The sequence below is a fragment of the Acinetobacter sp. CAU_H_29a_1 genome (assembly GCF_058599505.1).
In genome coordinates this window covers 2764503-2822173 of sequence record NZ_CM178655.1, presented here as the reverse complement: position 1 = coordinate 2822173, position 57671 = coordinate 2764503, and the positions used below count along the sequence as shown (strand labels likewise).

The window sequence follows — 57671 nt, the reverse complement described above, 5'->3', positions numbered from 1 at the left end:
AGATACTAGCCTGAGTGCTTTAACAGCATATGAACGCTCACTTGAGCTTTTGGTGAAAGCCTCACCACGACTGCTGTCACAGCGCAGTACATCAGACACCGATAGCTCAGATTTAAAGCTTGGAGCTGAAGTAGAGTTAAATGGTCATCAAAGTATTGCTAAAGTAAAAGTTCAGAAAAAGTCCGACAAAGTCACAGAGCCTGTCGCAACCGAAGAGCGTGTTCAACAAGGGCTGGAACAGCTCGCAGATCAAATGGTTGAACCTCATGATGCTGTCGCACCGCAGCAACCCGCCCTACAAGTGGAAGAAGATCTTGCAGATTTATATCCAATGGATGAGGTTGAAGAGACCACACAGAACAATAATGAGTCTTTTACGGAAAATGAACCCAATAAGGCTTCAGAACTCGCCGCGAAACCTGCGGTAGAGCCGACTGAAAAAAAGGTTACAAAAAGACGAAATGCGCCAAGTAAAAAATAAACCCTTTAAAATAGATAGAAATTTGTAAAAGCCCTGATTTGGTCAACATTACATGTAGTTTGAAATGTTGACCATTTTTACGTCTTAGCTTACAATTGCATGCCCTCAAAAAGTCGTCTTTTTTTGGGTTTTTTATTAACGGGAGAATTGCCAAATGGCAACAACAAATCAGTTGATCCGTAAGGGTCGTACGACTTTAGTTGAAAAATCTAAAGTTCCTGCGTTGAAGGCTTGTCCACAACGTCGTGGTGTTTGTACACGTGTTTACACAACTACACCTAAAAAACCTAACTCAGCAATGCGTAAAGTTTGCCGTGTGCGTTTAACTTCTGGCTTTGAAGTTTCTAGCTACATCGGTGGTGAAGGCCACAACCTACAAGAGCACAGTGTTGTTCTTATCCGTGGTGGTCGTGTTAAAGACTTACCAGGTGTACGTTACCATACCGTTCGTGGTTCTTTAGACTGTGCTGGTGTGAAAGATCGTAACCAGTCTCGTTCTAAATACGGTACTAAACGTCCTAAGAAATAATCTTTCGAGATTAACCTCTTAGTTCGCTAGAACTGCAATCCTTTATCGTCTCGCTTGTCTGATTTCTGCATTAATTTTGTGAAATTCAAGCGACGTGTAGTAAGGCCAGCGAAAGCACATGACACTTTGTGCTACGGCTGGATTAACCTGAAGTGTCATATATATAGGTAGTTTAAAATGCCAAGACGTCGCGTAGTTGCTGCTCGTGAAATCCTTCCGGATCCTAAGTTCAGCAGCCAAACAATCGCTAAATTCATGAACCACGTAATGCAAGATGGTAAAAAATCTATTGCTGAAAGTATCGTTTACGGTGCTTTAGACCGCGTTCAAGAAAAAAACAAAGTAGACCCAGTTGAATTTTTCGAGACTACTCTTGAAAAAGTTCGTCCTATGGTTGAAGTAAAAGCACGCCGTGTTGGTGGTGCTACTTATCAAGTACCTATGGAAGTACGCCCATCCCGTCGTACTGCTCTAGCTATGCGTTGGTTAGTAGATGCTGCTGCTAAGCGTTCTGAAAAAACTATGGCTTTACGTCTTGCTGGTGAGTTGCTTGATGCAGCTGAAGGTAAAGGCGCAGCGGTTAAAAAACGTGATGACGTGCATCGTATGGCTGAAGCCAACAAAGCATTCTCTCACTACCGCTTCTAAGCGACTAAAACAGCCCCTATTCAGGAGGGTGATAGCTTGGCTTACGCCAAACTGTCATCGAATCGCTTTAAGCTGTTCGTCAGCTTAAAGCGCCTGTTTTAAACAACAAAATTTAGGAATGCAAGAAATCATGGCTCGTCAAACCCCAATTTCTCGTTATCGTAACATTGGTATTTCTGCGCATATTGATGCGGGTAAAACCACAACTACAGAACGTATTTTGTTCTACACAGGTGTATCTCACAAAATTGGTGAAGTACACGACGGTGCAGCAACAATGGACTGGATGGAGCAAGAGCAAGAACGTGGTATTACCATTACTTCTGCTGCTACGACTACATTCTGGTCAGGTATGTCTAAACAGTTCCCTGAACACCGTATCAACGTAATTGATACACCGGGACACGTTGACTTCACAATTGAAGTTGAACGTTCTATGCGTGTTCTTGATGGTGCGTGTATGGTTTACTGTGCTGTAGGTGGTGTACAACCTCAGTCTGAAACTGTATGGCGTCAAGCGAACAAATACCAAGTGCCTCGTTTAGCATTCGTGAACAAGATGGACCGTACTGGTGCAAACTTCTTCCGTGTTGTTGAACAAATGAAGACACGTTTAGGTGCAGCTCCTGTACCTGTAGTAATCCCTGTTGGCGCTGAAGAAAACTTCCAAGGCGTAATCGACTTGATCGAAATGAAAGCGATCATTTGGGATGAAGCTTCACAAGGTATGCAGTTCGAATACGGTGAAATCCCGGCTGAACTTCTAGCTACTGCTGAAGAATGGCGTACAAACATGGTTGAAGCTGCTGCTGAAGCTTCTGAAGAGCTAATGGACAAATACCTAGAAGAAGGCGAACTATCTAAAGAAGATATCATTGCTGGTCTACGTGTTCAAACTTTGGCTTGTCAAATTCAACCAATGCTTTGTGGTACAGCGTTCAAAAACAAAGGTGTTCAACGTATGTTGGACGCAGTAATTGAATTCTTACCGTCGCCTACAGAAGTTAAAGCGATTGAAGGTGTTCTTGACGACAAAGCTGAAACTAAAGCGATTCGTGAAGCATCTGACGAAGCTCCGTTCTCTGCGCTTGCGTTCAAAATCATGAACGACAAATTCGTAGGTAACTTAACTTTCGTACGTGTTTACTCTGGTGTTCTTAAACAAGGTGATTCTGTTTATAACCCAGTTAAATCTAAACGTGAACGTATCGGCCGTATCGTGCAAATGCACGCGAACGATCGTCAAGACGTTGAAGAAATTCGTGCGGGTGATATCGCTGCGTGTGTAGGTCTTAAAGACGTAACTACGGGTGATACACTTTGTGATGAGAAAAATGTCATCACACTTGAGCGTATGGAATTCCCAGAGCCAGTAATTGCATTGGCTGTTGAACCAAAAACTAAAGCTGACCAAGAAAAAATGTCAATTGCTTTAGGTCGTTTGGCTAAGGAAGATCCATCATTCCGCGTTCGTACTGACGAAGAGTCAGGTCAAACAATTATTGCTGGTATGGGTGAACTTCACCTTGACATCATTGTTGACCGTATGAAGCGTGAATTCGGTGTTGAAGCAAACATTGGTAAACCAATGGTTTCTTACCGTGAAACGATCAAGAAGACAGTTGAACAAGAAGGTAAATTCGTACGTCAAACTGGTGGTAAAGGTAAATTTGGTCACGTATACGTACGTTTAGAGCCAATGGATCCTGAATCAGAAAAAGATTACGAATTCGTTGAAGAAGTTGTTGGTGGTGTAGTTCCTAAAGAATTCTTCGGTGCTGTGGATAAAGGTATCCAAGAGCGTATGAAGAATGGTGTCCTTGCTGGTTACCCAGTTGTTGGCATCAAAGCTACATTGTTTGACGGTTCTTACCACGATGTCGATTCGGACGAATTATCGTTCAAAATGGCAGGTTCTTACGCATTCCGTGACGGTTTCATGAAAGCAGATCCTATCTTGCTTGAACCGATCATGAAAGTTGAAGTAGAAACTCCAGAAGACTACATGGGCGATATCATGGGTGACTTAAACCGTCGTCGTGGTATGGTTCAAGGTATGGATGACTTGCCTGGCGGTACTAAAGCAATTAAAGCTGAAGTTCCACTTGCAGAGATGTTTGGTTACGCGACTCAAATGCGTTCTATGTCTCAAGGCCGTGCAACATACTCTATGGAATTTGCTAAATATGCTGAAACTCCACGTAACGTGGCTGAAGGCATCATTTCTAAATTCCAGTCTGGCGGTAAAAAAGGTGACGACGAGTAATCTTTCGATTACTATAAGCCCAAACTAATTCATAGTTAAAAACCAAGTGCTCATGCAGTGATCCTGCATGAGTAGTTTAAAAAGGAAGATCTCATGGCTAAGGCTAAGTTTGAACGTAATAAGCCACACGTTAACGTGGGCACAATCGGTCACGTTGACCATGGTAAAACAACTTTAACAGCTGCAATTGCAACTGTATGTGCGAAGAAATTCGGTGGCGAAGCGAAAGACTACGCTGCAATTGACTCTGCACCAGAAGAAAAAGCACGTGGTATTACAATTAATACTTCACACGTAGAATACGATTCTCCAACTCGTCACTACGCACACGTAGACTGCCCGGGCCACGCCGATTATGTTAAAAACATGATTACTGGTGCTGCTCAGATGGACGGCGCGATCCTTGTATGTGCTGCGACTGATGGTCCAATGCCACAGACTCGTGAACACATCCTTCTTTCTCGTCAGGTTGGTGTACCTTACATTCTTGTATTCCTTAACAAGTGTGACCTTGTTGATGATGAAGAACTTCTTGAATTAGTAGAAATGGAAGTTCGTGAACTTCTTTCTACTTATGACTTCCCAGGTGATGACACTCCAGTTATCCGTGGTTCAGCTCTTCTTGCACTTAACGGTGACGCTGGTCAGTATGGCGAAGAAGCAGTTGTTGCGCTTGTTGACGCGCTTGACACTTACATTCCAGAGCCAGTACGTGCAATCGACCAAGCATTCTTAATGCCAATCGAAGACGTATTCTCTATTTCTGGTCGTGGTACAGTAGTAACTGGCCGTGTAGAAACTGGTATTGTGAAAGTAGGCGAATCAGTTGAAATCGTTGGTATCCGTGATACTCAAGTAACTACAGTTACTGGCGTAGAAATGTTCCGTAAACTTCTAGACGAAGGCCGTGCGGGCGAGAACTGTGGTGTTCTTTTACGTGGTACTAAGCGTGAAGACGTACAACGTGGTCAAGTACTTGCTAAACCAGGTACAATCAAGCCGCACACTAAATTCGATGCAGAAGTATACGTACTTTCTAAAGAAGAAGGTGGTCGTCACACTCCATTCCTTAACGGTTACCGTCCACAGTTCTACTTCCGTACAACTGACGTAACTGGCGCGATCAAATTACAAGATGGCGTTGAAATGGTTATGCCTGGTGACAACGTAGAAATGTCAGTAGAATTAATCCACCCAATCGCAATGGACCCAGGTCTACGTTTTGCGATCCGTGAAGGTGGTCGTACAGTTGGTGCTGGTGTAGTTGCTAAAGTAACTGCATAATCATCTGATTGTGTGAAAAAAGCGCTCCTTTGGGGCGCTTTTTTTATCTATTCATTTTACTAAGCAAGTAATTATTCTCGGGCAAGATACAGCATGCTTTAGTGTTCATCCTAAAAATAGCGTAGAACATTACGCACACTAAATTGTCTAACAATCCACCCTGAAAACTGTCCTAAACTGATATTTTGCTGACCCTAACTGCACTTATGGGCGGAGCCCAATCACGTAAGATAAAAAGACGAAAACAACTATAAGCAGTGGATGTCTTTAGGATATTCATAGGAGCAGAAAGATGAATGCAAAGGTAAAAATCACCAACCGTACGGGCGCGAGTTTCCCTGTACGTCGGATGAACTTTGAGTTTGAAAGCGTACCTGAATATTGGATGAATGGTTCAGCTGGACTGACCCATTTTATGACTGCGCTGTCAGCACTCTTTCCAGCAGGTGAAATGTTTTTTATCGATAGTGTTCGTGCGGTCAGACAGCATCCCTCGATTAAAGACAATGCCGAATTACAAAAAGAGATTTCAGCCTTTATTGGTCAAGAAGCGATGCATACGCAAGAACATGAAGGTTTTAATGTGTCTGCGCAAAAGTATGGGCACGATGTTGCGACACTTGACCGCTATACCGACCGTGCAATTCAAACCACACGTAAAGTGTTTGCTTTTCTCGGCAAGCCTGTGGGTATTACTCAAGAGATGGTGGATTTAACAGCAACCACCGCGCTGGAACATTTTACTGCAACCATTGCCTCTCAGTTGTTGGTCAATAATCACATTCAAGAGCTAATGAGCGATGAAACCATGAAAACCATGTAGTTATGGCATGCCATTGAAGAAAATGAGCACAAAGCTGTGGCTTATGATGTGTTTGAGGGAGTTTTTGGAAAGGGAATCAAATCCTATCTACTACGAACGGGATCACTGGTTGCAGCCATGGCTATTTTATTCTGCGTGCAGTCGTATTTTGTATTTCGTTTATTACAGCAAGATAAACAACTGAACAGGGCTGCGCTGAAGGATATTTATACCTATGCATATAGTCCATCGAAAGGAATTATTACAGGGATGGCACGTGAAATGATTATGTACTTTAAACTGGGTTTTCATCCTAATCATCACGACACCGACGCTTTACTTGAGAAGTGGAAGCTAAAATTAGGTTTTTAAGCAGTTTTGGCTCTTTGAGCGATGTAAATCGCTCTTTTTTTTGTACGGTTTTTAGCACAAATTTTTTATACTGTGACATCCACATTTTAGAAAGATAAACGAAGATGATTCGTTTAATGCAAGCTGCGGACTTAAGCCAAGTTGCGCAGATTGAAAATTTAGTTCAAACCCATCCTTGGAGCCTACAACAGTTCCAAGAGTCCATGCAGTCTTATCACAGTACCGTGATTGAACAGGCAGGACAGGTGGTAGGCTTTTGTATCCTCCAGCCCGTTCTTGATGAGGCCAATTTATTGTTGATGGCCATTCATCCAAGCCAGCAAGGTAAAGGGTTGGGGTATCAGCTATTAGATGCGTCACTGGCACAACTCAAAAACAACCCGCTACAGGTATTTTTAGAAGTCCGTGAGAGCAATCAAGCAGCCATTGCCTTGTATGAAAAGTCCGGTTTTCATCAAATTGATTTGCGTAAAAATTATTATCCTAAACCAGATGGTGGTCGTGAGCATGCCATTATTATGGTGAAATCGTGTAGTGATGACTTTTCCGAGTTATTTAAATAAGAGAACAGTTGAGCTTCTGTGTGACGCCATTATTTAATAATGGCGTTATTCCACCCCGAAGGTAGGGTGGTCATTAAGGAGTTTCCCAGTTGCTGCACTTCCTCGCTGCTCAGACTATGATTGAGTCTGCGCCACTGACCATCAATCAGCAACTCTAGCGGTAAATACTGCGATTTGTAGTTCATTTTTTCTGAGTGCGGCACCCAATAGCCCAAATAAACAAACTGCAAAGTGCGTGCTTTGGCGAGCTCGATTTGTTTTAAAATGGCGAAAGTCCCCAGTGAGCGTTTGTTTTCATCGGGATCAAAAAACGTATAAACCGCAGATAAACCATCATCTAGAGGATCACAGGTCGAAACACAGATGAGCTGGTCTTCTTTCCACAGTTCTAAGAAAAAGCTCTCGGTACAGCTATGCACGAGGAATTTATCAAACTGATCGCGACTAGGTGGGAACATGTCTCCATCGGCATGGCGTTTAAAGATATAACGCTCGTATAAATCATAATGCTTTTTGGTGGCATCCGCAGTGCGGGTAATTTTTAAAGTGAGGTCTTGATTGCGTTTCCATGCTTTTTTTTGACTGCTATTCATTTTAAATTCGCGTACAGGTACGCGGCTAGATAGGCACTGTCGACACAGATGACACTCTGGGCGGTAGACAAAATCACCACTCCGGCGAAAACCTACGCGAGAAAGTTCGGACAGCGTGACGACATCAATACGATGCGCTGGATCGAGAAACACCATCCGAGCTGACTTTTTTTCTAAATAGCTGCAGTCATGTGGCGGCGTGATGTAATACTGTAAATCATTCAGTAGGGACTTCGGGTGATACGAATTCATGATAAATCCCTCTATTATTCTTTATTCAGTCAGTCGCGCATTTTGCGCTATTGTTTTACTTGAAAATACACCCTCCTGATACATTTTCCAATCGATAGCGGGTTGATTTACAACATCTTGTAACGATTTTAAGTAGGTTTGCCGAGAAAGTGTACAAGCACCAAGGCTTAAAAGATGATCATTGACCAATTGGCAGTCGATCCAAGGTAGCTTATTTTCACGTCCAATCAACATCAGCGTATAAAATGCCATTTTTGAGACATCCGTTTCGGTGCTGAACATGGACTCCCCAAAACAGCCATGTCCAATGCTGACGCCGTATAATCCACCAACCAAGCGTGTTTGATCCCAAACTTCAACGCTATAGCCATAACCAGCATCAAACATTGCACAGTAGCCATCTATAATGTCTTCGCTGATCCACGTGTCATCAGCGTAGCTACGTGGTAGTGAGCAGGCACGGATCACCCGTTCAAAAGCTTGATTGATGGTGATGCGATAATCCTGCTTTTTCATGCTACGAATGAGGGTTTTGCTGGGCTGATAATCCTGCGGACGTATGATGCAACGTGGCTCGGGGCACCACCAGCAAATGGGCTCACCTGTTGAGAACCATGGAAATAAACCATGGGTGTAGGCTTCAAACAGGGTAGAAGGGGAGAGGTCTGCACCGATACAAATTAAGCCTTCACCTTCGGGGTCAACTTCAAGCGGATCGGGAAAGATATACTCAGAAGGCGGTAACTGCTGCATAGTGGTGTGTATACATGATAAAAAATGACTTTAAGATCATACATAAAAAAACCGCCTATGGAAGGCGGTCTTTTTCAAGGCTTAGATTATTCGCCTAAAGCATCCAAATATTTTTCTGCATCTAGCGCAGCCATACAGCCAGAACCTGCTGAAGTGATCGCTTGACGATAAACACTATCAGCAATGTCACCTGCTGCGAATACTCCAGCGACAGAAGCAGCTGTGGCATTACCAGATGTACCGCTTTGAACTTGGATATAGCCATCACGTAAGTTCAATTGACCATCAAACATTGCGCTGTTTGGTTTGTGGCCAATTGCAACAAACAAACCTTGGACATCAATATCTTGTGTAGATTCGTCTTGAGTTGATTTTAAGCGAACTGCGGTTACACCCGTGTTGTCACCTAAAACCTCATCCACTTGGTGATTCCAAATGATGCTGATTTTGCCTTCTTTTTCCTTTTCAAATAAATGATCTTGAAGGATCTTTTCAGAACGCAATGAATCACGACGGTGAACCAAAGTCACATGCGATGCAATGTTAGACAAATATAGTGCTTCTTCAACGGCAGTATTACCGCCACCCACAACCATGACTTTTTGGTTTTTATAGAAGAAACCATCACAGGTTGCACATGCGCTCACGCCTTGGCCCATAAAAGCAGCTTCAGACTCAAGACCTAAGTACTGAGCGGTTGCACCTGTGGCAATAATCAGTGCATCACAAGTGAACTCATCCATGTCACCTTTGAGTACAAAGGGACGTACAGAAAGATCGACTTCATTGATATGATCGTAGATGATTTCAGTACCAAAGCGTTCAGCATGCGCTTGCATACGTTCCATCAGTGCAGGACCTGTTAAGCCTTCAGGGTCACCTGGCCAGTTATCCACTTCAGTCGTTGTCGTTAGCTGACCACCGAGTTGGATACCCGCAATCAATGTAGGCTTTAAGTTGGCACGCGCAGCATATACCGCAGCGCTGTAACCCGCAGGGCCTGAACCGAGAATAATCAAACGTGAGTGACGAGCGCTCATACGTAGAATCCTTTTTTTATTTAGAAATTTGTGGAATTATACGTGAAACTCTATAACAGTTGTGTGAGTTCAATGTCGATATTATTGATCAATCAAATCGATTTGAGCTATATAGAAGAAATATGCGGTGTAGAGCGGGAAAAAGTGGAAAAATCATCTGCTCGCTATACATAAAGCATTTAAGAATAGTGCATCTTTTTATAAAGAAGAGGTGCATAATATGACGTTTATTGTGAAACTTTTGCTTTAGGTTTCGAACAAAAACATTAATGAAGAATTTGTTACAGGACAGTATATGACTGAGGTGTCGGGTGCTTATGCACAGCGCTTATTAATGACATTATTTTTAGTCTCGTTTGGCATTTATTTGTTCCTTGCTACCGTGACCTATACCCCATTTGATCCGGGCTGGATGCATATATCAAGTGATACCTTGCAAGTCTCGAATGCCAGTGGCGTTGCTGGGGCGTGGATTGCTGACTTACTGTTCGGTTTTTTAGGCTGGGCAAGTCTACTTATTCCTGTGTTTTTGTTCATTGAAGCCATTCAAGTCTGGTGGCCGCATAGTTTTTTAAACCGCCCATTTCGTTATGCTGCACAATTCTTTATTTTGCTTGCAACCGCCAGCTTACTGTTCTTGTTTTGGAAAGTTCCAGCGGACACTTTAGACAATGCCTCTGGCGGCATTATTGGTTATGAACTGGGACAAAGTTTGTCGCAGATTTTAACCATTTACGGTGCAACCTTATTTTTGGTCGTGTTTACCGTGGTCTTATTGACCTTGGCTTTCGGTATCAAATGGAACCGTACTTTCGCGACCCTCAAAGCAACTCCTGCATATTTACAAGATTTATTTTACCGCAACGTACCTGAAAGCGAGTCTGCCTTTGATCGTACGACGCCAAGCGTCAAAAAAGAAGTGATTGCAACGGCACCGAAAAAGGGTATTGAAGCAACGGAATTGGTCGAGGCGCCAGTAGCCGTGCAAGAGGCATCAGTTAAAGCACCTCAGCGCGACTATTCAGCAGAGCATTTGTTTAATGACATGGTGGCCAAAGAGCAACGTGTTCAAGAACAACAGGTGGATGTGGATGATGAGGTAGAGCTTGAGCGGACTATAGAAAAAGCGCACCAATTAGAACAAGACAGTCAGCGCGTGGTAGCGACAGGGGAAGTGTGGCGTGCATTAAACTCAGGTGAAGATCAACGTCATAAAAATGATATTGATGCTTTACTTCGTGCTGCCGAAGAAGATCGCCCATTTAGCCCAGAACAACATTTTCAAGCAGGGGTTCAAGATCATACAACCCCAATTGCTGATCCTCATTATTTCCAAGACGATGCCCCTGCACAGAAGAAAAATGTTGATTGGGATGATGATGAAATCTTTGACGAGCTGCTTGCTGCCGTACCCAATGGTAAAACAGCAACGGATGTTCACAGCCCCTTCAATACGCCTGAAACTGTGTCTCATTTACATGTGGTTGAAGATCCAATTGCGGTAGCCGAGGTTGCAACTTTAAGTGCTGCTGCAAGTCCCGTTGCATTACAACCAGCGCCGAGTGGAATTGCAAAAGCACAGCTCGATGAGTTGGATGATTTAGACGAATTCCTTGCTGAAGATTGGTCGGAGCAGAAAGTTGCTGCTTCAGATGTACGGACCAGCAGTAGCTATGCGCAGTCATCTGCTTTTGTACAAGCACCTATTCAGCATCACAATACCGTAAGCACAAGTGCTACAGTGGCTGTAGCCAAAGAAGTTTTGTCCAAAGAAGCGTTTATTGAAGCATGGCAGGACACTGCTGGAAAACCGCAAGAAGAAGACTTCGATTTTGATGCGCCACTGACGGATGCATCAGGCCGTCCAATGTCGTTGTCCATGCAAGTAGCAGAACGTCGTCGTGATTTATCACCGCTGCCAGGATTAGACTTACTGGATGAAGTTGACGTCAATAAAAAAGTCAATTTCACTGCTGAACAGTTAGCGCGTTTATCTGAATTACTTGAAATTAAACTACAAGAGTTCAATGTCAAAGCCAAAGTGGTCGAAGCGCAGCCAGGGCCTGTAGTAACTCGTTTTGAATTGGATTTAGCACCGGGCGTGAAAGCCTCTAAAGTGACCAATATTTCCCGTGACCTTGCGCGTTCAATGTCCATGGCATCTGTACGTGTAGTTGAAGTCATTCCGGGTAAACCGTATATCGGGATTGAAGTGCCGAATAGCACACGTGAAATGGTGCGTTTAATCGAGTTGTTGACCATTCCTGCTTTTACCGATCCGAATAGCATTCTTTCGATGGCAATGGGCAAAGATATTTCCGGGAATCCTGTCATTGCTGACTTAGGTAAAGCCCCGCATATGCTGGTTGCAGGCACCACAGGTTCAGGTAAATCGGTGGCAGTGAACTCGATGATTTTATCGATGTTGTTGAAATATACGCCGAATGAGTTACGTTTAATTTTGATTGACCCGAAACAGTTAGAACTTGCTAACTATAACGATATTCCACATTTGCTCACCCCAGTTGTGACTGATATGAAAGATGCGGTCAGTGCATTGAACTGGTGTGTGAATGAAATGGAACGTCGCTATAAGCTGATGTCTTTCTTAAAAATTCGTAAGCTAGCGGACTATAACCGTAAAGTGGAAGAAGCGATTGCCAATGGCGAAGAGCTGATTGATCCGACCTGGAAAGCAAGTGATTCGGTTGTCGGTGAGCGTGCACCACGTTTGACCCCATTACCATCGATTGTGATTGTGGCGGACGAGTTTGCCGATATGATTATGCAGGTCGGTAAGAAAGCTGAAGAAATGATTACCCGTTTGGCACAAAAGTCACGTGCCGCAGGCATTCACTTGTTACTTGCAACGCAGCGTCCATCGGTCGATGTAATTACGGGTCTGATTAAAGCCAATATCCCAACACGTGTGGCTTTACGCGTGAACTCAAAAATTGACTCACGCACGATTTTGGATGCTGGTGGGGCGGAAGACTTACTGGGTCATGGTGATATGTTGTTCTTAGGCCCGGGTAAAATTGAACCTGAACGTGTACATGGTGCCTTTATTGCCGATGATGAAGTGAACCGCATCTGTGATGCTTGGCGTGAACGTGGCTCGCCAAATTATGTTGATGAAATCTTAACGCCATTTGATGAAGAGCCAAGTTCTCGTGGCTTTGAAGATGGTGATGGCGATCCAAACCGTGATGCACTTTATGACCAGTGCGTATCCTTTGTATTGGAAACACGCAAGGTTTCGGTGTCCTCGCTACAACGTAAGTTTAGTTTGGGCTATAACCGTGCCGCGCGGATTGTCGACCAAATGGAAGAAAATGGGATCGTGAGTGCGCAAGGTGCGAACGGTAAGCGAGAAATTTTAGTTTAAAAGGAAAGCCTGCGGATTGCAGGCTTTTTCTTAATCATTCAGTTTAGGCATCCAGTCATGCAAATTATTGATGCATTAATTCCATTGGTAGTACTCATTGCCATGGGGTATGTATTAAAGCGGTATCGCTTTTTAACGGTGGAATTTTGGCAAGGCGCTGAAAGACTGAATTATTGGATTTTGTTTCCTGTTTTGCTGTTCAGTAGTCTAGCCACCGTTCATTTTAATGTCGGGCAAGTCCTGCCAGCGCTTGCTGTGGTCTTTACTGTGACCTTGCTGATGAGTGTCGTGCTGTGGGTATTAAAAGCGGTGTATGGTACACCTGTGGCGCAATTTGGCGTCTATTTACAGAGTCATATTCGCTTTAATACTTATATTGGTTTGACCAGTATGGCTTTGATTTTTGGTGCTGCGGGGATGCAAGTCTTTGCCATGATTATTGCCTTTGTCATTCCTTTGGTGAATGTACTGTCCGTACTTGGTTTTTCTCAAGGGCAGGGACTGTCTTATAAAAATATTGCGTGGTCGGTTGCGAAAAATCCGCTGATTCTGGCCTGTCTTGTCGGGATTATTTTTAATTTTTCAGGTATGCATTTGCCCGAGAGCATCAGCCAATCTTTAAAGCTGGTAGTAGGGATGAGTCTCCCACTTGGGCTATTGTGTGTGGGCGCAGCACTACAGTTTAATGCGCTAAAATATGCTGGCCGAGCGCTGATTCTGAATACCTTTGGGCGTTTAATCTTGGTGCCTATTTTAGCCTATGTAGGCTGTCTTTTATTTGGTTTAGCAACATTTGAAACCATGATTGTAGTGGTATTCTTCTCGCTCCCAACGGCTTCAGCAGCCTATGTCCTGACCAAATATTTTCAAGGGGACAGTCAACTCATGGCAGCAATCATTAGTTTGCAAACTTTGTGTTTCGGTTTGACTTTTCCACTTTGGATGTGGTTTTTACAGTCATAAAAAATGCCAGTCTCCTAGGAATGAACTGGCATTTGTAGATCATGCGCATTAAGCAGATCTAGGTTTAGGCGAATTTAGCCAAAACCTCTAAGAAGGGAGCTGCTTGACGTGGATAAGCGGCAATCACGTCATGGATACGCTGACCTTCTGGATTGGTGGCATTAATGTCGCGACCATCCGTTTTAAATTGGGTGAGCAGTCGCTCATAATCACTTGGGCGCATGTGTTTAAATGCATGGTACAACACATGAAAATCGCCATTCACACCTTCAGGAGGAAGCTGAGTTAAGTAGGCAAATACACGCTCATCTGACCATTCTTCATTGAACGTTGCTGGCTGAGATAATGCCATAGCAATCTCCTTGCTGGTTTAATCATTAAAAAAGGCAAAATATGGGAGACATAGAAAATACTTTCTTGTGTCTGCGCATATTCTGCCTTGATTCAATTTGCTTGACTAATCAAAAATCAGATTAACGTTCTTCAGGCAAATTGATATTCATTTCAAGCATTTCAATATTCGCTTCAGAACGTACAGCCATTTGAATGTGCTGTTCATCTACACCACGAACATAGCGATTCACCACTTGCATGATTTCTTTCTTCATTTGGTCGATTTTGTCTTGGCTAAGACGTTTACCTAAACCACTTTCAGACGCTACGATGACTTTCAAACGATCTTTTGCTGTTTGAGCACTAGACGGTTTTTCATCATTACTAAAAAGCTTACTCCAAAATCCTGCCATGTCTACGCTCCAAATAGTCGTGCTAACCAGCCTTTAGGCTTCACCGTAATATGACGGTAAGGACGTTCTTCACCTAAGAAACGTGCCACAAGGTCATCATAGGCCTGGCCTGCTGATTCTTCAGTAAAGAGAATCACTGGTTTACCTTCGTTCGATGCTTGTAAAACGCTCTTACATTCAGGAATCACTCCCAAAGTTGGCACACGTAAAATATCTTTAGAAATGTCGTCAATGGTTAACATTTCTTGTTTATCCGCACGTTCAGGGTTGAAGCGTGTGATACACAAGTGTTTACGAATACGACCTTCATTCATTTCAACTTTTTTGGTTTTGCTGTCGAGCATACCAATGATACGGTCAGAGTCACGTACAGATGAAATTTCAGGGTTGGTCACAATAATCGCTTCATCGGCATGGTACATTGCTAAAATTGCACCGCGTTCGATCCCTGCAGGTGAGTCACAAATAATGTAGTCAAACTCTTGTGACAACTCATCCATGACACGTGCTACGCCTTCATCAGTTAAGGCATCTTTATCACGGGTTTGCGACGCAGGTAAAATATATAAATTCTCGATATCTTTATCGCGGATAAGCGCTTGTTGTAATCGAGCTTCGTTATTTAATACATTGACAAAATCATACACAACGCGGCGTTCACAACCCATGATCAAATCAAGGTTACGTAAACCTACGTCAAAATCGATCACAACAGTTTTGTGACCACGTAGGGCTAAACCTGTTGCAAAAGATGCGCTTGTCGTAGTTTTGCCTACGCCACCTTTGCCTGATGTTACGACAACAATTTTCGCCACCGAATCCACTCCTGTTATGGTTTAAATCCCCTTATTTATCATTTGGGGCTTTTGGTGTTTATTTATACATTAAAATTCAAGCGCTTCAAATACAAGCTCTTGTTGATCATTTAAGTAAATATGTGTTGGGCGTTTTAAATGCTGCGCTGGAATATCATCTGCAACACAATAGGTCCCTGCAATTGAAACCAATTCAGCTTCTAAAGCATGACAGAAGATGCGTGCAGCGCTGTTTCCGCCCGCGCCGGCAATGACTCTACCACGAGCACTACCATAAATATGTATATTTCCTGAAGCAATCACTTCCGAGCCACTGTTAATACCTGCGGTAATAATGATATCGCCTTGATTTTGAACCAAGCACTGACCCGTACGTAAAATTTCGTCATGGTATGAAGTTGCATGGCGAATGACAGGTGCTGTCGCAACTGGTGCATTGGTCGAAGCTGTCGCAGCAGGAGCTTCAACCACTTGCTCTTTGGTTGCTTTGACTTCTTGAAGTTGCGAGCTAATGCCATGTCCTTGTGCTGGAATCACAGGGAACTGAATGGCACGGGCTTGTTCAGCCAAAATTCCTTCTTGTACTGCCATCGGCTGTACATCCAGATCCAGCAATAATTGAATCAAGGAAATTAGCTCTTGCTCCACGCTACTTTCCAGAACAACTAACGCTCCAGCAGTCGATGCATTTTGTAATGTTTTACTTAATTGCTGTCGGATTGCATCATGATCATTGGTATCAAGGGTAATGCGAATCGCATTGACCATTCTGCCAGTTATCCGGATATCAGCCATAATTTTTCCTTAAGACTTCTCAGATTTATTTTTTACTAAAGAAGTGATGTTGTAAATAGAGCAAATCCTAGAACAAAATGAAGGATTGCACTAGCTGCGTTTGTAATATTTTTACCTTAATGCTTATTCTTTGGCTTGATCATCTTTTTCAAGCTCTTCTAACCACTGTTTCACCTTAACTTGCTTGCGAATGGCATCCAAACTTTCATAAACAACAGACTCAACCAACTGTTCCAAAGACTGATTGTCGATTTTTAAATCACTGACTTTTTCAGCTATCAAGCGATAGGTAGCATTGGGCTGTGCAGAATTTCCAGTTACCATTGGTTCCAGTAAACCTTGTGTGATGTTTTCACCGAGTCTTTGTCCGATACTTTGAATTTGTTGTTCAATTCTTCCCCCCACAATTGGTATTAAACGTAGTAATTGGGTGAGTTCAGGGGTATCTTCAATCGCACGATTCACAATCAGACCGACATTTTGGGCAATGAAATACTGTCGCTGTTTCAGTTCAGTGGCGAGAGATTCTTGTAAAATTTCAGCCAATGCTTGTGCAAATAAAGCCCGATGATGATCGACGAGGTCATGGATAATTTTTTTATGGGTCGAACTGGTATTTAATTCGTGCTTCACCCCATCCAAGACGGTAATCACGACGCGGTCAGAGAGTTCTTCCATTACCACACGGTAGTAAAATTTGGCTTTGGCTTGTATCGACTCAGGAATCACGTTATAGCCTAATTCATGCAGTCGAAAAGCAATCACCCCTGCACGAAATAATCTTAAAAAACGTAAATGAGGAATAATCGCTAAAATTTCGTACCAATGAATGAAGGGAAAGAAAAACCAGCGACGATGGTGTCGATAAACGATCGCAATGCCCCAACGCACCAATAGTTCAGTAATCAAGAACAGAATAAACCAAGCTTCTGTGGTGATGACCCACGGATGTAAATGCTCACGATAGAAGCTTAAGACACTTTCTAGGTGAATGGCATGAAAAAACCATCCACCAATATTGCTCATGATAAAAAAATTAGCACACAAACAAAACAAGTTAAAAATGATGAGAAACACCATAAAAATGTCATAGATCAAAAACAGTTTGAAATACAAACTTTGTGGATCAACCTGATGATATTTAGACTTTTTGACTTGGTTATTCTGCATCATGCATAGACCCTTACTGGGTTAAATTGGACGTTGAGTATTTGGCTTTCATTTTTTCAATCAATTGGTCTTTTTCAGTCCAAAGTTGATCGACCCACTGTTGGAATTGTTCACGAAAGTCTGCATCGTCTTCATAGTTTCCAGCGAGTACCCATGCAGGAATATCAATTTTACGTAAATTGACCGCAATCCGTGGGACTTCCCCGAGCCAAAATTCGCTATAGCCAGGTGCGCCGTCGGGATAGACAATGGTCATATCTACCAAGGCATCAATGTCATTACCTAAAATACTTAAGGCTAAGGCCAAGCCACCCGCTTTCGGTTTAAGTAAATTTTGGTAAGGCGACTGCTGCTGTGCATGTTTTTCTTGTGTAAAACGCGTGCCTTCCAAATAATTTAACAGGGTGAATGGTTGGCTAAGCAGTTGTTCACAAGATTTGCGTGCCTCTTCCATATCGCGTGTTTTCAACGCAGGGTTTTTCGCAATTTGTTCTTTACTATGCCGCTTCATCATCGGGAAGCCTAGAATTTTAAAGGCTTGGCCGACAAATGGAATAAAAATAAGTTCCCACTTGGTAAAGAAGCGGGTAAGGGGCATACGGGTTAAACCAAAATATTGGTTAACCGTGGTGTCGACCCAACTTTGATGGTTGCAAGTCATCAGGTAACGACCCTGCATACTCAGCTCAAGACCATCATCGACAGAAATGTCCCATTTCGTGTTGGGTAGGACATGATCGATTAAATAATTGTTCACAGCCAGCCAGCTGTTGGTGATTTGAATATTGGTCTCATCCACTTTTTTTGATTTTTTAAACAGTTTGGTCAGGCCAAGCGCGAGCACTGGCGGGCCATGAAAAAAAGTACTGCCTGTAATGACTGAACCAACAGTTAGACCACGGGTGATTTTTTTTAATAAAGGTTGTTTTTGGTTTGGCGATGACATAAAAATAAACCCTAAAATATAATGCGTTTCGCAACTCGTTCTATTTTCTAAAGGTCAATATAGTACGGGATGATCAAATAGAAAAGCACCAAACATTAACTGTGTAGAAATTGTGACGAAGAAAGTCTTGAAAAGGAAATTTTTTATTACATATTGTAAATAAAGGCTTTATTATTAACAAAAAATCAATGGTCTAGATCATCGTTTTACGACAATATTCGTTCTATAAACAAAACACACAAAGAAGGAGGCATGCGATGCGTGCACTAGCAATTTCCGCAGTCGTTGGGGCAATGGTTCTTACAGGTTGTCAAAGCACTGGTAATAACATTGGCGGTGTAGAATACGATAAAGCTGCTCTAGGGACCTTAATTGGTGCTGCTGCAGGTTATGGTGTTTCTAAAGGAAACGCAAACACGAGTCGTCAGAATAACCGTGCTGCAGCGATTGGTGCTGTACTTGGTGGCGCAACTGGTGTTTACCTTGACAACAAAGAGAAGAAACTTCGCCAACAAATGGCGGGGACTGGTGTAGAAGTTAACCGTAATCCAGATGGCTCTGTAGGCTTAATCATGCCGGGTAACATTACTTTTGATACCAACAAATCAAACATCAAGCCGAACTTCTATTCAACTTTAAACAAAGTTGCGCAAACCTTAACTGAAGATAACAAGAGCGGTATTCTTGTAACAGGTTATACAGATAGTACAGGTAATGATTCAATTAACATTCCTCTGTCTCAAGCGCGTGCGCAATCTGTAGCAAGTTACTTGGCATCCCAAGGTGTTTCTACAACACGTATTAATGCACAAGGTCAAGGTTCAGCAAACCCAATCGCCTCTAACGCGACTGCTGAAGGTCGTGAGCAAAACCGTCGTGTAGAAATCAGCATCTACGCAATTCAATAATTTTTATTGAAGACTGAAAAACCACCTTCGGGTGGTTTTTTTATGACTGTTAAAATATGAATTTGCATTATGCATCTGTAGCGGAGATGACTATAATCGAGCTCGGAATGAAATAGAGGAAAGACTATGTCACTGGCAAGTCAGTTAAATGACAAGCAACTTGAAGCCATGAAATATACTCAAGGACCCTTGTTAGTACTTGCAGGGGCTGGTTCAGGTAAAACTTCGGTGATTACCCGTAAGATTGCCTACTTGGTGAAACACTGCGGCATTCCTGCTTATCGTATTACCGCGATGACGTTTACCAACAAAGCAGCACGTGAAATGAAAGAACGTGTTACCAAGTTGCTGTCACGTGAAGAGGCAAAGGGGCTTTCAGTCTCGACCTTCCACACCTTTGGCCTAAACATGCTGCGTTTAGAACTGAAACACACACCATTAAAAAATAATTTTTCTATTTTAGATGCGGACGACTGTAAGCGTATTTTGATGGACTTGATGCACCGTGACAATTTATCCGGTGCGGAAAGTAAAGAGCTGATTGCCAAAGCCATGAAGATGATTTCAGATTGGAAAAACGATCTGATTCCACCTGAGCAAGCACACACCACCTGTGAAACCGCAGAAGATGTTCAGTTTGCGCACTTGTATCAACTGTATGAGCGTAATTTACGTGCCTATAATGCGGTCGATTTTGATGACCTGATCGTGATGCCGACGCGTCTTTTACAAGAAAATGCAGAAGTACGTGAGCGCTGGCAAAATCGCATTCGCTATTTATTGGTCGATGAGTATCAAGACACCAACACCGCACAGTATATTTTGGTGAAATTGCTGGTCGGGGTGATGGGACAGTTCACAGCGGTGGGTGATGATGATCAATCGATCTACGCATGGCGTGGTGCCAAGCCTGAAAATATGGCTTTGCTGAATGAGGATTTTCACAATTTAAAAGTGATTAAACTCGAACAGAACTATCGTTCGACCAGTCGTATTTTGAAAGCGGCCAATACCGTGATTGGTAACAATCCGCATATTTTTGATAAAAAACTGTGGTCAGATAAAGGCCATGGTGAAGTAATTCGAGTGATTACGTGCCGCAATGATGACGATGAGTCAGAACGCGTGGTGAAAGACTTAATTACCCATAAACTGATGAATGGTAAAAATTGGAAAGATTACGCCATTTTGTATCGGGGTAACTTCCAAGCACGTGCATTGGAAACACAACTGCGTCAAATGCAGATTCCGTACAAATTATCAGGCGGTCAGTCGTTCTTCGGACGAGCTGAAATCAAAGACGTGATGAGCTATTTGCGCGTCATTATTAACCCTGAAGATGACAGTGCATTTTTACGGATTATCAATACACCTAAACGTGCCATTGGGCCTGTGACTTTAGAAAAGCTGGGTCTGTTTGCACAAGAAAATCATTTGTCTTTGCTCTCTGCGGCGGGTGATCAGCGTCTCACCATGGTGATTCCTAAAAAAGCCACCACACAGTTGGCTGAGTTTGCAGACTTCATTACCACCTTCACGCGGGAGTTGCTTGAAGATGATGAACCTGTACCAATTATTCGCAAGATGATGGTTGAAGCGGGTTATATCGACTATGTCAAAGAGTCTGCGGCGACGCCTGCGCAGGAAAAAACCAAGCTGGATAATATTGAAGTGCTGTATAGCAGTATTCAAAGTTTGATTAACCGTGCTGAAGATGTTGATGAGAAAAACATTGAAAGTGTAATTCGTAAAATGGTGTTGCTGGATATGTTAGAGCAGCAGCAAGAAGAAGAAGACACTGACAAAGTAAACCTGCTCACGCTGCATGCATCCAAAGGGCTTGAGTTTCCATATGTCTATCTGATTGGTCTTGAAGAAGAATTGCTGCCGCATAAAAACTCGATTGCCGCAGATACGGTTGAGGAAGAGCGTCGCCTGATGTATGTGGGCATTACCCGTGCGCGTCAGGGTTTAACCATCACGCTTGCAGAACAACGTAAGGCAGGCGGTCAAATGAAGCAAATGACACCAAGTCGCTTCTTGGATGAGTTACCGCAAGATGAGTTGGAATGGTTGGGGCGTAAAAAGAAACTGGCGGGCAATGTCGATCCGAAATTACAAGCACAGCATTATTTAGACAATTTACGTGCGTTGATTAAGCGCTAATTATTTTTTGTTTTAGAAATTTATTGTACTAGGAAAAAGAGAATGAAAGTTCAGGTTAAAGTGTTGGATTCACGTTTAGGCAATGAATGGCCAATGCCAACTTATGCGACAACGGGTTCAGCAGGCTTAGACCTTCGTGCATGTGTCGATGCTGCGACCGTCATTGAACCGGGACAAACTGTTTTGGTCAAAACGGGTTTATCTATTTATATTGAAGATCCACACTTTGCAGGTTTAATTTTACCGCGTTCAGGTTTAGGTCATAAGCACGGCATTGTTTTGGGTAACTTGGTGGGTTTAATTGATTCGGACTATCAAGGTGAATTGATGGTGTCAGTTTGGAACCGTAGCCAAACAGCTTTCAGTTTAGAACCAGGTGAACGTCTTGCACAGTATGTACTCGTACCTGTGATTCAAGCACAGTTTGATATTGTAAATGAATTTGAAGCGACAGAACGTGGTGCAGGTGGTTTTGGACATACTGGTCAAAACTAATCTCTCAGTGATAAAGTAAAACAACAAAGCCTCTCCATGAAAGAGGCTTTGTTGTTTTACTGCTGAATGATCATTTTTAGTTCATAAAAAGTTACAACTCTTTTTTGAATCCTTAGTAAAATTAAACGCAGCGTTAAGCATAACAACAAGGACAGCTGAAAGAGCTGTTGATCTGAATAAATTAGAAGTTAGACCTATGGATTTTCAGCCAAAATTTCCTGCACATATATTTCGTGCCTATGACATCCGTGGCAAATTGGATGTCATGAGTGCTGAGCTGATTCGTGCCATTGCACAAGCGCTCGCAACTCAATATTTAAAGACTGGGCAGACACGTTTAGCCATTGGTTATGATGCTAGACAAAGCAGTCCTGCTTTTGCAGAAATTATTTACAAAGAATGTCTTAAACAGGGCTTAGATGCGCAAATCATCGGATGTTGTGCTAGTCCTGTGTTGTATTACACGGCACGCCAGTTTGATGGCAATGGCATTATGGTGACAGCCAGCCACAATCCGAAGTCGGATAATGGGATCAAATGGATTATGCAGGGTGAGCCTCCTTTACCTGAGGCAATCCAACAGGTGGCACGCGATGCAAATGAATATTTTGACAGCCATGCAGAGATGAACTGGCAAACGTTGCCACATCAGATCGTGCCTGAATATTGTCTGGCTTATCAGGGGGCATTGCTCAATGATATACAGCTCATGCCTCAACCGCGACCCTATAAAGTTGTGGTGGATGGTTTATATGGCTCAGCAGGACGTTGTGCCGTCTTGATCTTAAAGAAACTCGGCTCTGAGGTGTATGCTTTACGCTGTGAGGCCAATGGCGAATTTCCTGAACATGCCCCCGATCCCTCTCAAGCCAAACATCTAAATCTGCTACGAAATGCCGTGCAACAGCAGCATGCCGATATCGGTATTGCCTTTGATGGTGATGGTGACCGTGTTGTATTGATTGATGAAAAGGGCGTAATCATTTCAGCAGACCGCTTATTGTCCTTGTTTGCGCATATGTGTTTGGCCGATCATCCTGAGCATGAAGTGGTTTTTGATGTGAAATGTTCCACCATGGTTCGAAATACAGTACTGGCCCATCAGGGTATTCCAAAAATGATTCGCACAGGCAGTTCTTTTTTGCGGAAATATTTGGCGCAATCAGAAGGGCATGCAGTTTTTGGCGGTGAATATGCAGGGCATTATGTGTTTAATGATGGTCGTGGTTTTGGTTATGACGACGGTTTATATGCCGCACTACGTGTGTTGGAATACTTAAGCTTGAAGCAATGTACTTTGTCGGAAGCACTGGCAGACTACCCAGAACGTGCCAGTACAGAGGATATTTATATTAGCACCCATCAGATTTCACCCGCGCTGGTTTTAGCGAATGTGGAAAAACAAAGTCAGCACTTTCAAGCGGAAATGAGTAAAATTGATGGCGTAAGACTTGATTTTGAGGATGGATTTGGCATTATTCGAGCATCGAATACGGGCGAGTATTTTACCGTACGTTTCGACGCGGACAGTGATCAGCGGCTCCATCAAATTCGCCATAACTTTGTGCACATGCTGACGGCAGATTATCCGCAGATTGCACAAGACCTATTAGACGCCCATTAAGGAGAGGCACATGCCACATCAACATACTGGCCTCGACAAAGCACAAGTCCTGACTGAAGCTTTGCCGTACATTCAACGTTTTGCTGGAAAAACGCTAGTAGTGAAATATGGTGGCAATGCAATGACCGATCCTGAGCTTGAGAGCTCGTTTGCACGTGACATCGTTTTGTTAAAAACCGTCGGTTTAAATCCAATCGTGGTGCATGGCGGCGGTCCACAAGTGGATTCGTTTTTAAAGCAATTGGGGCGTGAGTCGGATCGTATTGATGGCATGCGTGTGACCGATCCAGCGACCATGGAAGTGGTTGAAATGGTGTTGGGTGGTAGTGTGAATAAATCCATCGTGAACTTGATTAACCAACATGGCGGTCGTGCCATTGGTTTAACGGGTAAAGATGGTAATTTACTGCGTGCACAAAAGTTACTGATGGAAAAAACTGCGGAAGATGGCACGGTACAAAAAATTGATCTAGGCCTAGTGGGCGAAGTGACCAGTGTTAAAACTGATGTATTGGAAATGTTTACCAGTGGTGATTTTATTCCTGTGATTGCACCCTTAGGTGTGGATGAAGAGGGCAACACCTATAACATCAACGCGGATTTGGTGGCTGGAAAAGTGGCTGAAGCTTTAGGTGCTGAAAAGCTGATTTTGTTGACCAATATTTCAGGTGTTTTAGATGAAAATAAAAACCTGCTCACGGGTCTAACCACCCAAGAAGTTGACCGTCTCATTGAAACGGGCGTGATTTATGGCGGGATGATTCCGAAAGTAGGTTGTGCTCTAGATGCGGTGAAAGGCGGTGTGGTAAGCGCGCATATTGTGGATGGTCGTGTGCCACATGCAACGTTGTTGGAGATTTTCACCGATCATGGTGTCGGTACATTAATTACCAATCGCAGTAATAAACACTAGCATTTTAAAAAAGCCTCTTCGGAGGCTTTTTTTAGGCCGATGCATTTTATAAAAATAGTTTTATGCGTGAATGTGTTCGGGTTATGAAGCATTGTGAATTGCAAGCCAGTCAGGACTCATGCACAATAAAACCATCATAAATAAATATGTTTAAATAAGATCAAGATTATGTGCCAACTGCTCGGAATGAATTGTGCAACACCGACTGATATTACCTTTTCATTTCGAGGCTTTTCACAGCGCGCGGGGATTACTTCAGACCATTGTGACGGTTTCGGGATTGCTTTTTTTGAGGATAAAGCTTGCCGTTTATTCGTTGACAATCAATCTGCAGTTGAGTCACCGATTGCTGAATTAATTCGTAATTATCCAATCAAATCACGCAATGTGATTGCACATATCCGCAAAGCGACGCAGGGAAAAATTAACTTAGAAAACTCACACCCATTTAGTCGTGAGTTATGGGGACGACAGTGGATTTTTGCCCATAATGGCGATTTGCATGACTTTGATCCTGTACTTTCAGGACGCTTTACCCCAGTGGGTAATACCGACAGTGAACGTGCATTTTGCTATTTACTTGATCAGCTGGTGAACAAGTTTGGCTATATCGAGCCAAGTCTAGATCAAGTTTTTGATTTATTAACGGATATTTCTCCACGGATTGCGGAGCATGGCACGTTCAATTTTTGTTTATCGAATGGACAAGCCTTGTTTAGTTATGCCATTACCAAACTGCATTGGTTGGTGCGTGAGTACCCATTTAAACCTGCGCAGCTGATCGACATTGATGTTGAAGTCGATTTTAGTCAAGTGACTACCGCAGAGGATCGCGTGGCCGTGATTACTACCGAACCGTTGACTCAAAATGAAGCGTGGACAGCCTTTGCACCAGGGGAAATGATTTTATTTCAATATGGCAAAGCGATCCGCCACCAAATGACCCATGTGGAACGTTTAATCCGAGAAGCCAAAGATCCGTCTTTAAAACGCGTTACTAAAGCAGATCAATATTAATTTATTTCAAAATGATTAGAATATAAAAGCATGTTGATAATAAAATAAAACATGCTTTTATTTTGATACATACTTATAAAATAATAAAATCGATTAAATAATAACTGATTCTTTTGGTCGGGTTTAAATTTATTTGCTTATTTAAAATAGACACTTAAGTTTAATTTAATGAAAATACTATAAAACCAACCAATTTGATTCACTTTTATTTTTAATTCTAATCGATATGATTAATTCATGTAATTAATCTATTAATTTTTATTGGGTGGTCGGAATGATAATGAAGTGGGTTCCAGAATATAATACTGGTATCGATGTGATTGACGATCAACACCGTCGTATTCTTGATTATATCAATGAAATTGATGCGATTGATGTTAATACTGACCGTGAACGCGTGAAACAGATTTTAGAAAATATTATTGATTACACACAGTCTCACTTTACTTTTGAAGAGTCTCTCCAAGAAGAAGCGGGTTATAAATATCCTGTACCGCACAAACGTGTACATGATTTATTTATTAAAAAAATTGAATCTTATCGTGACCGTTTTGAGTTGGGTCATTCAATCGAAGCTGAACTGCATGAAGTGTTGTCGAAATGGCTGATTAACCATATCCAGCATGATGATGCAGATTATGTCGGTGCCGTAAAAGAAAATATGATGGGCATTATCAAAGAAAAAGAAAAGAAAAAAGGGAAAAATTGGTTTGCTCGTTTCTTTTCATAAGTGAGCCAAACGAGGGATAAAAACAATAAATTTTAATTATATTTAGCGCAGCAAATCATCAGTTTTGATGGTTTGCTTTTTGTTTTTGATTTTCATAAGCGAGCAAGGCAAAATAGCGCAAGACTTATTGAAGGAACGCATCATGCAAGACAATGCTCTGTCACGATGGTTATCGCCGCTGATGGCATTTTGTTTATCATTTATTATCATTGCCACACTTGCACCCTTGGTGGGAATTCAGGTTGAACGTCAGCTCGACTTTTGGTTACTTTGGTTAGTGACCATGGTGATCTTGGCTTTACCTGTGTGTTACTTAGAAATTGCCTTAGCCAAGCGTTCAAAAACCACGGCATTGAATGCTTTGTCGAGTTTGACACGTGATGCCGATGCTTCACAGACGTGGCGTCTTGTGGGATGGCTTGCTGTCGTTTTTATTCCTTTTTTAGCGGGCGGCATGTTGTCTAATGCTGCGCAACTATTAAATCAATATGCATTGGCCGATATGACATCGTCCGTGATCTTTATTGCTTTGGCTGTGGTTGCCATCGCGTTGTCTTTTGCCCCACGTCTGTTGACCTTAGCGTTAATGGCGGTCGGTGTGCTGATCTCCTTAGTGCTTGCAAACCTTTTTGGTACAGGAACCGCTGAGTGGCAAGTGACACCGGTTGAATTTTCAGAATGGGGCAGTGCAACGGTATTGGCTTTGGTGGCAAGTGGTTTAGGACTCGGCCTGTACTGGCAAAATAGTTTGGTACAAGTTCAGCAGCAAGATGCTGCAAGCAAGACTGTTTTACCGATTTGGATTGCACAAATTTTGGCGGTAGTTGCTTTTGCATTTGTTGCAGTCCAAGCGGCATTACCTGCGTATGCGATTGCTTTAACTGCGGTTGCAGCGGCAGCCGTGCTGTTACAGATGGCACGTGAGCAGTTGGCACAGCGCCAATTAAATATTGTGATTCAGTGGCTCGTGCTGCTGGCTGCAACGTTGGTGTGGTTGATTCCAGCCACTGGCCCGATTTTTAACATCTTACTGATGCTGTGGGGCTTAGTGATTTGTTTGATTTATGCCATTTTTGCTGGTTGGATTATGAAAATTAGCCATTTACGTAAGTCGATGAACTTTAGTAATGAAGCTTTTTATAATATTTGGCGCATTGCCGTGCGTGTGGTATTACCTGTTTCTATCGTATTGGCAATTGTAGCCGTACTTGGAAAACTGATTTAATGCGCATGCTTCAACAAGTCTGGGTTGCTTATGCAACAGCAGACCAGCAGTTTCATATTAGTGTGCCGTTTTCTGAGGGAATGACGGCACAAGATGCGATTCAACTGAGTGGTATAGGCTCGCAGGTTGAATTGCCTGAGCCTTTACAATTGGGCATCTTTGGTGTCCGATTGAAAGACCTTCAACAGGTTTTACAGGCAGGGGATCGTGTTGAAATTTATCGCCCTTTGAGCATTAATCCTAAAGATATTCGAAGGATACGTGCACAAAATAATCCTGTGGGTCGCTTTGCAAAAGGCAATCGCTTAAAACAATCGAAATGATATGAAAAACCCCTCAGTTGAGGGGTTTCTTTTTTAGAATAAGGCTTTATAGTGGGGGCGCGTTTAGAATCGCTTCTTTCGATGCTGGTAAGCCCGGCTGAGATGCAGGAATGGTTTCTAAGCCTTCAATTTTTTGCACAATACCGTTTGGGTCGAAATAGACTTTCAGGTGTTGACCTTGTGCAGCAGGAATCTTGGCTTTTTTAGCATACGTTCCTGGGGTATAATTGTAGATGTAGTCCCAACGTAGCGGATTCATTGGATCTGAAACTGTCGGGCTGCCAAGCAAAAAGCGAACTTGTTGATGGCTCATGCCAACTTGTATTTTTGACGCTTGTGCTTGAGTTAATGGCGTACCTTGAGGAATATCAACTTTATAAACGCCCAAGGTCGAACAGCCTGCGAGCAGTGAAGTGACGAATAACGCCAACATGATTTTTTGCATTTTGCTACACTATCCCAAATTAATTATGATGCAATTGAGCCACGGATAGATCATACTGCATCTACACTTTGTTGCATATTCTAACTTTAAATTTGTTGAGAGACCTTTTTACATGCCAATTTCAAATCAAGATCTACGCAAAGCTGGACTTAAAGTTACACTTCCACGAATTAAAATATTAGAACTATTAGAAAATTCAAAGCAACACCATTTAAGTGCGGAAGATATTTATAAGACTTTACTTGAACAAGGTGAAGATGTCGGTTTAGCAACTGTTTACCGCGTGTTAACGCAGTTTGAAGCAGCGGGTATTATTCAGCGCCATCACTTTGAAAATAACCATTCTGTTTTCGAAATCATGCAAGACGATCATCATGATCATATCGTTTGTCAAAACTGCAACAAAGTGGTTGAATTTAGCAACGAAGTGATTGAGCATGAGCAGCACGAAGTCGCTGAAAAGCATGGTTTTACTTTAACAGGTCACTCACTCAACCTATATGGTTATTGTGATGCTGCTGAGTGCCAAGAAGCACTTCGTAAAAAGTAATAACTTAGATCTAAAAAAGGGCTTCATGAGAAGCCCTTTTTTATTGTTTAAAGAAATGCTTAAGCTTGTCCGTCAAACGTAATATTTGCACTGGCATGCAATAGACGATCACCGCCTTCTTCGGACAACTTGATTTGTAAGCGTAAGTCGTTTGGAGAGTCGGCGTGTTTCAGCGCATCTTTATAGGTAATCTGCTTAGCTTTGTACAAATCGAATAAGGCTTGGCGAATTCAAACATGAGGTGCGACAGTTTGAAAAGTCTTATGATAATCAACAAGCTGAGCAAATTTCTCTAATGGTGTAAGCCAATCTAACGCTTTTCTAGGACGAGTATTCAGTGACATGGCAACTTGATTTAAATAATGCTGATCTGCCTGATTTAAATCAATCCCTTTAGGTAAATATTGCCTAATTAAACCATTCATATTTTCGCATGTGCCTTTTTGCCAGGGTGAATGTGGGTCACAGAAATATACATCTATGCCTAAATCTTCTTCAAGTATTTTATGTTCTGCCATCTCGCGTCCACGGTCATAGGTCAACGTTTTACGCAGTTCTGCAGGTAAATATTTCAGAGCTTCAGTTAAAGCCTTGCGCACTGATTCTGCCTTTGCATCAGGTAATGTTGCCAAGATACAGAGCCGTGTATTTCGTTCAATAAGTGTTGCTATCGAACTTTTATTGTCTTTACCTTTAATTAAATCAGCTTCCCAATGACCCGGTATTTTTCTTTCTTGAACTTCGGCTGGGCGCTCATGAATAGTTTTAATATCCTGTAATATAGAATCTTTTTTAGGTTCACCGTTAGCTTTTCGCTTTTTATTTTCATGACGCAGACAGGATAATAAGTCTTTTTTCAACTCACCCTTTGGTAATGCTCGTATCGTTGAATAAATCGTTGTATGGCTTACATTCATTGTTTGATCCAAATCAGGAAATGTCTTTAAACGCTTTGCTATTTGCTGAGGAGACCATAAACAACGGATCGCTTCAACAATAAATTTCCAGAGGATTGAATCGATTTTGAGTTTTCTGTGACCGCGTCTACGTCTAGCGAAGGTGTTATCAGAAGCATATTGAGCTTGATAAACGTCATTGATGCTATTTCTTTTAAGCTCACGATAGATCGTACTCGGATGTCTTTTAATGAGTTCAGCAAATTTTCTTGGTGAAAAGCCTTCTTTTCTTGACTCAAGCATTAATGCAGTACGATCTTCAAAGTTAAGATGATGGTATGACAATTTTATATACTCCATAAACCCTTTAAATTAATTAGGTGGTTTATGTCGCACTTCAAGTTTTACTCTGCCCTTGGTCAAAGGTTTGCATACCGAGTTCACGAGAACGCTTCATCAGGTCTTTAATTTCATGGATTTCACCTTTACGGATCAAATCGGAAATTAACGGTGAGTTAATCAAAATCTCAATCGCAGCGCGACGTGAATTACCGTCTGGTGTTGGAATCAATTGCTGAGCAACCATCGCTTTAAGGTTTAAAGACAAGTCCATAAACAATTGGCTATGACGGTCTGCTTCAAAAAAGTGAATAATACGGTCGATGGCTTGGTTGGCGTTGTTGGCGTGTAGCGTTGCAAATACCAAGTGACCTGTTTCAGCAAAGGCAATCGCATAATCCATGGTTTCACGGGAACGAATCTCACCAATCAGGATCACATCGGGTGCCTGACGTAAGGTGTTTTTCAGCGCGATTTCAAAAGAGTCCGTATCAATGCCCACTTCACGCTGGGTAATGATACAGCCTGCATGCTCATGAATAAATTCAATTGGGTCTTCAATGGTAATGATATGGCCTTTCGAGTTTTGGTTACGGTAACCAATGATCGAAGCCAAAGAGGTCGATTTACCCGTACCTGTTGCACCCACAAAGATGATGATGCCACGTTTGGTCATGGCCAACTCTTTGAGCACAGGCGGGAGTTTTAACTCGTCCATGGTTGGAATTTGCGTCTCAATCCGACGCAAAACCATACCTGGCATATCACGCTGTTGAAAGGCACTGACACGAAAACGTGCAGTTTTATCCCGATTCATAATCGCGAAGTTGCACTCACGTGTGTCCGCAAATTCTTTACGCTGCTTGTCACTCATAATCGAGTTGAGCAGTTGCCCCGCGACATCACCCGTCAGCTTACCCTTAGCCACAGGCACAATTTGACCGTTAATTTTCATGGAAGGTTCAACATCAGCGGTGATAAATAAATCCGACGCTTTTTGTTGAATCATATAATTGAGTAAGTCGTTAAAGTCCATATCTATACCCCAAATCCATTGTTTTCTTATAAGAAGGTTTCAGGTTGCTTGGCAGCTGTACGCGCAGTCTGTGGGCTGATCACCCCTTTGGTGACCAAGTTTTTCAAACTTTGATCCAGTGTGGTCATACCGTAGTTTGCACCAGTCTGAATAGCAGAATACATCTGTGCCACTTTGTTTTCACGAATTAAGTTACGAATGGCAGGAATACCAATCATGATTTCATGCGCGGCAACACGGCCACCGCCATTTTTCTTGAGTAGGGTTTGAGAAATTACGGCTTGTAGCGATTCAGATAACATGGCACGAACCATGTCTTTTTCTTCAGCAGGGAATACGTCAATCACACGGTCAATGGTTTTTGCCGCAGAGGTGGTATGTAGTGTACCGAAGACCAAGTGACCCGTTTCTGCTGCTGTGAGCGCCAAACGAATAGTTTCAAGGTCACGCATCTCACCCACGAGGATAATATCGGGGTCTTCACGTAGTGCTGAACGCAGTGCTTCGTTAAAACCATGTGTATCACGGTGCACTTCACGTTGGTTGATCAAGCATTTTTTTGACTGGTGTACAAATTCGATTGGGTCTTCAACCGTTAAGATATGGTCATAGCGGTTATCGTTAATATAATCGATCATTGCCGCCAATGTGGTAGATTTACCAGAACCGGTAGGCCCCGTCACTAAAACTAAACCACGTGGCAATTCACATAACTCTTTGAAGGTTTGTCCTAAACCTAAGTCTTCCATGGTCAGGACTTTAGACGGAATGGTACGGAATACTGCACCTGCACCGCGGTTTTGGTTGAATGCGTTCACACGAAAGCGAGCAATGCTTGGAACTTCAAAGGAAAAGTCCGTTTCTAATTTTTCTTCGAAATCACGACGTTGTTTGTCATTCATGATGTCATACACCAATTTGTGCACTTCTTTGTGTTCTAAAGCTGGTAAATTGATACGACGAACTTCACCATCGACACGAATCATCGGTGGCATACCTGCAGATAAGTGTAAATCTGATGCCCCGTTCTTAGCCGAAAAGGCTAGTAATTCTGTGATATCCATTATTTCCCCGAGTTCATTTAAATGCTAATTATTTTGATAGAATAATAAGGCTTTCAATCAACTTAACCAACAGTTTGTTGAAAGGCAAAGCAAAAAAGATGACCGAAATGAGACCCTCGTCAATGAATATCTTGCAAAATTCACGTCAATACGTGTTATCCCAAATTAAACAGGCCTGCGAAATTTCAGGGCGTGACGTGGAGTCTGTAGAACTTTTGGCGGTTTCTAAAACACATCCGAGCGAAGTGTTACGAGACATGTACGCTTGTGGTCAACGCGCCTTTGGTGAGAACTACCTACAAGAGGCTTTGCAGAAGATAGAGGCGCTACAAGATTTAGAGATCGAATGGCATTTTATTGGGCATGTACAACGCAATAAAACCAAACATTTGGCTGAAAAATTTGCATGGGTGCATGGAGTTGATCGTTTAATTATTGCAGAGCGTTTATCGGCGCAGCGTCTGATAACACAACCACCATTAAATCTTTGTCTACAGGTCAATATCGATGCTCAAGACAGCAAAGATGGCTGCCAACCTGACGAGGTTGCTGAGTTGGTAAAAAGTATCAGTCAGTTGCCTCACATCAAGCTGCGTGGTTTGATGGTGATTCCTGCACCGAACAATACCCAAGCCTTTAAGGCCGCGAAAGTGTTATTTGACCAAGTGAAAGAGCTGCATGTACATCCTGAAGACTGGGATACCTTAAGCATGGGCATGTCAGGCGATATGGTCGATGCGATTGCAGCTGGGTCGACTATGGTTCGCGTTGGAACTGCCTTGTTCGGAGCGAGAGATTATTCACAGCATTAAGTCTAAATAGGGCATCTTGTGCTTAAAGGCAGTGAGAAGCGCTTAACTTACAATTATATAAAACTAATAGGCTGCTGAAAAAATAGGCTTAATTTAAACTCATGAATTGAACCGTCTATAGATTAGACAGATGAACAATGATTGCCTGACAACGATAAAAATTGCATTTAGGATGAGGCCAAAATGAAAAAACTCTATTTATTTATCTCCCTGCTTTTGAGCTTATTTGTGGCAGCTTGTAGTAGTACAAATACCAAAATGAGTGAGATGAGTGCGGAATCTACGGTTCAGAATGCTCAGGTCGCTAAAAGTGAAAAATTAGGCACCAAGTGGGGTGATGAGATTAGTTCAAACGTCACGGAAGTCAATTTAAAACGCTTATCCAGTAGCCCAATTGCTGAATCACAAGTTCGCTATGCCAGCAAAAAATATGTGGGTAAGGCCGTGAACAGTCTGTCATTGGCCGCTGGAAAGATCAGTTTTTCGATTGTAGATGATGCGCAGCGTCCACTGCCTTTATTCCGAGATGGTCAGCAGTATTATTTATCTGGTAAAGATGGACAAAGTTATCAACTCAAATACCAAAACCATAGCAATAGCACGTTTGAAGTGGTTGCCAGTGTCGATGGTTTAGATGTTATTGATGGACGTGCAGCATCACGTAGCAATTCAGGTTATGTGCTTCGTCCACAGGGGGAGTTGATTGTTGAAGGCTTCCGTAAGAGTGACTCTGCGGTGGCATCTTTTACCTTTAGTCGACCGGAAGATGCCTATGCTGCAAACTCAGATCATGGTTCCATCCAAAATACAGGTGTGATTGGTACTGTGATTTACCCGCTACAGTCTGTGGCGACTACAGACAAAGCAGTAGATGCATCTAAATATGCGCCTCCACCAAAAGCATTCCCAGCGGATTAAAGCATTCGTTTGGATCTCACAGGGAGCACTTACATTAAGTAAGATGCTCCCTTTATTTTTAACTGAGAGATGGTGTCTTAAAACAAATCCAACTTTGACTTTCAAAAATCTAAAATTATCCCACTACCTCAATGGTACTGGCACCTGCGCCCAAAGCTTTGACTTGGATTTGCACAGGAATACGCTCATGCATTTCTTGGATGTGTGAAATCAGCACCACTTTACGACCTTGATTCTGTAATTGGTCGAGAGCATTCATGACCATGTGCAGGGACGATGCATCTAAAGTTCCAAAGCCTTCATCAATAAATAGAGATTCGATTTTCATTGACCCTGAGGCCATATTGGCAATGGCAAGAGATAGGGCAAGGGCAGTCAGGAAAGACTCGCCCCCAGAAAGTGATGCAACGGAGCGGGTCTCTCCATCCATATCATGATCAATAATAGCTAGACTCAGCGAATGCTCTAAACGCTTTAAGGTATAACGCTGTGAGAGTTGGTTGAGCTGTTGGTTGGCATGTTCCAGTAAAATATCGAGATTATATTGCTGCGCATAATCACGGAATTTTTTGCCAGTGGCATCTCCCATGAGGCCTGAAATTTTCCCCCAACGGTGTTCTTCCTGTTGTATGGCTTGAATCTGATCTGCAAATTGCTTTTGTTTTGCGACATTTTGCTGATGCAACTCAAGTTTAAGTTTGAGCTGATCGCGTATTTCAAGTTGTGTTTGCAGTGCTGTTTGATGCTCCTGCATTTGCTGTTGTAACTGTGCTGGGTCAATTTCAGGTTGATGGCCCAGATGTTCACTCAACTGCTCTTGCATGGTTTTCAATGCAGCATGTGCTTCATTTACTAGGCGTTCTGCATGCTGTAATTTCTGACGGATGTGTTGTTCCTGAGCCGAGCTAATTTGAGCCAGTGCATCTAAATCAGGCTTATGGAAATCAGGGTGCGCATTGAGCCAGTGTTGAAGGGTATTTTCTACTTGATTGGCACTGGTCTGATTCTGCTGCAACTGTGCTTTAAGCTGTTCTAGCTGATTTTTTTCCTGTTCGAATTGATGGCGCAATTGCTCAAAATGCTGTTTCAGCTGTTGATAATGGCTTTGCGTCTGCTGGCGATGTTGATCGTGCTGGATGAGCCACTCATTGGCTTTGATTTCAGTTAAGCCTGTCATTTGTTGGATTAATTGATTGGCTATTTCTGTATTTTGCTGTCCTCTTTGTTTGATCTCACTGAGCTGCTTGTTGGTTTCAGCGATGTGCCTACTGGTATTTTCGATATTCAGTTGATTGGTCTTGAACTGTTGCGTGGTTTGTTCGCGTTGCTGACGCCCTTGTTCCAACTGTTCCAGTTGTTGTGAACGGGTATTTAGACGTATCAAGATTTGCTGAGCGGTTTGGGGGGGCTGCTGTTGCCAAGCTGTTTTCTCAGCCTCAGAGAAGCACTGCACGATATGCTGAACTTGGTTGTGCAAACCGTTCGCTGTTTGTAGTAAATGTTCAATTTTTTGAATGTCTTGGATGCATTGTTGCTGGATTTTAATATTGTGTTGGAACTGCTCAGACTGTTGTTTGAGTTGTTGCAAATCCGAGTGATATTGCTCAGCCATTTGCATGAACTGAGTCTTCAACTCCGATGCTGTTAGGGTGAAGTCGAGCGCTATATTTGTCGTTTGACTGTGCTCGATTAACACGTGTTGCAAAGTACTAATTTTTTCAGAAAGTTGCTGAATTAAAGTTTGCCGTTGTTCTATTGCAGTATTCAGTTTAGTCAGCTGCTGCTGGGCGTATTGCCAGCCATCAAAGCAATTTTGTTCTTTCAGTGTTGCCTGTTGCTCCTGCTGTTGTTGAAGCTCAAACAGGGCCTTGGAGAGCGCAGTATCTTCCACTTTATAAGGATGTGAGGTACTGCCACAGACTAAACAGGGTTCGCCGTCTTGGAGTGCCGAGCGTAAATCTTCGATATTTTTAGCATGTAAAAGTCGTTGCTGTTGCAACACCTGTTGTAGCTGGATGCGTTCACTTTTGGCAGATTGAAAGGCTTGTTCTGCTTGTCGGCTATTGTGCTGCACGGCTTGAAGCTGTGTATTGGCATTGTCGAGCAGTACTTGCTGTTCTGTAGATTCAGCTTGTAGGTCAAAAAACTGCTGAATTTTCTGCTGAATCAGCTCGAATTGACTGAGCTGATTAATTTTCAACTCACGTTGTTGTTGTGTCTGCGCAATTTTGACTTCAAGTTGTTCGATCGTCCCGAACTGTTGAATCGACTGCTGTAATTGTTGTTTTTCTGATGCTAGCCGATGTTCCGCTTGAGCACGAGGCCCGAGTTGATGTTCAATTTTTTGATATTGATGAATGAACTGTTCTAGCTGTTGAGTATGGGCGCTGAGACCTTTGTCTAAGTTTACAAACTGTTGTGAGCTTTCCAGTTGCTGCTTACACTCGGTTTGCTGTCGATCAATATGTTGAATCAGCTGTTCAAGCTTTTGTTGTTGCTGAGTTAGGGGCAGCTTAGACTGCTCTAAAGCCTGCAATTTTTCCTGAACTTTCTTAAACTCAGCCCCAATAAAATCACGTTCTTGAATACATTTACGCACCTCATTCAATGCATCATGATGGGTACTTTCAAACTGTTGTAGTTCATTCACTGCTATTTCAGCTTGAGTAAATTGGGCTTTTTCACTTTCAAATTTAAGCTGTAAATGATCGAACAGTTGTTGCTGTTGTTGAATACGGGGCGTCAGTTGCTGCACCGTTTGCTGTAATTGTTGTTGTTGGAATACTACAGCACGAATTTCTGAAAAGATCTCCAAACGAGCCAAGTGTTCACGCTCAGGAGCTAAATCTTGTTGTAACTTGCTTTGCGTATTGAAGAGTTGTTGTTTGCTAATGATTTCACTGTCGAGTTTATGTTTGCGTTCGAACCATTGTTGTTGTTTTTCCAATTGCGACTTTTGAGCTTCAAGCTGTTTATAATCCCTGTCGCACTGCTGAAACTCTGTCGATAATGCAGTGACTTGTTCATCGGTTAACAGTTCAATATGACCCAGTACATTTTCCAGTTCTTTGCGCTGCGTGGCGACAGATTTGGTTTTTTCATATGCCAATTGACCAATTTTCCCAAAAATAGCGGAATTGGTCAGATATTCCAGCAATTCGCCGCGTTCATTGTCCCGTGCTTTTAAAAAAACAGTGACCTCAGATTGGGCCAATAAAACGGCACGAGTAAATTGTTCAAAACTGAGTTGAGTGATGCGTTTAATATTTTCATCGACGGCTTTGGCTTTATCCGCAACCACAACACCATCGGTGACACATTTTAAAGAGCGCTGCACACTTTGCAGTTTTCCGTCTGCTTTTTCCCGTGAACGTTTTAATTCCCAACGCGCGATATAGCGCTTTTGGTCTTGTGCAATAAAGCATAGCTCGGCATAGCCATGTGCAGTGCCACGACGCAGTACGGTCAAGGGGGAGTTGGTAAGTAGCTCTGAGCCATCGACATCTTGAAGTTTGCCATCACTGTCTTTTAGCCGTGGAATACGGTTAAACAATGCCAAGCACATGGCATCTAAAATGGTGGATTTACCTGCACCTGTTTTCCCTACAATGGCAATCAGACCTGCACTGGCTAAGGGATCACTTTCAAAATCAATCAAATGTTCGCCAGAAAGTGAAGCAAGGTTCTTAATTCGAATCGATAAAATATTCATACTAAACCTTTAAGCCTCGTGTTCATCTGCAAGGGATTGTTCTGCTTCACGCATTAAGCTCATAAAATCGTTCAACACTTCTGCATCATTGTGATAACCCTGTTTTTCCCAAATTTGCTGAAACAGTTTTTCTGGTGTAGGCGGTTCTAAACTTACTTTAGCGGGTGCATTGGGGTCTTGCTCAGTCGCTAAATATTGACGTGAAATACGGACTAAACGATAACGGTCTTTGGGTAGAGCCTCTTCGAATTGTTGTCTTAAATTGGGCTGCGGTGGAACAGTAGTATGGTATTCAATATCGACATATTCACGTTGATCAATCTCTGGGATGGCACCTTGAGGCAGTGCTTGCAGCTTTTCCAGTACTTCATTGAGTTCACCGCGTATTTTATGCAGTTGAATACTTCGTGGTATTGCTAAAACATTCAATTGAAAACGGGATGAATCGTTTTGTGTGGGATCAAGTGTCACTTCAACAATTTGATGTTTATAGTTAATTTCACTAAAAGATAGTGGAATCGGGGAGCCACTATAGCGGATATGCTCTTCACCGACTTTTTGAGGTTTATGCAAATGCCCGAGTGCCACATAGTCAATGATTTCATCAAATAATGTCGTGGAGAGTGCTTCTTCATTCCCAATTACTATAGGACGCTCAGAGTCAGAGGTTTCGCCGCCTTGCATATGTGCATGAGACATTAAAATCAGGGCTTGATCTGCTGTTTTGCGGGCTTTGGCCTCAGCAATCAGTTGTTGATGCAAATAGGCAATCGCATTTTGGCTATTGGTGGTGTGTTCATTAAAGCCTGTAATTTCAGCAGGACGTAAAAAGGGCAGGCTCAGACACCATGCCACAGTATTTTGTTGCTCATCTAAAATTGGCACCAATAAATGCTCAAGATCGATCTGCTGTTGGCTATTTTTATGAATCACTCCCACGGCTTTGGCATTGTATTTGGCCAGTAACGGTTCAACTTGTTCAATTCGGTAGCCTGAGTCGTGGTTGCCTGCAATCATCAGGGTTTGCATATGCGGTGCACGTGCATGCGCATCTGCTAAGAACTGATAGAGTTGCTTTTGTGCGGACGATGCAGGGTTGATGACATCGAAAATGTCTCCTGCAATCAAAAGCGCATTTGGCTGTCTTGCACTGATTTGTTCCAGTAACCATGCTAAAAACTGTTCATGTTCATACTGACGGGAATGGTTATAAAAAAACTGTCCCAAATGCCAATCAGATGTATGAAAAAAACGAACAGCCATAGATACCCCAAGCTCAAAGCGCAATAGAGCTATAAGCTAACATAAATCAAAATTATGCGATGGATAATTGTCGCTACGACGACAATCTTTGACCTGATAGTTGAGTGCCTATTTTTAAGTTGAATTGCACAGAAAAACTATTGAGCGATTATGTGAAAAAGAATGTGATGGGTTTATTTGATTAACACCATAGTAAAAAGATAAATTTTGATTAAAAAATGTTCTTTTAATGGGGTATTATGTAATTCTGTGAAATTGTATATCGTGTCGAAGTCGTAAATGAAATGTGAACATCGATCACGGATTCAATTTTGAGACTTTATAAGAATGATTTATGCAGAATGTCTAAAAAATAAGTTATGCCTTGAATAGGACAAGGTATAAGGAGAACATAACTATGTCTGATTCTATTTTCAGTTCGCCCCGTATTGTTAATGATCTGGTGTATAAGACGCTGATTGAATCAACACTTGCTATTCCTTGGAGTATTGATTGGGGTACCAAAAAGTTTAGTTATATTGGCCCACAAATTGAAAAAGTGCTGGGTTGGAAGCAAGACTCGTGGAGAACAGTCGAAGATTGGGCGATGCGAATGCATGAAAATGATCGTGCATGGGTGGTTGATTTTTGTGTGGCGCAGTCGATTTCTGGGGTTGATCATGAGGCGGATTATCGCGCACTGACCATAAATGGAGAATATATTTGGATTCGCGATGTGGTGCATGTAGTGCGCAAACCCAATGGGGAAGTCGATAGTTTGGTTGGATTTATGTTCGATATTTCGGAGCGTAAAAAACAGGAACAAGAGTTAGAAATACTGAAAAAACAACTGGAAGAATATTCGTATCAAGACGGTCTGACGGAGATTGCCAACCGTCGCTTCTTTGAAGATAGCTACCAACGTGAGTGGCTCAATGCCCAGCGTGAACAGCAACCTTTGACCCTCATGTTATTGGATATCGATTATTTTAAACAATACAACGATCATAATGGTCATCTTCTCGGTGATGCTTGTCTGAAACAAATTGCACAAATACTGAAAAAAAGTGTCTCAAGACCACGTGATTTGGTCGCACGTTTTGGCGGGGAAGAGTTTATTTTGATATTGCCTGATACAACACAAGCGTCTGCAATTGAAGTGGTGGAGCGTATTTTACAGAGTATCCGTACCGCTGATATTTGCCATAGTACATCACCATTGGATCAGCGTTTATCGGTCAGTTTAGGGGTGAAGACCATTATCCCAACGCAAAAAAATGACAAAATGGCCTTTTTAAAAGAGGTCGATCAGAATCTTTATTTGGCCAAAGAGCGGGGACGTAATGGTTATGTCATTCAGGATGCAGAAGACGTCCAGCACTTAAACTCATATTAACTTTTAAGGGCTTCTTGATCTATTGAGGTGAGGGAGCACTGAAAAATCAGTCCTCAAAAAAATAAAGACCGACGATTCGAGTGATGATGAAATCGTCGGTCAAAGAAAACTGCTTCACGCTTAAATGTCGGCTGCTGACAACATTTAAATTTGGAGCCAATCTTATTGCTCTAGGAAAGGTCACCGTACGTATTGTGGATGCCGGTACAATGTTGACGGTTGCTGCGACCTTGTACCCTATTTAACGCACATCAACTTCGATTGGTTGACATGAAAATGAAAAAAAACTGAATTTTTTTTATAATGATTTTTTGGCTGGGTTTAAAGTAGCGCTATGATTTCGCTAACACGATATTTTCTCTGGTTTTTTTTCATATGTTTTGTCTTTAGTTGTGTCTGTGGTGTACTCGCTGCTCTACTTCCGACAGGGATGGGAGCGGTATTAACGGCTGTACCTTATTTGGTGGCCATGATTTGGGTTTTACTTAAATTTATTAAGCAACAACGCCGTGCGCCAACCCAAGTAGAACGGAAAAAATTCACTTTAGGTTTTAGTTTGATTTTTTGGAGCTATAACTTTGCCTTTCTCATGTTAGGTTTATTTATCTTTGCGCAGGGAGATGCTGAAGTTTGGCAAAACTTTATGCTCTACGTCCAACAACCGCAATTTATCAGTATGGTGGTGATTCTGATTTTATTGATCGCGATTCCCCTGTATCTGCTGACGTACTGGTTTTATGGCAAACAAGCAGAGCGTATGGCAGCAAAAATAATCGATTAATCGTAAAGCTTTCTTCTAAATGCTATAGTTGATCAAAAGCATCATTTGAGATCACGCTATGCAAAAAGAACGTGTATTGGTGACAGGAGCAAGTGGTTTTATTGGTTCAAACTTGCTCGATTATTTATTAGAAAAAGATTATGAAGTGATCGGCTTAAGTCGACAGAAAAATTTGCCTAAAATTCACCCACATTTAACTTGGATTCGAGCTTTAGAAGAACTCAAGCATGATCGCATTGATTATGTGGTGAATTTGGCTGGGGAAAGTATTGCTCAGGGGCGTTGGACAGATGCCCGCAAACAAAAGCTGATCGCCAGTCGCGTTGAAATGACGACGATGCTCTATCAATATCTCGCTAAAAGAAAGATCAAACCGAAATGTATTATTTCAGGTTCAGCGGTGGGCTATTATGGTATCGATCCGACTGAACAATGGACAGAGTGTTGTAATGAGCAGTCAGCGCCGCAGTCTATTTTTATGTCAGAGTTGTGTCAAAAATGGGAACAATCTGCACGGCAAGACACATCGCAAAATACCAAAATTATCCGTTTAGGTGTGGTCTTTGGACGTGGGGCTGGCATTTTGCCGCAAATGTTGTTTCCGATCAAAATGAACTTATGTGGACGTATTGGTTTGGGGCGGCAACCTGTGGTGTGGGTGCATATTCAAGATGTACTGCGAGCGATTGAGTTTCTAATGTTGCATGAAACCACTGCACAAGTCTTTAATGTCGTCAGTCCAGAAAAAGTTACCCAGTCAGCATTTGCACAAACTGCAGCGCAAATTCTAAAACGTAGACCTGTACTTTCTTTACCCGCTTTTGTGTTGAAATTACTTTTAGGCGAGCAGTCTCAACTGGTGTTGAATGGTCAATTTATTCGCCCCGAAGCATTGAAAGCACAGGGATTTGAGTTTAAGTATCAGACTTTAAAAGAAGGATTGCTTCATCTCATTCAGCCCAAAGCCTGATTGTGGCGAAGCATCATCACGCAAAATGTGCTAAACGTTCTGGAGTATAGGCAGTCGCATCAACCGTTAAGTTTTGGCCTAACATCAATTCTCGTAGCAGTCGTGCAGATGCAGGCCCCATACATAGACCATTTCTATAGTGACCGAAGTTTGCCCAGAGATTGGCTATTTCAGGAAATGCTCCGATATAAGGGACGCCCGTTGGCGAACTTGGGCGTAGACCTGCCCAATGCTTCACAATTGGGAAATCGGCCAGTTCGGGCACCATGTCCAAACAGGCTTTATAAATATTTTGCTGGGTCTGTAGTGAAGGGCGTTGGTCAAAACCGACATCCGCCATGCTTGAACCACAAACGATATGACCGTCCAAACGTGGAATTAAATACATAACTTGATTCATACACATGGTTGGTAGCCAGTTTTCCGGGGTTTTAAACAGTAACATTTGCCCTTGTACGGGGTTCACTGGAATGCTGCACTGGAGTTGTTCGGACCAATGCTGTGACCATGCGCCTGTTGCAATCACTACATGATCTGCATGGTAGCTTTGTCCATCGGCAGTTTTTATCCCTTGAACTTTCTGATTGAGCATGTCAAAGGTATGTACCCACGCTTGCTCATGAAAGGTGACTTGTGGCTGCCGTTTGAGATATTCCACAATCGACTTGAGCAGTCGAGGATTACGGACATTGGCTAACTGTGGAAAATGGATAGCTTTTTGAAAGCGCGAAGAAATGCGCGGATTGACCTGTTCCAGTTGTTCGCGTTGCAAAAGTTCACAATGCTGCATCGGTTCTTGATGTTGGTTTTTATAATTTAGGCCAATGTCAAAATCAGCTTCATCAAAAATCAGCATACCTGTTTCGTGGATTTCAAAATCTATCCCCGAAACCGGACTAATTTTTTCATTCCATGCTTGATACATGCTTTTGCCATATTTGGCGAGGTCATTGACACTTTGTGCATAGCGCCATGGGTACATCGGGGAGAGAATCCCTCCACCTGCCCATGAAGCCGCTTGTCCCGCTTGCTGTTGGTCAAAAATCTCAACCGAACAACCGTGTTCAATCAGCTCAAGCGCTGTCAGTAAACCACTGATTCCTGCACCAATGATGGCAATATGCATTGAAATTCAATCCTTCTAAACAGGCTGTTACTTCATGTCTTTTAGTTTCAGTGCAGCTTCTTCTGCAAAATAGGTCCAGATACCATCTGCACCCGCGCGGCGACAGCTCATCAGTGATTCAATAATCACGCTGTCCGATAACCAGCCGTTTTGGATGGCCGCTGCGAGCATGGCATATTCGCCACTGACTTGGTAAACGAAAGTCGGCACACCGAAGTTATCTTTGACTTCACGGACAATGTCCAAATACGGCATACCCGGTTTCACAATCACCATGTCAGCCCCTTCTTGAATATCGAGGGCAATTTCATGTAATGCTTCTGCGCGGTTGCCGACATCCATTTGATAGTTGTATTTGTTGCCACCTTTAAGGTTGCTGGATGAACCGACCGCATCACGGAAAGGGCCATAGAAGCTCGACGCGTATTTTGCTGAATAGGCCATGATTGAGGTGTAGATATGACCATTGGCTTCAAAGGCTTGACGAATCGCCCCGATACGACCATCCATCATGTCACTTGGCGCAAAAATATCTGCTCCAGCTTCAGCGTGGCTTAACCCTTGTTTGATCAGTGCTTCAACGGTTTCGTCATTGAGTACATAACCTGTTTCATCAATGATACCGTCTTGACCATGCGTAGTATACGGGTCAAGTGCGCCATCGGTAATCAGCACCATTTCAGGTAATTCTTTTTTGAGCAGACGTAGCGTGTTTTGAACCACACCATCTTCACGCCATGCTGCTTCGGCACTTAAGCTTTTATCTTCTTGGGGAGTAACTGGAAATAACGCCAGTTTCGATACGCCAAGTTCAAGTAAACGTTCTGCTTTTTTTAAGAGTAAGTCCGCAGATAGGCGTTGCACCTTCGGCATACTGGGGATGTCTTGCGTCTGGTTCTGTCCCGGCAGTACAAATACTGGATAGATAAGATGATCTGTCGTTAAATGGGTCTCGCGAACCATAGAGCGCAGATGTTCATTTTTACGAATACGACGCATGCGAGTAGCGGGGAAGGCGGGACGATTGAACGTATAGGTCATACAAATCTCGATAATCGGTATTAAACTAGGTCAGTATTGTAGACCTATCTTATGGCTTTGGGCACATATTGACGGGTTTTTATTGTTTTAAGAGTGAAGCAGATTGTTATGAGTAGTGGTGAAAAAAGCTGGACGGGCAGCATACACTTAGGAGCAAAAGTGGATATTGATGTGGTTTTTGAGCAGTTGGTTAAGGCTTTTAATGCGTCGCCATTTTTTAAGCACAACACCATGACTATGCGAGTCGTTGACGGGCAAATTGAAGCCTATATCGATATGCAAGATTACTTAATTGGCAATGTTGCGTTCCAAATTTTACATGGTGGCGTGGCTGCAACGGTTTTGGACAGTATTGGTGGCATTGTAGCGATGGGGGAACTGTATAAAAAAGCGGAACCTGACACGATTGCGGACACCATTAAAAAAGTATCCCGTTTAGCTACAGTGGATATGCGGGTCGATTATCTCGCGCCGGGACGGGGAAAGTACTTTATTGCCCGTGCTGAAACCCTAAGATTAGGGCGTAAAGGCTGTACCATGCGCATGACCATGGTCAATGATGAAGGCAAATCGATTGCCACAGCTATTGCTTCTTATGCTTATTAGTTTTAAATTAATTAAGTATTTAATATTCAAGTGAAATTTATAGCATCTAATAGGAAGTTGGATGCTAAAAACTAAAATAGACTGAGCAGTTACAATTTATTTTCTCAAAATGTGATTATTTGCTCTTAGAATGCATCAAATTTTATTGTGACTTTCTCATCGACACCAATGCAGACAATACTTGTCTGATGTCCCTTTCGCAGGGATGATGCCGGCTGACCAAGTCTGTTAGATTTAGGAAAAATCAATGACAGATGCCTCAAATACACTGCCAGATACTGATCCAGCCGATCAAATCAATGATCAAGCACTGAAAGCCAAACGTAAGAAAAGCTTAGGTTTCGTGGCTATGATCCTGATCATTGCTGCCATTTTATTCTTGATTTGGAAACTGTTCTTTAACCATTCGGTTTCAACTGATAATGCTTATGTGGGCGCAGAAACGGCCTCGATTACCTCTATGGTGACAGGCCAAGTTGAAAAAGTGTTGGTCAGTGACACGCAAACTGTAAAGCAAGGCGATGTGTTGGTTTTGGTCGATCATCGTGATGCTGAAATTGCTGTAGCCCAAGCTCAGGCCGAATTACTTAAAGCGCAGCGCCAGTATAAACAAAGTGCGGCCAACAGTAGCTCTCTAAACTCGCAAGTCTTTGTAAGTGATGACGCCATTCATAGTGCTGAAGCACAAGTGGCTAAAGCCAAAGCGGAGTTGGATAAAGCGCAAGATGATTTGAACCGTCGTCAGCAGTTGAGTGCGACAGGCGCGATTTCTAAAGAAGAATTAAGCACGGCACAAGCTGCTTTAAATAATGCGCAAGCAGGCTATAACTTGGCGCAAGCGGGTTTGGCGCAGGCTAAATCCAGTCAGAAAGCTGCACAAAGCAATTTGGCTGCAAATGAAGCCTTAATTAAAGGCAGCAATGAAAATTCGACCCCCGATGTTTTGGTTGCTCAAGCAAAACTAAAACAAGCTTTACTTGATTTAGAGCGTACTGAAATTAAAGCACCATTTGATGGGGTGGTGACGAGCCGAAAAATTCAAGTTGGACAGCGTGTCGCACCGGGTTCGGTGCTCATGGTGGTGGTGCCAATTTCACAGTTATATGTCGACGCGAACTTTAAAGAAAGCCAGCTTGAAAATGTACGCCCCGGTCAAAAGGCCGTTTTAACCTCAGACCTCTATGGCGACTCAGTTGAGTTCCATGGCATGGTCTTGGGCTTTTCCGGTGGAACAGGTTCTGCCTTCGCGCTGATTCCTGCACAAAATGCCACCGGTAACTGGATTAAAGTGGTACAGCGTTTGCCTGTACGTATTCAACTTGACCCGAAAGAGTTGGCTGAACATCCTTTACGTGTTGGCTTGTCGATGGAAGCTCAAATCGATTTGAAATCGAAGTAGTTGCGCATGAATAGCTACGTTCCCTATGGTGACTTAAAGGGTGGTCGCCTGATGCTGGCGGCTTTCGTCCTTGCTTTGGCCAACTTTATGGTCGTGCTGGACATGACCATTGCCAATGTTTCTGTGCCTCATATTACGGGAAGCCTTGCAGTATCGAGTTCGCAAGGGACATGGGTGATTACCTCTTATGCTGTGGCTGAAGCGATTTGTGTCCCTTTAACAGGCTGGCTCGCAGGTCGTTTTGGTGGCGTGAGGGTTTTTACCTTAAGTCTGATTGGCTTCACCATATTTTCGGTACTGTGTGGTTTATCGACAAGTTTAGAAATGTTGGTTTTCTGCCGAATTGGTCAAGGTTTATTTGGTGGCCCGATCATGCCGCTCAGTCAGATGTTACTGATGCGGATTTTCCCTCCAGAAAAGCAATCCCAAGCGATGGGCATGTGGGCAATGACGACAGTGGTTGGCCCGATTCTTGGTCCAATTTTAGGCGGAACCATCAGTGACAACATGTCTTGGCATTGGATTTTCTTTATTAATATTCCTGTTGGTATCGCATGTGCTTTTGCAGCGATGCGTCTGCTTAAACCTGCGGAAACCGCAACGGCCAAACTCAAAATTGATCGCGGTGGATTGATCCTCCTGATTTTATGGATTGGGGCATTACAGCTCATGCTCGATCTGGGGCATGAACGCGACTGGTTTAATAGCCCTGCGATCGTGATACTGGCTTTAACGGCTGTGATTGGCTTGGTGATTTTTACCATTTGGGAGCTGACCGAACGGCATCCAGTGGTGAATATTCAAATCTTTAGATACCGTAGCTTCACGATTTCTGTCTTGGCACTGGCCTTTGGCTTTGGCGCATTTTTTGGCAGTATTGTACTGATTCCGCAGTGGTTACAGATCAATTTGGGCTATACCGCAACTTGGGCCGGTTATTTAACCGCAACCATGGGTTTTGGTAGTTTAGCTATGTCACCTATTGTGGCGAAATTAGCAACCAAATATGACCAACGTGCCCTGGCCAGTTTTGGCTTGAGTATCTTGGGCGGGGTAACCTTGATGCGCTCGTTCTGGACTACCGATGCAGACTTTTTTGCATTGGCATTACCGCAAATCTTGCAGGGCTTTGCTGTGCCATTTTTCTTTATCCCATTATCAAACATGGCGCTGTCATCGGTATTGCCGCATGAAATGGCATCTGCCGCAGGTTTAATGAACTTCTTAAGAACTATGGCAGGGGCGATAGGCGCCTCTATTGCTGTCACTATTTGGGACGACCATACCAAAGTTGCACGTAGCGAAATGGTCGGCAGTTTGCATACAGATCAAACCCAGTCGGTGTTGATGCAGCAGGGAATGAGCGCGGAAGGTGCATTAGGCTATATTTCTAGTGTAGTGGATAAAGAAGCATTGACCTTGTCGGCAAACTATATTTTCCTGATCTTGGCCTTGGTGTTTCTATTTGCAGCATCCATTATTTGGCTCTGTCCTAAACCTAAAATAGGGGCAGGCGGTGGCGGACATGCGCATTAGGGTAGTAAAAAACCGCTTTTAGAAGCGGTTTTTTATTATGTATGTTATGCCGTTTTATGATGTTTTGAGATATCAAAACAATAGCGTTAAATAATCAAAGTTCTGACTTTGCGCGTTTCAAGGCAGATTGCCATTGTTGTAAGTGAAATTCACGTTGATCTGGACTCATTTTTGGTTCAAAAGCACGTTCAAGCTGCCAAGACTGTGCAATTTCATCCAAACTTGAAAATACGCCACACCTTAAGCCTGCCATGGCCGCTGCGCCCCATGCGGTCGACTCTTGCATCTTAGGGCGTAGTACAGGCACATTTAAAATATCGGCTTGAAATTGCATAAGCATGTCATTTTGACTGGCACCACCATCGACGCGGAGCTCTTTCAGCGGCTGCTGAATATCGGCTTGCATGGCGGTCAGTACATCCGAAACTTGAAAGGCAATGGATTCTAAGGCTGCACGGGCGATATGGGCCTTATTGGTGCCGCGAGACATTCCACATAATAGGGCACGCGCTTCACTGTCCCAATGTGGTGCACCGAGTCCAGTAAATGCCGGAACCAGCATGACGCCATCGGTATCTTGAACTGTACAAGCTAATTTTTCAACATCGCTACTTTTTTGAATAATGCCTAAATTATCCCGTAACCACTGAACAATCGCACCTGCCATAAATACACTGCCTTCTAGGGCATAAGTGGTTTGATGTTGCGTTTTCCAACCCAGTGTCGAAAGCAGTTTGTTTTTACTGTATTGAACGGTCTCGCCTGTATTGAACAGCATAAAACAACCTGTGCCATAGGTGTTTTTTGCAGTCCCAATGTCAAAACAGGACTGTCCAAATAGTGCAGACTGCTGGTCGCCTAATATGCCTGTGATCGGAATATTGGCACCGAGCAAGCCTGCCGCGGTATCTGCGACGTAGGTGTCTGAGTTGATGATTTTCGGCAGTAATGCAGACGGAATATTAAATAAATCTAATAGCTCTTCATCCCACTGCTGGGTACTTAAGTTCATGAGCATGGTGCGAGAAGCATTGCTGACTTCGATGACATGTTGAGCACCTTGGGTAAGATTCCAAATCAGCCAACTATCAATCGTGCCAAAGGCCACATGCCCCTGTTCAGCCAGTCTGCGTAGACCATTGACATGCTCAAGTAACCAGACCAGTTTTCCTGCACTAAAGTAAGGGTCAATTCGGAGTCCAGTTTTGGATTGAATCTTATCTTTTAAGTTTTGCTGTAGGAGCTGATTACACCATTCAAATGCGCGACGGTCTTGCCAGATAATGGCTGGTGCAAGCGGCTGTCCTGTACGTTTATCCCATACGACAGTCGTTTCTCTTTGGTTAGTAAGACCAATTGCTTTGATGTCTTTGGCTAAAATACGAGCAGAAGCCAGAGCCTGCTGTACAACAGCAATTTGTGAGCTCCAAATCTCTTGGGCATCTTGTTCTACCCAGCCTGATTGGGGGGTATGTATACGTGTTTCGCGTTGCGCCGTTGCCTGAACTTGACCTTGTTCATTGAAAATAATGGCACGACTCGAAGTGGTTCCTTGGTCGAGTGCAAGTAAGTAGCTCATAAATTATTTTATTGTTGGACTTGAAAACCAAAATATTAGCGCAATTATGTAATTAAGCGCATCAATATGTGTGTTTGTTTAGAAAATAGATCGTATTTTCTAGCAACTATGCTATGATTGCCGCTACTTTGGGGGTGTTTCTGGCTTCGACGCTGGTGATGAAACTCATAGATGCATGTCGAGAGCGCATTTTCTCTCGTAAATCAAATTTGCATTTTTTAGTCGCAAACGACGAATCATACGCTCTAGCTGCCTAAGGGCAGCTTGTCCGCCTCTCCGAATACTTGTGGTTAGAGAGTCCGACTGAAGCGCACGCACACAAGTCCGTATAAAACCAAGCCTCGGGGTTTTGTACTAAATTAAGAGGATCGCGATTTGTACCCTGTTCGTCGGGTCACAAAGAGTTAAAACAATAGACGATATCTAAGCATGTAGTATTCTCGAGCGTAGTGCTGGCGGACGCGGGTTCAACTCCCGCCACCTCCACCAAATACCTAACAAAACATACCCAAATATGTTTTAAATAGTAGATGAAAGGCTTGAATCTAAAGGGTTCAAGCCTTTTTTCTTGCCTAAACATAACCAAATATAACTAGCTACAGTGTACATGCACCGTGTACACTGTCTTGTACATTGCAAGATTTATTGAATCCGTTGGTGTACAAGCCATGAAAAGAACAGAAATTAAACGTAGACCGTTATCAGATACCGTACTAGCTAACCTAGAGCCTGAATCAAAAGAGTATCGGGAGCTGGACGGCGACGGCTTATATTTCCGTGTAAAGCCTGATGGTAAAAAAGCATGGTTATTCAGATATAAAAAAGCTGATGGTAAATGGTCATGGCTTGGGATAGGTACTTATCCTGAACTGTCAGGCAAAGGCGCAAGAAAAAAAGCATCTGAGATAGTCCAAGACATTTCGCACGGCGATAATCCAATCATCACCAAACAAGAACGCAAGCGCAAAGAGCTTGAGCAGAATAACGCTACCTTTGAAGTATTAGCACGTGAATGGCTGGACACAAAAGCAAATACTTGGGTACAGGACACCATGACCCGAAATAAGAGTGCATTAGAAAAACATATATTCCCAATTTTCGGCAAACGCTTGTACACCACAATCAAACCGATTGAATGGATGAATCATTTAAAAGGTATTCAACAAAAGCAGGGCATCTATGAACAAGTAAATCGAGTTCGTGCCATGTGTCGCGATATATACGATTTTGCAAAGGTGACAGGCCGTATTGATTACAACCCAGTTGAAGGCATCCAAAAATACCTACAGCAAGGTATTAAGCAAAATATGTCCCATGTGAGTGAACAGGAATTACCAGCACTACTTAGAGCCATCAATAATTATCCAACTATGGACGTTCGGATGGGATTGCAGCTTTTAGCTATGTTGTTCTGCCGACCTACCGAGCTAAGAGAAGCCAAGTGGCAAGAGTTCGACCTAGATCAAGGGGTGTGGAATATACCAGCCGAGCGTATGAAGAAACGCCGTGAGCATATCGTCCCTTTGTCTACTCAAGCATTGGCAATATTAAAAGAGTTGCAGACCTACCAAACTAATTCAGATTATTTATTTCCGAGCAGATCGGATAAAAGTAAGCCAAAGTCAGACACCGTTTTTATTATGGCCTTACGCCGTATGGGGTATGAGGGCAGACAGACACCGCATGGATTTAGGCATATCGCCAGCACCTTATTAAACAATCGTGGTTTTGATGAACGTCATATCGAAGCAGCACTGGCACACGTAAAGGACGGTGTAGCAGGGGTGTATAACAAGGCTCAATATTTAGACGACAGAGCAAGCATGATGCAATGGTATGCGAACCATTTAGAAGAAATTGCGGATCAGAGCATTATTCAATTTAAAAAGGCGAAGTGACAAGACTTGTCGCAGCAATTGCCACTAAATGCACAAATATAGGGAAATATAGATTATATTTAGTTTGCTAGGTATAGGAGGCATCCGACAAGCAAGTACCCAACTTGTTTACCTAGCAACTTTTTGGGGGTGCTGTGGGAGGCATGTATGGAACAAGGAATATTTGGCGAAGTTAATTTATTTGCAGATCAAGATGAAAAAAATGGGAAGTATATAAATGCTATTGATGCAATTGAGCTGATTAAATTTAAAACAGAAAATCAAGTACCTGATGTTTGTAGATTTTTAATGCTAAAGGGATTTAATTATTCTACCCAAACATATAAAAAAGACTATTTAGGTCGAATCTTGACTAACGACAGCAGAATAGAGGATATTCCGTTTGAGGACTGGTCAATAACAAGTGATATTTTAAAAAAGGGATTAGAGAATTTTAAGTATTCAGGGAATAGATATTCTGATAACTACGAAAAAGCCGACTATGAGCATTACTATTGGCTAAAATCTGATTTTTTTAACTTTGAAGCAATCCAAAAACTCAATATCACCCCTGATGATTACAGTAATTTTCTAATATCGAAAGTTATGTTATGGGGAAGTAAGAGAAAAAAAGATACCTTTATAGAGGAAATGGAAAAACTTGATGAGTGCGAGTTACAGGCCAAAAATAAAATAATACCACTACTTTATAAAAAGCCTTTATTAACCTTTCATGAGGCAGCTTGCATCATGACTGGGTATGACCCCCAGTATGTTGAGCAATGTCAAAATGACACCAATTTTAAGCAGAATTTTTCTAATTATTTAGGGGCTTACGATTATATAAGCACTTGTATAGATGCTCAGATGCTTAGTTATGATAGTTATAGCAATCGACTATGTGCCAGTGAATTTAAGCAGTTTTTAGCAAAAGATGGCGAATTTATTGATGGCTTTAATGATGAATTAAGGCATTCAGAAGTAAGCCATATAGATCAAAACTCTACCGATGATGACAGAACAATAGAACAGCTAAAAAAAGAAAATGAAAGACTGAAAGCAGAACTTGAACAAGTAACTCCAATACACCCAGCACTTGACCCAGCACATAAGAATTATGCACCTGAATTATTGTTAGCAGTACAGGCATGGGAGGCTAAATACTTAGAAAATGAATATCCACATCAAGAGCACACCCCAGCTATAACCAATATTCTAAAAAACAAAAAAGTCACACAAGTAAATCTTGTCAAAAGAATTTGCGCTATAACAAATCCCAAAAAATAATTGTTTTACATAGGTTTAAGGAGGGGTGTCACTTAAAGGTGTCACCTTTTTTTATACAGGTGCTACTTGCATGACACCTTAGAAAATCTGTTTTTATGCCCTAACAATATTTAGCTATGTAGGTGCATAAATGACTATCAAACCAATCCGCGTTCAATTCAAAACAGCTTGTGAGCTACTGGACATAAGCCGTGAATCATTGCGCCATATCGTGCGTACTGATACAGCATTTCCACGACCAATCAAAACAGGGGATACCAAACAAGCACCAGTCTATTTTGACTATGCCGAGCTTGTAGAGTGGCACAACAACCAAAAACAAAGCCTTGCAGCTATGGAGGCTTAAACAATGAATAACACCCAATTAAAACAAGTCCTAGCATACCTCAAGCAAGGCAAAACCATTTCACAGGCCGAGGCTATCGACCTTTTTAACTGTTATCGCCTGAGCGCAATCATTCAGCGTTTACGCAATGCAGGCTATGACATTGTGACCCATAACGAGCGCAATAATTCAGGCATTGGCAGACATGCACGTTATGAACTTATTAAGCAGGTGGCAGCATGAACCCATCTATTTTTAATTTTAATGAACACGGCGTTCGGATTGTCCTAGATGACTGTAAAGAACCGTGGTTTTGTTTGACCGATGTTTATAAGTCTTTAGATATAAGCCGTACATCACGACTATTTCGTGAGTTAGATTCAAAGGGTGTGGCGGATTGCCACATCCCGACAAATGGCGGTACTCAAAAGCTCAAGTTTATCAATGAGCCAAATCTATACCGCATTATCTTTCGTTCTAATAAGCCTCAAGCATTGAGCTTTCAAGACTGGGTATTTGCTGAGGTATTGCCGAGCATCCGCAAGACTGGGAGTTATGTAGCACGGCAGACCGCTTATGAAGAATTAAACCGCCTATGTATGCAAGAAAAAGTTTCTAAGGACAAAGGTACATTTCACAGCTTAGGTATGCACCGCCGTAAACACGAAAAGCATTTAAACGCCGTCCGCATTGAAACATGCAAAGCAAATTTACAGCTAACTTTTGAGGGGGTAGACAATGAATAAATATGTAAACCCTGAGTTTTTCAAAGCTTTTGCCCATTACAAAGCAATGCGCGAGCAGTACGGAGAACACCACCCCATCACAGAGCAGGCACTCATTTTGACAATGCACTACACGCCTGAGCATATCAAAGAAGAAATGCACCAAAAGGCCAAAGAGTTAAACCTACTACCACCGCCAAGCGGTTATACGGATGACGGCGAACCTATGTACCAGTTAGAGGACATTGCAAAGCATTTCGGCATTAGCTTTGAAGAAGCAGAACAGCGTTTATTGCAGATGATGGATAACCGCCAGCAGGTCGGCTTATCAAATGATGGCGTTTTGATTAATTCAGATATTCATATCAATCGTGTGCAGTGAGGTGAAATCATGAAAGATTTTGTATTGGCTTCATATCGCACTAACACCGAGGCAGATATTGAGGCAGATTTAATCGTAAACAATGAGGCTTGTAGTTTTATTGAACTAATCACCGTAGGCGGTGGAGTTCAGGCCATTGATGACGGCATGAAGCAACTTATGCAAAACCCTCAAGCTACTGGCGTTATGGTGCTGCATGGGGAGAGCTTACAGCAGCTTATTGATGCTTACTTGAAAGGGGCGGAAGCATGAAAAATAAATCATTCAATATTGCTAACATGCCCAAGTATGGTTATATTAATCGGGCTTTGAGCAAAATCTCAAAGTTAGCTTTGGTCGGCTATGATTCAAACGGCGCACAGTCCGCAAGGGCTTTTTTTGTGCGTAATATCTCTATGCGTTCGCATGTTATGGCGGAGCTGGAGAGGGACACTTTCGAGTGTGTAGGTATCCGTTTGAGCCTATCGACCAACCCTTTTCAGCTTTGCCACCCTCACTTGGTCGTGAATGGTAAAGCTCCCTTAGATTCAAACGGAGCGCATTATCATGCCTAATCAAATCAATTCTACAAATACACCTAAAAAATACGATGCTGGTGATTTGGCTGACGTGTATAGCGAAATGCTGGAACGCAGTGAATCCATCGGCTATATGCTGCAAGTTCTGCAAAATGAAATAACCCTACTGCCAAAACTCAAAGGATTGGAAGAAGTCTATTTTCAATCAATAACGCGGTGTTTTGGTGTACTTGAGCAACTAAGCTACAACAACATGCAGAAATTGGCACAAGGCGAGAAACGACTGAGTGCAGAATGGGAGAAAATGAAAGGGGGTAGCCACAATGCTTGATTATGACCACCCCAAAGAACTAATAACACCCAAAACCATTTTAAACGAATGCACACAGCTTGTATCGTTTAATGATGCTTATTCATCACATCCATTAATACAGCGTTTTGGCAGTCCTGAGCAGCCGATTTATGTTGATGATGGCAATGTGGATATAAACGGCGTTACCTATGCACAGCCTTTAATTATGCCTATCTATGATGGGCAAATGGAGCTTGTACAGTGTGCTGTCATGCAAGATGGGCAGCGTGTGGCCGTCATGCCTGATGGATTGGCTAGAGGCTTTGCAAGGTATGGCGATTTTGACCATGCCCAGCCTGTCATTATCACATACAGCCTAGAGGCATTCTTTAAGGTCGCACAGACTGGCTACGCCGTTGTATTGGTGCTACTGCCTACCCTATGCAGCAACCATAAAACAGAACTCAAGCCGTATGATTTTGAACAAATACAGTTCGTTATTAACCAGCTATCACAGGCAGGCTATAAGCAGCTTTATTTACCTGTCCGAATTGAGCAAATGCACCTTGAGCCATTTAAAAAGCTGGAGCAAAACACGGCGGTTAGGCTGCTATGCCAGTATTTAAGAATCGGTGTAAATCAGTTCGAGATTGGATTAAGTCAGGATGAAAGTGTAAGTGAGGTGCTGGCGTTTATTGAGGAAGCTATTGAGGCTTTACCCGAAAAGACCAGTCTACCCAAAGGCCATTTAGCCAAGCCGTTTAAATATGGTGACGGTGTATTTCATCTCCTTGAAAATGGCTTGTATTACATTGAACAAACCAAAGAGGACGAATTGAGGCGTTATATCTCAAGTCCTATTAATGTGCTGGCACAAACAAGGGACACGACTAATAACGCATGGGGTCGCTTGTTAGAATGGTATGACGCCGATGGAGTTAAACATATTCAAGCGCTATCTATGGAGCTATTCCAGTCGGACGGTGTAGAGCTACGCAAAGCCTTAGCTTATCAAGGAGTGATTATTGCACCTGATGGCAGAGCAAGGAATTTACTGCAAAGCTATTTAATGAGTTATCCGACGGATGCTAGGGCGTTATGTGTTGACCGCGTGGGATGGCACGACAATATATTTGTATTGCCTAATAAGCAGATCGGACAGCATGAAAATAATGAATTAATCGTTTATCAAGCTACTCAGGGGGTCGATAGTAATTATCAAAGCAACAGCACTTTGGAGCATTGGAAAAATAATATTTCTATCCCTATTGCCACCCATAGCAAATTAGTTGTCGCGCTGAGTTCCGCATTTGCTGGGCAATTGCTTGCGCCACTGGAGCAGCAGAACGGCGCTGGCGTTCACTTCAAAGGGCAATCATCAAAAGGCAAGACAACGGCCTTATATGTTGGGTGCAGTGTATGGGGTAAACCTAGCAAATATCATAAAACATGGAAATCAACAGGCAATGCTTTAGAACATACAGCTTATATGCACAATGACGGTTTTTTAGCATTGGACGAGATAGGGGAAGTTACCAACCCTAAAGAGCTGGGTAATATCGTTTATATGCTGGCAAATGGTAAAGGCAAAGGACGTATGACAAAGCAAATAACCGCTAAACCGTCCTATGAGTGGAAAGTCATTTTTCTGTCTACTGGCGAAAAGAGTTTAAAAGAAATCATGCAGGAAAGCGGACAAAAGACCAAGCTGGGTCAGGAAATCCGCCTGATTGATATTGATATAAGTAATTGCGAACATGGGCTATTTGATCAGGTCGACTTTGCCGAAAGTGCTGCAAAGCAATCTAGGTTATTAGTGGAGCGTTCCAATCAATCCTACGGCGTTGCAGGTATGGCATGGCTTGAATACCTCACTAGTGACAAGGAAAGCACCATAAATCAAGCCAAGAAGCTACTTGAGCAATACAACCTTGAATTGGTAGCAGGTCACAGCCAAGGTCATATTGTACGAGTGGCAAACGCTTTTGCCCTGATTGCAGCAGCGGGAGAGCTTGCTACACAAGCAGGGATTACAGGATGGCAAACAGGTACAGCATTTAACGCCGTGAAAACTGTTTTTAATGATTGGGTCAATAGCTTTGAGTATGTTGGAGATTATGAAAACCGTGAATATATCCTACATGTTAAGGCATTTTTTGAAGCAAATGAATCAAGCCGATTTGAGTCTATTACTCCCGACCCCGACCATATCGAAAAGATTATCAACCGAGTTGGTTACTGGAAAATAGAAAACGGCGAAAAGTTGTTTCTTGTACTGCCTGAACAGTTCAAAAATGAAGTGTGCAAAAGCCTTGATAGCCGAAAAGTTGCAAAGGCTTTATTGATTCAAGAATTGTTAGAACATGACACAGGAAAAAATACAAAGACAGTTCGCCTACCAAGTCGAAGCAAGGCTATTCGAGTTTATGCAGTAAAGGACGCTATTTTTAGTTGGGAATAGTAAAAACACAGGGCAACAAAGGCAACAAGGGCAACAACCTTATGAATAAAGGCTTTGAGCATGTTGCCCATAGAGAAACGCAAAAGGCAACAAAGGCAACAAATTAAGATTTACCTCAAATGTTGCCCATGTTGCCCAAGTGGAAAAAAAGAGGCAACAGCCTGAAACGCTTTGATAGCAAGCATGTTGCCCACGTTGCCCATGTTGCCCCTACAAAATTGACATTCTGAGAAAATTAGAGAGATTTAAGCCAATGCCAAACGTAAACAAAGTAACTGTGATGGGTGTATTAGGCCGTGACCCTGAAACTAAACAATTTCCCAACGGTGGCAGCGTTACAACATTCAGCGTTGCAACTACCGAGTTTTGGAAAGACAAGACCACAGGCGAGCGCAAAGAGGCCACAGAATGGCACAGAATCGCCACTAGCAACCGTTTAGCCGAGATTGCGAGCAAGTACCTCAAGAAAGGCGGAAAGGTTTATATCGAAGGCTCATTGCGTACAAGGAAGTGGAAAGACAGTAAAGGAACGGATCGGGAAATAACCGA

Annotated in this window: 54 protein-coding genes, 1 other RNA gene and 3 pseudogenes (2 of these 58 cut by a window edge); 39 read left to right on the top strand and 19 right to left on the bottom strand. The window is 42.6% G+C overall.

Annotated features, from left to right (window positions below):
- The 7 genes and pseudogenes from AC4MDD_RS14225 to rimI all read left to right on the top strand — a co-directional run.
- Positions 1 to 481, top strand: the 3' end of a protein-coding gene (locus tag AC4MDD_RS14225; protein WP_491881912.1) for an EcsC family protein. Its footprint begins 977 nt before the window's first position; 481 of the gene's 1458 nt are visible here — the last part of the coding sequence; its start codon lies off the left edge, out of view; the stop codon is at positions 479 to 481.
- Between the two features lie 154 nt (positions 482 to 635).
- On the top strand, positions 636 to 1010 hold the full coding sequence (rpsL, locus tag AC4MDD_RS14220) for a 30S ribosomal protein S12 (protein ID WP_002050319.1): 375 nt from the start codon (positions 636 to 638) through the stop codon (positions 1008 to 1010).
- Between the two features lie 177 nt (positions 1011 to 1187).
- Complete coding sequence (rpsG, locus tag AC4MDD_RS14215) at positions 1188 to 1658, top strand: 30S ribosomal protein S7 (protein WP_004694929.1); 471 nt, start codon at positions 1188 to 1190, stop codon at positions 1656 to 1658.
- 130 nt (positions 1659 to 1788) lie between these two features.
- The gene (gene fusA / locus AC4MDD_RS14210) at positions 1789 to 3924 is read left to right on the top strand and encodes an elongation factor G (RefSeq protein WP_491881911.1); all 2136 of its coding nucleotides are present in this window, start codon (positions 1789 to 1791) and stop codon (positions 3922 to 3924) included.
- 93 nt (positions 3925 to 4017) lie between these two features.
- Positions 4018 to 5208, top strand: a complete 1191-nt coding sequence (gene tuf / locus AC4MDD_RS14205) for an elongation factor Tu (protein ID WP_004694925.1) — start codon at positions 4018 to 4020, stop codon at positions 5206 to 5208.
- Positions 5209 to 5500: 292 nt separating this feature from the next.
- Positions 5501 to 6382: pseudogene (locus AC4MDD_RS14200) on the top strand (metal-dependent hydrolase).
- Positions 6383 to 6486: 104 nt separating this feature from the next.
- Complete coding sequence (rimI, locus tag AC4MDD_RS14195) at positions 6487 to 6945, top strand: ribosomal protein S18-alanine N-acetyltransferase (protein WP_279733745.1); 459 nt, start codon at positions 6487 to 6489, stop codon at positions 6943 to 6945.
- A gap of 29 nt (positions 6946 to 6974) precedes the next feature.
- Here rimI and AC4MDD_RS14190 read toward each other — a convergent pair whose 3' ends face one another.
- The 3 genes from AC4MDD_RS14190 to trxB all read right to left on the bottom strand — a co-directional run bounded on the left by AC4MDD_RS14190 (position 6975) and on the right by trxB (position 9583).
- The gene (locus AC4MDD_RS14190) at positions 6975 to 7790 is read right to left on the bottom strand and encodes an arginyltransferase (protein WP_491881910.1); all 816 of its coding nucleotides are present in this window, start codon (positions 7788 to 7790) and stop codon (positions 6975 to 6977) included.
- A gap of 21 nt (positions 7791 to 7811) precedes the next feature.
- A complete protein-coding gene (gene aat / locus AC4MDD_RS14185) occupies positions 7812 to 8543 on the bottom strand; it encodes a leucyl/phenylalanyl-tRNA--protein transferase (RefSeq protein WP_491881909.1) in 732 nt (243 codons plus the stop codon).
- An 86-nt stretch (positions 8544 to 8629) separates the two neighbouring features.
- Positions 8630 to 9583 (bottom strand): thioredoxin-disulfide reductase, encoded by a 954-nt coding sequence (gene trxB / locus AC4MDD_RS14180; RefSeq protein ID WP_004694912.1) that lies wholly within the window; start codon positions 9581 to 9583, stop codon positions 8630 to 8632.
- A gap of 295 nt (positions 9584 to 9878) precedes the next feature.
- On the opposite strand from trxB, the gene AC4MDD_RS14175 reads away from it, so the two are divergent.
- Positions 9879 to 12971 carry a DNA translocase FtsK gene (locus AC4MDD_RS14175; protein ID WP_491881908.1) on the top strand — a complete coding sequence of 1031 codons (3093 nt, stop codon included), beginning with the start codon at positions 9879 to 9881 and terminating at the stop codon, positions 12969 to 12971.
- A 57-nt stretch (positions 12972 to 13028) separates the two neighbouring features.
- Positions 13029 to 13934: an AEC family transporter gene (locus tag AC4MDD_RS14170; protein ID WP_078389441.1), complete on the top strand. Its 906-nt coding sequence runs from the start codon at positions 13029 to 13031 to the stop codon at positions 13932 to 13934.
- A 64-nt stretch (positions 13935 to 13998) separates the two neighbouring features.
- Here the strand turns inward: AC4MDD_RS14170 and AC4MDD_RS14165 are convergent, their stop codons facing one another.
- The 6 genes from AC4MDD_RS14165 to yihG all read right to left on the bottom strand — a co-directional run bounded on the left by AC4MDD_RS14165 (position 13999) and on the right by yihG (position 18406).
- Positions 13999 to 14286, bottom strand: a complete 288-nt coding sequence (locus AC4MDD_RS14165) for a PA4642 family protein (protein ID WP_004694907.1) — start codon at positions 14284 to 14286, stop codon at positions 13999 to 14001.
- 121 nt (positions 14287 to 14407) lie between these two features.
- Positions 14408 to 14680, bottom strand: coding sequence for a cell division topological specificity factor MinE (gene minE / locus AC4MDD_RS14160; RefSeq protein ID WP_004694905.1), 273 nt, complete (start codon positions 14678 to 14680; stop codon positions 14408 to 14410).
- A gap of 2 nt (positions 14681 to 14682) precedes the next feature.
- Positions 14683 to 15495, bottom strand: a complete 813-nt coding sequence (gene minD / locus AC4MDD_RS14155) for a septum site-determining protein MinD (RefSeq protein ID WP_004694902.1) — start codon at positions 15493 to 15495, stop codon at positions 14683 to 14685.
- Positions 15496 to 15564: 69 nt separating this feature from the next.
- Positions 15565 to 16290 (bottom strand): septum site-determining protein MinC, encoded by a 726-nt coding sequence (minC, locus tag AC4MDD_RS14150; protein ID WP_148826645.1) that lies wholly within the window; start codon positions 16288 to 16290, stop codon positions 15565 to 15567.
- 123 nt (positions 16291 to 16413) lie between these two features.
- Positions 16414 to 17463, bottom strand: a complete 1050-nt coding sequence (locus AC4MDD_RS14145) for a preprotein translocase subunit SecA (protein WP_410487254.1) — start codon at positions 17461 to 17463, stop codon at positions 16414 to 16416.
- A gap of 10 nt (positions 17464 to 17473) precedes the next feature.
- Positions 17474 to 18406, bottom strand: coding sequence for a 1-acylglycerol-3-phosphate O-acyltransferase, YihG family (gene yihG, locus AC4MDD_RS14140; RefSeq protein ID WP_491881907.1), 933 nt, complete (start codon positions 18404 to 18406; stop codon positions 17474 to 17476).
- 257 nt (positions 18407 to 18663) lie between these two features.
- Between yihG and AC4MDD_RS14135 the strand changes: the two genes are divergently transcribed.
- From AC4MDD_RS14135 to AC4MDD_RS14095, 9 genes are all read left to right on the top strand, one after another.
- A complete protein-coding gene (locus AC4MDD_RS14135) occupies positions 18664 to 19314 on the top strand; it encodes a YiaD family glycine zipper/OmpA-like lipoprotein (protein WP_078389445.1) in 651 nt (216 codons plus the stop codon).
- 126 nt (positions 19315 to 19440) lie between these two features.
- The gene (locus tag AC4MDD_RS14130; protein WP_004694892.1) at positions 19441 to 21480 is read left to right on the top strand and encodes a UvrD-helicase domain-containing protein; all 2040 of its coding nucleotides are present in this window, start codon (positions 19441 to 19443) and stop codon (positions 21478 to 21480) included.
- Between the two features lie 42 nt (positions 21481 to 21522).
- Positions 21523 to 21975 carry a dUTP diphosphatase gene (gene dut, locus AC4MDD_RS14125; RefSeq protein ID WP_004694889.1) on the top strand — a complete coding sequence of 151 codons (453 nt, stop codon included), beginning with the start codon at positions 21523 to 21525 and terminating at the stop codon, positions 21973 to 21975.
- A gap of 196 nt (positions 21976 to 22171) precedes the next feature.
- A complete protein-coding gene (locus AC4MDD_RS14120; protein WP_491881906.1) occupies positions 22172 to 23599 on the top strand; it encodes a phosphomannomutase/phosphoglucomutase in 1428 nt (475 codons plus the stop codon).
- Positions 23600 to 23609: 10 nt separating this feature from the next.
- The gene (argB, locus tag AC4MDD_RS14115; RefSeq protein ID WP_004984290.1) at positions 23610 to 24512 is read left to right on the top strand and encodes an acetylglutamate kinase; all 903 of its coding nucleotides are present in this window, start codon (positions 23610 to 23612) and stop codon (positions 24510 to 24512) included.
- A 168-nt stretch (positions 24513 to 24680) separates the two neighbouring features.
- Positions 24681 to 25529: a class II glutamine amidotransferase gene (locus tag AC4MDD_RS14110; protein WP_010326014.1), complete on the top strand. Its 849-nt coding sequence runs from the start codon at positions 24681 to 24683 to the stop codon at positions 25527 to 25529.
- A 274-nt stretch (positions 25530 to 25803) separates the two neighbouring features.
- Positions 25804 to 26259 (top strand): bacteriohemerythrin, encoded by a 456-nt coding sequence (locus AC4MDD_RS14105; RefSeq protein WP_491881905.1) that lies wholly within the window; start codon positions 25804 to 25806, stop codon positions 26257 to 26259.
- 142 nt (positions 26260 to 26401) lie between these two features.
- Complete coding sequence (locus AC4MDD_RS14100) at positions 26402 to 27484, top strand: hypothetical protein (RefSeq protein ID WP_491881904.1); 1083 nt, start codon at positions 26402 to 26404, stop codon at positions 27482 to 27484.
- A complete protein-coding gene (locus AC4MDD_RS14095; protein ID WP_010326018.1) occupies positions 27484 to 27807 on the top strand; it encodes an RnfH family protein in 324 nt (107 codons plus the stop codon). Before AC4MDD_RS14100 ends, AC4MDD_RS14095 begins: the two co-directional genes overlap by 1 nt.
- Before the next feature lie 46 nt (positions 27808 to 27853).
- Here the strand turns inward: AC4MDD_RS14095 and AC4MDD_RS14090 are convergent, their stop codons facing one another.
- Entirely contained in the window at positions 27854 to 28252 is a 399-nt protein-coding gene (locus AC4MDD_RS14090) for an outer membrane protein assembly factor BamE (protein ID WP_004694868.1), read from the bottom strand.
- A gap of 112 nt (positions 28253 to 28364) precedes the next feature.
- On the opposite strand from AC4MDD_RS14090, the gene fur reads away from it, so the two are divergent.
- Complete coding sequence (gene fur / locus AC4MDD_RS14085; protein WP_004694866.1) at positions 28365 to 28802, top strand: ferric iron uptake transcriptional regulator; 438 nt, start codon at positions 28365 to 28367, stop codon at positions 28800 to 28802.
- Between the two features lie 59 nt (positions 28803 to 28861).
- Here fur and AC4MDD_RS14080 read toward each other — a convergent pair.
- From AC4MDD_RS14080 to AC4MDD_RS14065, 4 genes and pseudogenes are all read right to left on the bottom strand, one after another.
- Positions 28862 to 29026, bottom strand: a pseudogene (locus AC4MDD_RS14080) (type IV pili twitching motility protein PilT); the annotation flags it as partial.
- A 6-nt stretch (positions 29027 to 29032) separates the two neighbouring features.
- Positions 29033 to 30058, bottom strand: a complete 1026-nt coding sequence (locus AC4MDD_RS14075; RefSeq protein ID WP_171479084.1) for an IS30-like element ISAba125 family transposase — start codon at positions 30056 to 30058, stop codon at positions 29033 to 29035.
- Positions 30059 to 30113: 55 nt separating this feature from the next.
- Positions 30114 to 31073 (bottom strand): annotated as a pseudogene (locus AC4MDD_RS14070) (PilT/PilU family type 4a pilus ATPase); the annotation flags it as partial.
- A 26-nt stretch (positions 31074 to 31099) separates the two neighbouring features.
- Positions 31100 to 32137, bottom strand: coding sequence for a type IV pilus twitching motility protein PilT (locus tag AC4MDD_RS14065; protein ID WP_004694862.1), 1038 nt, complete (start codon positions 32135 to 32137; stop codon positions 31100 to 31102).
- A 122-nt stretch (positions 32138 to 32259) separates the two neighbouring features.
- Between AC4MDD_RS14065 and AC4MDD_RS14060 the strand changes: the two genes are divergently transcribed.
- Both AC4MDD_RS14060 and AC4MDD_RS14055 read left to right on the top strand, forming a co-directional pair.
- Positions 32260 to 32949 (top strand): YggS family pyridoxal phosphate-dependent enzyme, encoded by a 690-nt coding sequence (locus AC4MDD_RS14060; RefSeq protein ID WP_491881903.1) that lies wholly within the window; start codon positions 32260 to 32262, stop codon positions 32947 to 32949.
- A 183-nt stretch (positions 32950 to 33132) separates the two neighbouring features.
- Entirely contained in the window at positions 33133 to 33867 is a 735-nt protein-coding gene (locus tag AC4MDD_RS14055) for a hypothetical protein (protein WP_279691566.1), read from the top strand.
- A 115-nt stretch (positions 33868 to 33982) separates the two neighbouring features.
- On the opposite strand, the gene AC4MDD_RS14050 is transcribed toward AC4MDD_RS14055, so the two are convergent.
- Together AC4MDD_RS14050 and AC4MDD_RS14045 are read right to left on the bottom strand one after the other, a co-directional pair.
- Positions 33983 to 37579, bottom strand: a complete 3597-nt coding sequence (locus AC4MDD_RS14050; protein WP_491881902.1) for an AAA family ATPase — start codon at positions 37577 to 37579, stop codon at positions 33983 to 33985.
- A 9-nt stretch (positions 37580 to 37588) separates the two neighbouring features.
- Positions 37589 to 38842 carry an exonuclease SbcCD subunit D gene (locus tag AC4MDD_RS14045; RefSeq protein WP_279691562.1) on the bottom strand — a complete coding sequence of 418 codons (1254 nt, stop codon included), beginning with the start codon at positions 38840 to 38842 and terminating at the stop codon, positions 37589 to 37591.
- Between the two features lie 397 nt (positions 38843 to 39239).
- Between AC4MDD_RS14045 and AC4MDD_RS14040 the strand changes: the two genes are divergently transcribed.
- The 3 genes from AC4MDD_RS14040 to AC4MDD_RS14030 all read left to right on the top strand — a co-directional run bounded on the left by AC4MDD_RS14040 (position 39240) and on the right by AC4MDD_RS14030 (position 41968).
- Positions 39240 to 40217 (top strand): GGDEF domain-containing protein, encoded by a 978-nt coding sequence (locus tag AC4MDD_RS14040; protein WP_279670588.1) that lies wholly within the window; start codon positions 39240 to 39242, stop codon positions 40215 to 40217.
- Between the two features lie 334 nt (positions 40218 to 40551).
- A complete protein-coding gene (locus AC4MDD_RS14035; protein WP_279691560.1) occupies positions 40552 to 40998 on the top strand; it encodes an ABZJ_00895 family protein in 447 nt (148 codons plus the stop codon).
- Positions 40999 to 41056: 58 nt separating this feature from the next.
- Positions 41057 to 41968 (top strand): TIGR01777 family oxidoreductase, encoded by a 912-nt coding sequence (locus AC4MDD_RS14030; protein WP_279691558.1) that lies wholly within the window; start codon positions 41057 to 41059, stop codon positions 41966 to 41968.
- Between the two features lie 16 nt (positions 41969 to 41984).
- Here AC4MDD_RS14030 and thiO read toward each other — a convergent pair whose 3' ends face one another.
- Both thiO and hemB read right to left on the bottom strand, forming a co-directional pair.
- Entirely contained in the window at positions 41985 to 43094 is a 1110-nt protein-coding gene (gene thiO, locus AC4MDD_RS14025) for a glycine oxidase ThiO (RefSeq protein WP_491881901.1), read from the bottom strand.
- Between the two features lie 27 nt (positions 43095 to 43121).
- Positions 43122 to 44135 (bottom strand): porphobilinogen synthase, encoded by a 1014-nt coding sequence (gene hemB, locus AC4MDD_RS14020; protein WP_005400146.1) that lies wholly within the window; start codon positions 44133 to 44135, stop codon positions 43122 to 43124.
- Positions 44136 to 44243: 108 nt separating this feature from the next.
- Here hemB and AC4MDD_RS14015 point away from each other — a divergent pair, with 108 nt between their 5' ends.
- The 3 genes from AC4MDD_RS14015 (at position 44244) to AC4MDD_RS14005 (ending at position 47676) form a co-directional block, all read left to right on the top strand.
- Entirely contained in the window at positions 44244 to 44741 is a 498-nt protein-coding gene (locus AC4MDD_RS14015) for a thioesterase family protein (protein ID WP_004694841.1), read from the top strand.
- 247 nt (positions 44742 to 44988) lie between these two features.
- Positions 44989 to 46140 (top strand): HlyD family secretion protein, encoded by a 1152-nt coding sequence (locus tag AC4MDD_RS14010; RefSeq protein WP_114837481.1) that lies wholly within the window; start codon positions 44989 to 44991, stop codon positions 46138 to 46140.
- A 6-nt stretch (positions 46141 to 46146) separates the two neighbouring features.
- A complete protein-coding gene (locus AC4MDD_RS14005; RefSeq protein WP_491881900.1) occupies positions 46147 to 47676 on the top strand; it encodes a DHA2 family efflux MFS transporter permease subunit in 1530 nt (509 codons plus the stop codon).
- Positions 47677 to 47770: 94 nt separating this feature from the next.
- On the opposite strand, the gene glpK is transcribed toward AC4MDD_RS14005, so the two are convergent.
- Positions 47771 to 49255, bottom strand: coding sequence for a glycerol kinase GlpK (gene glpK / locus AC4MDD_RS14000; protein ID WP_114836979.1), 1485 nt, complete (start codon positions 49253 to 49255; stop codon positions 47771 to 47773).
- A gap of 130 nt (positions 49256 to 49385) precedes the next feature.
- Here glpK and ssrA point away from each other — a divergent pair.
- From ssrA to ssb, 12 genes are all read left to right on the top strand, one after another.
- Positions 49386 to 49744, top strand: a transfer-messenger RNA (tmRNA) gene (gene ssrA / locus AC4MDD_RS13995).
- A 179-nt stretch (positions 49745 to 49923) separates the two neighbouring features.
- Complete coding sequence (locus tag AC4MDD_RS13990) at positions 49924 to 51153, top strand: tyrosine-type recombinase/integrase (RefSeq protein ID WP_491881899.1); 1230 nt, start codon at positions 49924 to 49926, stop codon at positions 51151 to 51153.
- Between the two features lie 147 nt (positions 51154 to 51300).
- Complete coding sequence (locus AC4MDD_RS13985; RefSeq protein ID WP_491881898.1) at positions 51301 to 52419, top strand: hypothetical protein; 1119 nt, start codon at positions 51301 to 51303, stop codon at positions 52417 to 52419.
- A gap of 130 nt (positions 52420 to 52549) precedes the next feature.
- Positions 52550 to 52765: a transcriptional regulator gene (locus AC4MDD_RS13980; protein ID WP_491881897.1), complete on the top strand. Its 216-nt coding sequence runs from the start codon at positions 52550 to 52552 to the stop codon at positions 52763 to 52765.
- 3 nt (positions 52766 to 52768) lie between these two features.
- Complete coding sequence (locus AC4MDD_RS13975) at positions 52769 to 52987, top strand: helix-turn-helix domain-containing protein (RefSeq protein ID WP_491881896.1); 219 nt, start codon at positions 52769 to 52771, stop codon at positions 52985 to 52987.
- A complete protein-coding gene (locus AC4MDD_RS13970) occupies positions 52984 to 53490 on the top strand; it encodes a BRO-N domain-containing protein (protein WP_491881895.1) in 507 nt (168 codons plus the stop codon). The genes AC4MDD_RS13975 and AC4MDD_RS13970 overlap by 4 nt, the downstream gene beginning before the upstream one ends.
- Positions 53483 to 53851, top strand: a complete 369-nt coding sequence (locus tag AC4MDD_RS13965; RefSeq protein WP_491881894.1) for a hypothetical protein — start codon at positions 53483 to 53485, stop codon at positions 53849 to 53851. Before AC4MDD_RS13970 ends, AC4MDD_RS13965 begins: the two co-directional genes overlap by 8 nt.
- A 9-nt stretch (positions 53852 to 53860) precedes the next feature.
- Entirely contained in the window at positions 53861 to 54103 is a 243-nt protein-coding gene (locus tag AC4MDD_RS13960; RefSeq protein WP_491881893.1) for a hypothetical protein, read from the top strand.
- On the top strand, positions 54100 to 54405 hold the full coding sequence (locus AC4MDD_RS13955; RefSeq protein WP_491881892.1) for a hypothetical protein: 306 nt from the start codon (positions 54100 to 54102) through the stop codon (positions 54403 to 54405). The genes AC4MDD_RS13960 and AC4MDD_RS13955 overlap by 4 nt, the downstream gene beginning before the upstream one ends.
- On the top strand, positions 54398 to 54700 hold the full coding sequence (locus tag AC4MDD_RS13950; RefSeq protein WP_491881891.1) for a hypothetical protein: 303 nt from the start codon (positions 54398 to 54400) through the stop codon (positions 54698 to 54700). Before AC4MDD_RS13955 ends, AC4MDD_RS13950 begins: the two co-directional genes overlap by 8 nt.
- Entirely contained in the window at positions 54693 to 57122 is a 2430-nt protein-coding gene (locus AC4MDD_RS13945; RefSeq protein WP_491881890.1) for a DUF927 domain-containing protein, read from the top strand. Before AC4MDD_RS13950 ends, AC4MDD_RS13945 begins: the two co-directional genes overlap by 8 nt.
- A 253-nt stretch (positions 57123 to 57375) precedes the next feature.
- Positions 57376 to 57671 carry the 5' portion of a single-stranded DNA-binding protein gene (ssb, locus tag AC4MDD_RS13940; RefSeq protein ID WP_491881889.1) on the top strand. It continues 31 nt past the right edge of the window, so 296 of the gene's 327 nt are visible here — the first part of the coding sequence; the start codon lies at positions 57376 to 57378; its stop codon lies off the right edge, out of view.

What these genes read in the sequence shown, in the direction of transcription:
- AC4MDD_RS14015 (WP_004694841.1), top strand. Translation starts at nt 44,244, where the DNA reads ATGAGTAGTGGTGAAAAAAGCTGGACGGGCAGCATACACTTAGGAGCA.
- AC4MDD_RS14005 (WP_491881900.1), top strand. Translation starts at nt 46,147, where the DNA reads ATGAATAGCTACGTTCCCTATGGTGACTTAAAGGGTGGTCGCCTGATG.
- rpsG (WP_004694929.1), top strand. Translation starts at nt 1,188, where the DNA reads ATGCCAAGACGTCGCGTAGTTGCTGCTCGTGAAATCCTTCCGGATCCT.
- fusA (WP_491881911.1), top strand. Translation starts at nt 1,789, where the DNA reads ATGGCTCGTCAAACCCCAATTTCTCGTTATCGTAACATTGGTATTTCT.
- AC4MDD_RS14075 (WP_171479084.1), bottom strand. Translation starts at nt 30,058, where the DNA reads ATGGAGTATATAAAATTGTCATACCATCATCTTAACTTTGAAGATCGT.
- aat (WP_491881909.1), bottom strand. Translation starts at nt 8,543, where the DNA reads ATGCAGCAGTTACCGCCTTCTGAGTATATCTTTCCCGATCCGCTTGAA.
- hemB (WP_005400146.1), bottom strand. Translation starts at nt 44,135, where the DNA reads ATGACCTATACGTTCAATCGTCCCGCCTTCCCCGCTACTCGCATGCGT.
- AC4MDD_RS14100 (WP_491881904.1), top strand. Translation starts at nt 26,402, where the DNA reads ATGCAAGACAATGCTCTGTCACGATGGTTATCGCCGCTGATGGCATTT.
- AC4MDD_RS14105 (WP_491881905.1), top strand. Translation starts at nt 25,804, where the DNA reads ATGATAATGAAGTGGGTTCCAGAATATAATACTGGTATCGATGTGATT.
- AC4MDD_RS14055 (WP_279691566.1), top strand. Translation starts at nt 33,133, where the DNA reads ATGAAAAAACTCTATTTATTTATCTCCCTGCTTTTGAGCTTATTTGTG.
- glpK (WP_114836979.1), bottom strand. Translation starts at nt 49,255, where the DNA reads ATGAGCTACTTACTTGCACTCGACCAAGGAACCACTTCGAGTCGTGCC.
- AC4MDD_RS14120 (WP_491881906.1), top strand. Translation starts at nt 22,172, where the DNA reads ATGGATTTTCAGCCAAAATTTCCTGCACATATATTTCGTGCCTATGAC.
- AC4MDD_RS14060 (WP_491881903.1), top strand. Translation starts at nt 32,260, where the DNA reads ATGAATATCTTGCAAAATTCACGTCAATACGTGTTATCCCAAATTAAA.
- argB (WP_004984290.1), top strand. Translation starts at nt 23,610, where the DNA reads ATGCCACATCAACATACTGGCCTCGACAAAGCACAAGTCCTGACTGAA.
- AC4MDD_RS13945 (WP_491881890.1), top strand. Translation starts at nt 54,693, where the DNA reads ATGCTTGATTATGACCACCCCAAAGAACTAATAACACCCAAAACCATT.
- AC4MDD_RS14035 (WP_279691560.1), top strand. Translation starts at nt 40,552, where the DNA reads ATGATTTCGCTAACACGATATTTTCTCTGGTTTTTTTTCATATGTTTT.
- AC4MDD_RS13965 (WP_491881894.1), top strand. Translation starts at nt 53,483, where the DNA reads ATGAATAAATATGTAAACCCTGAGTTTTTCAAAGCTTTTGCCCATTAC.
- tuf (WP_004694925.1), top strand. Translation starts at nt 4,018, where the DNA reads ATGGCTAAGGCTAAGTTTGAACGTAATAAGCCACACGTTAACGTGGGC.
- trxB (WP_004694912.1), bottom strand. Translation starts at nt 9,583, where the DNA reads ATGAGCGCTCGTCACTCACGTTTGATTATTCTCGGTTCAGGCCCTGCG.
- fur (WP_004694866.1), top strand. Translation starts at nt 28,365, where the DNA reads ATGCCAATTTCAAATCAAGATCTACGCAAAGCTGGACTTAAAGTTACA.
- AC4MDD_RS14095 (WP_010326018.1), top strand. Translation starts at nt 27,484, where the DNA reads ATGCGCATGCTTCAACAAGTCTGGGTTGCTTATGCAACAGCAGACCAG.
- AC4MDD_RS14145 (WP_410487254.1), bottom strand. Translation starts at nt 17,463, where the DNA reads ATGATGCAGAATAACCAAGTCAAAAAGTCTAAATATCATCAGGTTGAT.
- dut (WP_004694889.1), top strand. Translation starts at nt 21,523, where the DNA reads ATGAAAGTTCAGGTTAAAGTGTTGGATTCACGTTTAGGCAATGAATGG.
- AC4MDD_RS14170 (WP_078389441.1), top strand. Translation starts at nt 13,029, where the DNA reads ATGCAAATTATTGATGCATTAATTCCATTGGTAGTACTCATTGCCATG.
- AC4MDD_RS13990 (WP_491881899.1), top strand. Translation starts at nt 49,924, where the DNA reads ATGAAAAGAACAGAAATTAAACGTAGACCGTTATCAGATACCGTACTA.
- minE (WP_004694905.1), bottom strand. Translation starts at nt 14,680, where the DNA reads ATGGCAGGATTTTGGAGTAAGCTTTTTAGTAATGATGAAAAACCGTCT.
- rpsL (WP_002050319.1), top strand. Translation starts at nt 636, where the DNA reads ATGGCAACAACAAATCAGTTGATCCGTAAGGGTCGTACGACTTTAGTT.
- AC4MDD_RS14175 (WP_491881908.1), top strand. Translation starts at nt 9,879, where the DNA reads ATGACTGAGGTGTCGGGTGCTTATGCACAGCGCTTATTAATGACATTA.
- AC4MDD_RS14040 (WP_279670588.1), top strand. Translation starts at nt 39,240, where the DNA reads ATGTCTGATTCTATTTTCAGTTCGCCCCGTATTGTTAATGATCTGGTG.
- AC4MDD_RS14050 (WP_491881902.1), bottom strand. Translation starts at nt 37,579, where the DNA reads ATGAATATTTTATCGATTCGAATTAAGAACCTTGCTTCACTTTCTGGC.
- AC4MDD_RS14030 (WP_279691558.1), top strand. Translation starts at nt 41,057, where the DNA reads ATGCAAAAAGAACGTGTATTGGTGACAGGAGCAAGTGGTTTTATTGGT.
- AC4MDD_RS14110 (WP_010326014.1), top strand. Translation starts at nt 24,681, where the DNA reads ATGTGCCAACTGCTCGGAATGAATTGTGCAACACCGACTGATATTACC.
- AC4MDD_RS14135 (WP_078389445.1), top strand. Translation starts at nt 18,664, where the DNA reads ATGCGTGCACTAGCAATTTCCGCAGTCGTTGGGGCAATGGTTCTTACA.
- rimI (WP_279733745.1), top strand. Translation starts at nt 6,487, where the DNA reads ATGATTCGTTTAATGCAAGCTGCGGACTTAAGCCAAGTTGCGCAGATT.
- AC4MDD_RS14010 (WP_114837481.1), top strand. Translation starts at nt 44,989, where the DNA reads ATGACAGATGCCTCAAATACACTGCCAGATACTGATCCAGCCGATCAA.
- AC4MDD_RS13980 (WP_491881897.1), top strand. Translation starts at nt 52,550, where the DNA reads ATGACTATCAAACCAATCCGCGTTCAATTCAAAACAGCTTGTGAGCTA.
- AC4MDD_RS14045 (WP_279691562.1), bottom strand. Translation starts at nt 38,842, where the DNA reads ATGGCTGTTCGTTTTTTTCATACATCTGATTGGCATTTGGGACAGTTT.
- AC4MDD_RS13955 (WP_491881892.1), top strand. Translation starts at nt 54,100, where the DNA reads ATGAAAAATAAATCATTCAATATTGCTAACATGCCCAAGTATGGTTAT.
- thiO (WP_491881901.1), bottom strand. Translation starts at nt 43,094, where the DNA reads ATGCATATTGCCATCATTGGTGCAGGAATCAGTGGTTTACTGACAGCG.
- minC (WP_148826645.1), bottom strand. Translation starts at nt 16,290, where the DNA reads ATGGCTGATATCCGGATAACTGGCAGAATGGTCAATGCGATTCGCATT.
- AC4MDD_RS13975 (WP_491881896.1), top strand. Translation starts at nt 52,769, where the DNA reads ATGAATAACACCCAATTAAAACAAGTCCTAGCATACCTCAAGCAAGGC.
- AC4MDD_RS13970 (WP_491881895.1), top strand. Translation starts at nt 52,984, where the DNA reads ATGAACCCATCTATTTTTAATTTTAATGAACACGGCGTTCGGATTGTC.
- AC4MDD_RS14090 (WP_004694868.1), bottom strand. Translation starts at nt 28,252, where the DNA reads ATGCAAAAAATCATGTTGGCGTTATTCGTCACTTCACTGCTCGCAGGC.
- AC4MDD_RS13950 (WP_491881891.1), top strand. Translation starts at nt 54,398, where the DNA reads ATGCCTAATCAAATCAATTCTACAAATACACCTAAAAAATACGATGCT.
- AC4MDD_RS13960 (WP_491881893.1), top strand. Translation starts at nt 53,861, where the DNA reads ATGAAAGATTTTGTATTGGCTTCATATCGCACTAACACCGAGGCAGAT.
- AC4MDD_RS14165 (WP_004694907.1), bottom strand. Translation starts at nt 14,286, where the DNA reads ATGGCATTATCTCAGCCAGCAACGTTCAATGAAGAATGGTCAGATGAG.
- AC4MDD_RS14190 (WP_491881910.1), bottom strand. Translation starts at nt 7,790, where the DNA reads ATGAATTCGTATCACCCGAAGTCCCTACTGAATGATTTACAGTATTAC.
- AC4MDD_RS14130 (WP_004694892.1), top strand. Translation starts at nt 19,441, where the DNA reads ATGTCACTGGCAAGTCAGTTAAATGACAAGCAACTTGAAGCCATGAAA.
- AC4MDD_RS13985 (WP_491881898.1), top strand. Translation starts at nt 51,301, where the DNA reads ATGGAACAAGGAATATTTGGCGAAGTTAATTTATTTGCAGATCAAGAT.
- yihG (WP_491881907.1), bottom strand. Translation starts at nt 18,406, where the DNA reads ATGTCATCGCCAAACCAAAAACAACCTTTATTAAAAAAAATCACCCGT.
- AC4MDD_RS14065 (WP_004694862.1), bottom strand. Translation starts at nt 32,137, where the DNA reads ATGGATATCACAGAATTACTAGCCTTTTCGGCTAAGAACGGGGCATCA.